Source organism: Nocardioides plantarum (genome assembly GCF_006346395.1).
Taxonomy (GTDB): domain Bacteria; phylum Actinomycetota; class Actinomycetes; order Propionibacteriales; family Nocardioidaceae; genus Nocardioides; species Nocardioides plantarum.
Genome location: NZ_VDMS01000004.1, coordinates 1 through 55,476, shown reverse-complemented (window position 1 = coordinate 55,476; position 55,476 = coordinate 1). Strand labels below are relative to the sequence as shown.

General features: G+C 72.3%; 56 protein-coding genes and 1 tRNA gene. 33 read left to right on the top strand and 24 right to left on the bottom strand.

All coding sequences use genetic code 11. The features are described from left to right. Positions 1–300 precede the first annotated feature (300 nt). Entirely contained in the window at positions 301–1,119 is an 819-nt protein-coding gene (locus FJQ56_RS16460) for an SURF1 family cytochrome oxidase biogenesis protein (protein ID WP_140010687.1), read from the bottom strand. Positions 1,120–1,212: 93 nt separating this feature from the next. Here FJQ56_RS16460 and moaA point away from each other — a divergent pair, with 93 nt between their 5' ends. Beyond that, positions 1,213–2,226 (top strand): GTP 3',8-cyclase MoaA, encoded by a 1,014-nt coding sequence (moaA, locus tag FJQ56_RS16455; RefSeq protein WP_246084213.1) that lies wholly within the window; start codon positions 1,213–1,215, stop codon positions 2,224–2,226. Here the strand turns inward: moaA and FJQ56_RS16450 are convergent. Together FJQ56_RS16450 and FJQ56_RS16445 are read right to left on the bottom strand one after the other, a co-directional pair. Next, entirely contained in the window at positions 2,209–2,418 is a 210-nt protein-coding gene (locus tag FJQ56_RS16450; protein ID WP_211351123.1) for an acetone carboxylase, read from the bottom strand. The genes moaA and FJQ56_RS16450 overlap by 18 nt on opposite strands. Before the next feature lie 5 nt (positions 2,419–2,423). Next, complete coding sequence (locus tag FJQ56_RS16445) at positions 2,424–2,741, bottom strand: DUF3099 domain-containing protein (RefSeq protein ID WP_140010686.1); 318 nt, start codon at positions 2,739–2,741, stop codon at positions 2,424–2,426. A gap of 56 nt (positions 2,742–2,797) precedes the next feature. Here FJQ56_RS16445 and FJQ56_RS16440 point away from each other — a divergent pair, with 56 nt between their 5' ends. The 4 genes from FJQ56_RS16440 (at position 2,798) to FJQ56_RS16425 (ending at position 5,572) form a co-directional block, all read left to right on the top strand. Beyond that, positions 2,798–3,013: a dodecin gene (locus FJQ56_RS16440; RefSeq protein ID WP_140010685.1), complete on the top strand. Its 216-nt coding sequence runs from the start codon at positions 2,798–2,800 to the stop codon at positions 3,011–3,013. 93 nt (positions 3,014–3,106) lie between these two features. Further along, the gene (locus FJQ56_RS16435) at positions 3,107–3,844 is read left to right on the top strand and encodes a beta-ketoacyl-ACP reductase (RefSeq protein ID WP_170215440.1); all 738 of its coding nucleotides are present in this window, start codon (positions 3,107–3,109) and stop codon (positions 3,842–3,844) included. Between the two features lies 1 nt (position 3,845). Next, positions 3,846–4,628 (top strand): enoyl-ACP reductase FabI, encoded by a 783-nt coding sequence (gene fabI / locus FJQ56_RS16430; protein ID WP_140010684.1) that lies wholly within the window; start codon positions 3,846–3,848, stop codon positions 4,626–4,628. Further along, positions 4,625–5,572: a phosphotransferase family protein gene (locus FJQ56_RS16425; protein ID WP_140010683.1), complete on the top strand. Its 948-nt coding sequence runs from the start codon at positions 4,625–4,627 to the stop codon at positions 5,570–5,572. The genes fabI and FJQ56_RS16425 overlap by 4 nt, the downstream gene beginning before the upstream one ends. Positions 5,573–5,606: 34 nt before the next feature. On the opposite strand, the gene FJQ56_RS16420 is transcribed toward FJQ56_RS16425, so the two are convergent. Further along, positions 5,607–6,107 carry a DinB family protein gene (locus tag FJQ56_RS16420; protein ID WP_140010682.1) on the bottom strand — a complete coding sequence of 167 codons (501 nt, stop codon included), beginning with the start codon at positions 6,105–6,107 and terminating at the stop codon, positions 5,607–5,609. Between the two features lie 69 nt (positions 6,108–6,176). Here FJQ56_RS16420 and FJQ56_RS16415 point away from each other — a divergent pair, with 69 nt between their 5' ends. Continuing rightward, positions 6,177–7,889, top strand: coding sequence for a Mur ligase family protein (locus FJQ56_RS16415; RefSeq protein WP_140010681.1), 1,713 nt, complete (start codon positions 6,177–6,179; stop codon positions 7,887–7,889). Between the two features lie 138 nt (positions 7,890–8,027). Here FJQ56_RS16415 and FJQ56_RS16410 read toward each other — a convergent pair whose 3' ends face one another. The 3 genes from FJQ56_RS16410 to FJQ56_RS16400 are packed head-to-tail and all read right to left on the bottom strand — an operon-like array spanning position 8,028 to position 12,150. Then, complete coding sequence (locus tag FJQ56_RS16410; protein WP_140010680.1) at positions 8,028–8,393, bottom strand: cupin domain-containing protein; 366 nt, start codon at positions 8,391–8,393, stop codon at positions 8,028–8,030. Positions 8,394–8,400: 7 nt separating this feature from the next. Beyond that, the gene (gene cphA, locus FJQ56_RS16405) at positions 8,401–11,172 is read right to left on the bottom strand and encodes a cyanophycin synthetase (protein WP_140010679.1); all 2,772 of its coding nucleotides are present in this window, start codon (positions 11,170–11,172) and stop codon (positions 8,401–8,403) included. 12 nt (positions 11,173–11,184) lie between these two features. Further along, positions 11,185–12,150: a cyanophycinase gene (locus FJQ56_RS16400; RefSeq protein WP_140010678.1), complete on the bottom strand. Its 966-nt coding sequence runs from the start codon at positions 12,148–12,150 to the stop codon at positions 11,185–11,187. Between the two features lie 62 nt (positions 12,151–12,212). Between FJQ56_RS16400 and FJQ56_RS16395 the strand changes: the two genes are divergently transcribed. Beyond that, entirely contained in the window at positions 12,213–12,752 is a 540-nt protein-coding gene (locus FJQ56_RS16395; RefSeq protein WP_140010677.1) for a SixA phosphatase family protein, read from the top strand. Positions 12,753–12,755: 3 nt separating this feature from the next. On the opposite strand, the gene FJQ56_RS16390 is transcribed toward FJQ56_RS16395, so the two are convergent. Beyond that, entirely contained in the window at positions 12,756–13,550 is a 795-nt protein-coding gene (locus FJQ56_RS16390) for an SDR family NAD(P)-dependent oxidoreductase (protein ID WP_140010676.1), read from the bottom strand. An 80-nt stretch (positions 13,551–13,630) separates the two neighbouring features. Here FJQ56_RS16390 and FJQ56_RS16385 point away from each other — a divergent pair, with 80 nt between their 5' ends. Continuing rightward, on the top strand, positions 13,631–14,398 hold the full coding sequence (locus tag FJQ56_RS16385) for an MBL fold metallo-hydrolase (protein WP_140010675.1): 768 nt from the start codon (positions 13,631–13,633) through the stop codon (positions 14,396–14,398). A gap of 3 nt (positions 14,399–14,401) precedes the next feature. On the opposite strand, the gene serB is transcribed toward FJQ56_RS16385, so the two are convergent. Next, entirely contained in the window at positions 14,402–15,634 is a 1,233-nt protein-coding gene (gene serB, locus FJQ56_RS16380; protein WP_211351121.1) for a phosphoserine phosphatase SerB, read from the bottom strand. Positions 15,635–15,692: 58 nt separating this feature from the next. Between serB and FJQ56_RS16375 the strand changes: the two genes are divergently transcribed. Beyond that, the gene (locus FJQ56_RS16375; protein WP_140010673.1) at positions 15,693–16,061 is read left to right on the top strand and encodes a VOC family protein; all 369 of its coding nucleotides are present in this window, start codon (positions 15,693–15,695) and stop codon (positions 16,059–16,061) included. A gap of 423 nt (positions 16,062–16,484) precedes the next feature. Here the strand turns inward: FJQ56_RS16375 and FJQ56_RS22235 are convergent, their stop codons facing one another. Further along, positions 16,485–17,306, bottom strand: a complete 822-nt coding sequence (locus FJQ56_RS22235; protein ID WP_170215436.1) for a hypothetical protein — start codon at positions 17,304–17,306, stop codon at positions 16,485–16,487. Between the two features lie 57 nt (positions 17,307–17,363). On the opposite strand from FJQ56_RS22235, the gene FJQ56_RS16360 reads away from it, so the two are divergent. From FJQ56_RS16360 to FJQ56_RS16345, 4 genes are read left to right on the top strand one after another with little or no spacing between them, the layout of a single operon-like run. Further along, on the top strand, positions 17,364–18,161 hold the full coding sequence (locus FJQ56_RS16360) for an ABC transporter ATP-binding protein (RefSeq protein WP_140010670.1): 798 nt from the start codon (positions 17,364–17,366) through the stop codon (positions 18,159–18,161). A 24-nt stretch (positions 18,162–18,185) separates the two neighbouring features. After that, complete coding sequence (locus tag FJQ56_RS16355) at positions 18,186–18,647, top strand: NfeD family protein (RefSeq protein WP_140010669.1); 462 nt, start codon at positions 18,186–18,188, stop codon at positions 18,645–18,647. Positions 18,648–18,650: 3 nt separating this feature from the next. Beyond that, a complete protein-coding gene (locus FJQ56_RS16350; protein ID WP_140010668.1) occupies positions 18,651–19,817 on the top strand; it encodes an SPFH domain-containing protein in 1,167 nt (388 codons plus the stop codon). Between the two features lie 20 nt (positions 19,818–19,837). Beyond that, a complete protein-coding gene (locus tag FJQ56_RS16345; RefSeq protein ID WP_425464899.1) occupies positions 19,838–20,578 on the top strand; it encodes a sulfite exporter TauE/SafE family protein in 741 nt (246 codons plus the stop codon). A 43-nt stretch (positions 20,579–20,621) separates the two neighbouring features. Here FJQ56_RS16345 and FJQ56_RS16340 read toward each other — a convergent pair whose 3' ends face one another. Continuing rightward, positions 20,622–20,990: a hypothetical protein gene (locus FJQ56_RS16340; protein ID WP_140010666.1), complete on the bottom strand. Its 369-nt coding sequence runs from the start codon at positions 20,988–20,990 to the stop codon at positions 20,622–20,624. Positions 20,991–21,103: 113 nt separating this feature from the next. Between FJQ56_RS16340 and FJQ56_RS16335 the strand changes: the two genes are divergently transcribed. Beyond that, positions 21,104–21,466 (top strand): DUF4190 domain-containing protein, encoded by a 363-nt coding sequence (locus FJQ56_RS16335; protein ID WP_170215439.1) that lies wholly within the window; start codon positions 21,104–21,106, stop codon positions 21,464–21,466. A 29-nt stretch (positions 21,467–21,495) separates the two neighbouring features. Next, positions 21,496–22,158 carry a nitroreductase family protein gene (locus tag FJQ56_RS16330; protein WP_140010664.1) on the top strand — a complete coding sequence of 221 codons (663 nt, stop codon included), beginning with the start codon at positions 21,496–21,498 and terminating at the stop codon, positions 22,156–22,158. A gap of 27 nt (positions 22,159–22,185) precedes the next feature. Here the strand turns inward: FJQ56_RS16330 and FJQ56_RS16325 are convergent, their stop codons facing one another. After that, a complete protein-coding gene (locus FJQ56_RS16325; protein ID WP_140010663.1) occupies positions 22,186–23,151 on the bottom strand; it encodes an alpha/beta hydrolase in 966 nt (321 codons plus the stop codon). Positions 23,152–23,207: 56 nt separating this feature from the next. Between FJQ56_RS16325 and FJQ56_RS16320 the strand changes: the two genes are divergently transcribed. Beyond that, on the top strand, positions 23,208–24,293 hold the full coding sequence (locus FJQ56_RS16320) for a PP2C family protein-serine/threonine phosphatase (RefSeq protein ID WP_140010662.1): 1,086 nt from the start codon (positions 23,208–23,210) through the stop codon (positions 24,291–24,293). A 6-nt stretch (positions 24,294–24,299) separates the two neighbouring features. Here FJQ56_RS16320 and FJQ56_RS16315 read toward each other — a convergent pair whose 3' ends face one another. Then, positions 24,300–24,824, bottom strand: a complete 525-nt coding sequence (locus FJQ56_RS16315; protein ID WP_140010661.1) for a YbhB/YbcL family Raf kinase inhibitor-like protein — start codon at positions 24,822–24,824, stop codon at positions 24,300–24,302. A gap of 64 nt (positions 24,825–24,888) precedes the next feature. Between FJQ56_RS16315 and cobA the strand changes: the two genes are divergently transcribed. Further along, positions 24,889–26,133 carry a uroporphyrinogen-III C-methyltransferase gene (gene cobA, locus FJQ56_RS16310; RefSeq protein ID WP_140010660.1) on the top strand — a complete coding sequence of 415 codons (1,245 nt, stop codon included), beginning with the start codon at positions 24,889–24,891 and terminating at the stop codon, positions 26,131–26,133. Next, positions 26,126–26,941 (top strand): TrmH family RNA methyltransferase, encoded by an 816-nt coding sequence (locus FJQ56_RS16305; RefSeq protein ID WP_140010659.1) that lies wholly within the window; start codon positions 26,126–26,128, stop codon positions 26,939–26,941. The genes cobA and FJQ56_RS16305 overlap by 8 nt, the downstream gene beginning before the upstream one ends. Positions 26,942–27,068: 127 nt before the next feature. Here FJQ56_RS16305 and def read toward each other — a convergent pair whose 3' ends face one another. After that, positions 27,069–27,674 carry a peptide deformylase gene (def, locus tag FJQ56_RS16300; RefSeq protein ID WP_140010658.1) on the bottom strand — a complete coding sequence of 202 codons (606 nt, stop codon included), beginning with the start codon at positions 27,672–27,674 and terminating at the stop codon, positions 27,069–27,071. Positions 27,675–27,759: 85 nt separating this feature from the next. Here def and FJQ56_RS16295 point away from each other — a divergent pair, with 85 nt between their 5' ends. Next, entirely contained in the window at positions 27,760–29,127 is a 1,368-nt protein-coding gene (locus FJQ56_RS16295) for an acyl-CoA dehydrogenase family protein (RefSeq protein WP_140010657.1), read from the top strand. Beyond that, positions 29,127–30,341 (top strand): acyl-CoA dehydrogenase family protein, encoded by a 1,215-nt coding sequence (locus FJQ56_RS16290; RefSeq protein ID WP_140010656.1) that lies wholly within the window; start codon positions 29,127–29,129, stop codon positions 30,339–30,341. Before FJQ56_RS16295 ends, FJQ56_RS16290 begins: the two co-directional genes overlap by 1 nt. 80 nt (positions 30,342–30,421) lie before the next feature. On the opposite strand, the gene FJQ56_RS22230 is transcribed toward FJQ56_RS16290, so the two are convergent. Continuing rightward, positions 30,422–30,982, bottom strand: coding sequence for a hypothetical protein (locus tag FJQ56_RS22230; protein ID WP_170215438.1), 561 nt, complete (start codon positions 30,980–30,982; stop codon positions 30,422–30,424). Between the two features lie 144 nt (positions 30,983–31,126). Beyond that, positions 31,127–31,420, bottom strand: a complete 294-nt coding sequence (locus FJQ56_RS16280; protein WP_140010655.1) for a YiaA/YiaB family inner membrane protein — start codon at positions 31,418–31,420, stop codon at positions 31,127–31,129. 101 nt (positions 31,421–31,521) lie between these two features. On the opposite strand from FJQ56_RS16280, the gene FJQ56_RS16275 reads away from it, so the two are divergent. Together FJQ56_RS16275 and FJQ56_RS16270 are read left to right on the top strand one after the other, a co-directional pair. Beyond that, on the top strand, positions 31,522–32,892 hold the full coding sequence (locus FJQ56_RS16275; protein WP_140010654.1) for a DUF2252 domain-containing protein: 1,371 nt from the start codon (positions 31,522–31,524) through the stop codon (positions 32,890–32,892). Positions 32,893–32,912: 20 nt separating this feature from the next. Next, positions 32,913–34,346, top strand: a complete 1,434-nt coding sequence (locus tag FJQ56_RS16270) for a GuaB1 family IMP dehydrogenase-related protein (protein WP_140010653.1) — start codon at positions 32,913–32,915, stop codon at positions 34,344–34,346. A 13-nt stretch (positions 34,347–34,359) separates the two neighbouring features. Here FJQ56_RS16270 and FJQ56_RS16265 read toward each other — a convergent pair whose 3' ends face one another. Further along, positions 34,360–34,941, bottom strand: coding sequence for a LysR substrate-binding domain-containing protein (locus FJQ56_RS16265; RefSeq protein ID WP_140010652.1), 582 nt, complete (start codon positions 34,939–34,941; stop codon positions 34,360–34,362). Between the two features lie 41 nt (positions 34,942–34,982). Here FJQ56_RS16265 and FJQ56_RS16260 point away from each other — a divergent pair, with 41 nt between their 5' ends. Further along, positions 34,983–35,960, top strand: a complete 978-nt coding sequence (locus FJQ56_RS16260; protein WP_140010651.1) for an NAD(P)H-binding protein — start codon at positions 34,983–34,985, stop codon at positions 35,958–35,960. Positions 35,961–36,011: 51 nt separating this feature from the next. On the opposite strand, the gene FJQ56_RS16255 is transcribed toward FJQ56_RS16260, so the two are convergent. Further along, positions 36,012–36,788, bottom strand: coding sequence for an isocitrate lyase/PEP mutase family protein (locus tag FJQ56_RS16255; RefSeq protein ID WP_140010650.1), 777 nt, complete (start codon positions 36,786–36,788; stop codon positions 36,012–36,014). A gap of 93 nt (positions 36,789–36,881) precedes the next feature. On the opposite strand from FJQ56_RS16255, the gene FJQ56_RS16250 reads away from it, so the two are divergent. Continuing rightward, on the top strand, positions 36,882–38,282 hold the full coding sequence (locus tag FJQ56_RS16250) for a helix-turn-helix domain-containing protein (RefSeq protein ID WP_170215437.1): 1,401 nt from the start codon (positions 36,882–36,884) through the stop codon (positions 38,280–38,282). A gap of 23 nt (positions 38,283–38,305) precedes the next feature. Here FJQ56_RS16250 and FJQ56_RS22960 read toward each other — a convergent pair whose 3' ends face one another. Together FJQ56_RS22960 and FJQ56_RS16245 are read right to left on the bottom strand one after the other, a co-directional pair. Then, on the bottom strand, positions 38,306–38,440 hold the full coding sequence (locus FJQ56_RS22960; RefSeq protein WP_281284691.1) for a hypothetical protein: 135 nt from the start codon (positions 38,438–38,440) through the stop codon (positions 38,306–38,308). A gap of 430 nt (positions 38,441–38,870) precedes the next feature. Next, a tRNA-Leu gene (locus FJQ56_RS16245) sits at positions 38,871–38,956 on the bottom strand. Positions 38,957–39,034: 78 nt separating this feature from the next. On the opposite strand from FJQ56_RS16245, the gene FJQ56_RS16240 reads away from it, so the two are divergent. Next, positions 39,035–40,378, top strand: coding sequence for a M20/M25/M40 family metallo-hydrolase (locus FJQ56_RS16240; protein WP_140010648.1), 1,344 nt, complete (start codon positions 39,035–39,037; stop codon positions 40,376–40,378). A gap of 15 nt (positions 40,379–40,393) precedes the next feature. Here FJQ56_RS16240 and FJQ56_RS16235 read toward each other — a convergent pair whose 3' ends face one another. Together FJQ56_RS16235 and FJQ56_RS16230 are read right to left on the bottom strand one after the other, a co-directional pair. Further along, the gene (locus FJQ56_RS16235) at positions 40,394–40,612 is read right to left on the bottom strand and encodes a DUF5703 family protein (RefSeq protein ID WP_246084212.1); all 219 of its coding nucleotides are present in this window, start codon (positions 40,610–40,612) and stop codon (positions 40,394–40,396) included. Next, positions 40,612–41,574: an aldo/keto reductase gene (locus FJQ56_RS16230; RefSeq protein WP_140010647.1), complete on the bottom strand. Its 963-nt coding sequence runs from the start codon at positions 41,572–41,574 to the stop codon at positions 40,612–40,614. The genes FJQ56_RS16235 and FJQ56_RS16230 overlap by 1 nt, the downstream gene beginning before the upstream one ends. Positions 41,575–41,667: 93 nt before the next feature. Between FJQ56_RS16230 and FJQ56_RS16225 the strand changes: the two genes are divergently transcribed. Beyond that, entirely contained in the window at positions 41,668–42,495 is an 828-nt protein-coding gene (locus tag FJQ56_RS16225) for an undecaprenyl-diphosphate phosphatase (protein ID WP_140011062.1), read from the top strand. A gap of 566 nt (positions 42,496–43,061) precedes the next feature. On the opposite strand, the gene corA is transcribed toward FJQ56_RS16225, so the two are convergent. Beyond that, positions 43,062–44,042 (bottom strand): magnesium/cobalt transporter CorA, encoded by a 981-nt coding sequence (corA, locus tag FJQ56_RS16220; protein WP_211351117.1) that lies wholly within the window; start codon positions 44,040–44,042, stop codon positions 43,062–43,064. Between the two features lie 33 nt (positions 44,043–44,075). On the opposite strand from corA, the gene FJQ56_RS16215 reads away from it, so the two are divergent. The 4 genes from FJQ56_RS16215 to mshC are packed head-to-tail and all read left to right on the top strand — an operon-like array spanning position 44,076 to position 47,446. Further along, the gene (locus FJQ56_RS16215; protein WP_140010645.1) at positions 44,076–44,804 is read left to right on the top strand and encodes a histidine phosphatase family protein; all 729 of its coding nucleotides are present in this window, start codon (positions 44,076–44,078) and stop codon (positions 44,802–44,804) included. 12 nt (positions 44,805–44,816) lie between these two features. Beyond that, entirely contained in the window at positions 44,817–45,416 is a 600-nt protein-coding gene (locus FJQ56_RS16210) for a DUF3090 domain-containing protein (protein ID WP_140010644.1), read from the top strand. Between the two features lie 16 nt (positions 45,417–45,432). Beyond that, complete coding sequence (locus FJQ56_RS16205) at positions 45,433–46,179, top strand: SCO1664 family protein (RefSeq protein ID WP_246084211.1); 747 nt, start codon at positions 45,433–45,435, stop codon at positions 46,177–46,179. Positions 46,180–46,201: 22 nt separating this feature from the next. Further along, on the top strand, positions 46,202–47,446 hold the full coding sequence (mshC, locus tag FJQ56_RS16200; RefSeq protein ID WP_140010643.1) for a cysteine--1-D-myo-inosityl 2-amino-2-deoxy-alpha-D-glucopyranoside ligase: 1,245 nt from the start codon (positions 46,202–46,204) through the stop codon (positions 47,444–47,446). A 710-nt stretch (positions 47,447–48,156) separates the two neighbouring features. On the opposite strand, the gene FJQ56_RS16195 is transcribed toward mshC, so the two are convergent. Next, a complete protein-coding gene (locus FJQ56_RS16195; protein WP_140010642.1) occupies positions 48,157–49,020 on the bottom strand; it encodes a PAC2 family protein in 864 nt (287 codons plus the stop codon). 181 nt (positions 49,021–49,201) lie between these two features. Here FJQ56_RS16195 and metH point away from each other — a divergent pair, with 181 nt between their 5' ends. The 3 genes from metH to FJQ56_RS16180 all read left to right on the top strand — a co-directional run bounded on the left by metH (position 49,202) and on the right by FJQ56_RS16180 (position 55,396). Beyond that, positions 49,202–52,948 carry a methionine synthase gene (gene metH, locus FJQ56_RS16190; RefSeq protein ID WP_140010641.1) on the top strand — a complete coding sequence of 1,249 codons (3,747 nt, stop codon included), beginning with the start codon at positions 49,202–49,204 and terminating at the stop codon, positions 52,946–52,948. Then, positions 52,948–53,607 (top strand): HAD family hydrolase, encoded by a 660-nt coding sequence (locus tag FJQ56_RS16185; RefSeq protein ID WP_281284690.1) that lies wholly within the window; start codon positions 52,948–52,950, stop codon positions 53,605–53,607. Before metH ends, FJQ56_RS16185 begins: the two co-directional genes overlap by 1 nt. A gap of 145 nt (positions 53,608–53,752) precedes the next feature. Then, entirely contained in the window at positions 53,753–55,396 is a 1,644-nt protein-coding gene (locus FJQ56_RS16180; protein ID WP_140010640.1) for an ABC transporter substrate-binding protein, read from the top strand. The last annotated feature ends 80 nt before the right edge of the window (positions 55,397–55,476 follow it).

The window sequence follows — 55,476 nt, the reverse complement described above, 5'->3', positions numbered from 1 at the left end:
GATCCGACGACCGGAGCGATTCTCGTGAACCTGGCCCACGCGAATCGCTCCGGTTGGCGCGCCCGGCCACCGGGCGGTGCGTCAGCCACCGAATCGGCCTGCCCGACGCGCCAGAACGGTGGCCCACTAACCGCCCACCTGGCCGGACAAACGGGAGACCTGCGACGAGACGACCTCGCCCGAGTCCGACGTACGCCTGCGGTGGACTCACAGTCTCTAGCTTCGGCGCTAGCGGGGCTCGCACCTCGACCGGCGTGAGGCGGGGCACCTCGCACATCGACGGGCGATCGGGCACCGACCTCAGCGGCGCTGGTACTCCCGCGGCACGTTGGTCTGGCGGACCTTGGCCGGCTTGTCGACCTTCTTGCGGTCGGCCTCGCGCTCGCCGCGCGGTCCGCCGCGGCGCTCGTCGTAGGCGAGGTAGCCGAAGCCGAAGACCGCCAGGACCCCGAAGAACCACCACTGCAGGCCGTAGAAGAAGTGCGGGCCGTTGTCGAGCTCGGGGAGGTCGCGGGCGGCCAGGTCGTCGATGGGCATGCCGTTCTCGGAGACGGCGTCGACGAAGCCGTCGTAGACGGGGCGGCCGATCGCCGTGCCGATCGTGTCGGAGGAGATGGCGCGGGTGGAGAGGTCGTCGACGGCGGTGCTGCTGCCGGTGCCGTTGATGCGGACCCAGCCGACGACCGTGACCTCGCCGGTGGGGGGCTGGGGGACGTCGCCGACGTCGGGGGAGCGGGCGTCGGTCTCGAGGAAGCCGCGGTCGACGACGACCGACGCGCCCGTGTCGGTCACCAGGGGTACGACGACGTCGATGCCGGGGGCGCCGTCGTCGTTGCTGCGGTAGCGCACGATGACCGTGTTGTCGGTGTCGTAGGTTCCGGTGGCCTCGACCCGGCGCCACTCGTCGGCCTCGCCGAGGTTGCGGTCGGGGGAGAGGACGTCGTCGACCGGGGCCGGTGGGCGGGCCTCGTTGGTGCGGATGACGTCGTTGCGGGCCTGACGGTCGTGCAGGCGACCGAACTGCCACTCGCCGAGCCACCAGGCGAGCCCGGCCAGGAGCACGACGATGACCGCGAACGAGACCCAGCGACGGCTGAGCAGGAAGCGGTAGGACCCCACGACACGAGGTTATCCGGCCACCCTCGCGCCAGCCGCGCCGCCGCCCCCCGGAGAATGAGCCGTCCACCACCTGCCGGTCCGTAGACTGAGGGCGTGATCACACCCGTGCAGCTCCTCGCCGACGGCTACGGCCGGGTCGCGACCGATCTGCGCGTGTCGCTGACCGACAAGTGCAACCTGCGCTGCACCTACTGCATGCCGGCCGAGGGTCTCGACTGGATGCCGACCAGCCAGCAGCTCACCGACGACGAGGTCGTCCGGCTGGTGCAGGTCGCGGTGCAGCGGCTGGGCGTGCGCGAGGTGCGGTTCACCGGCGGCGAGCCGCTCGTACGCCGGGGCCTGGTCGACATCGTCGCCCGCACCAAGGCCATCGAGACGCCCCACGGGCCCGTCGAGACCTCCCTGACGACCAACGGCCTCGGGCTGGCCCGTACGGCGGGCGCGCTCGCGCACGCCGGCCTCGACCGGGTCAACGTCAGCCTCGACACCGTGCGACCCGAGACGTTCCTCCAGCTGACCCGCCGTGACCGCTTCGCCGACGTGGTCGCCGGTCTCGCGGCGGCGTCCGATGCCGGTCTCGGTCCGGTGAAGGTCAACGCCGTGCTGATGCGCGGCGTCAACGACGACCAGGCGGTCGAGCTGCTCGGCTGGTGCCTCGAGCGCGGCTACGAGCTGCGGTTCATCGAGCAGATGCCGCTCGACGCGCAGCACGGCTGGTCGCGCGACGGCATGGTCACCGCCGACGAGATCCTGGCTGCCCTCGAGGCGGCCTACGTGCTCACCCCTGCGACCGCGCCTCGAGGCAGCGCGCCGGCCGAGAGCTTCCTGGTCGGCGGTGGCCCGGCCACCGTGGGCGTGATCGCCTCGGTCACCCGGCCGTTCTGCGGTGACTGCGACCGGGTCCGACTGACCGCCGACGGCCAGATCCTCACCTGCCTGTTCGCCCGCCACGAGTCCGACCTGCGCGGTGCCATGCGGGCCGGCGCGAGCGATGACGAGCTGGCCGAGCGCTGGCTCGTCGCGATGCGCGGGAAGCTCGCCGGCCACGGGATCGACGACCCGTCGTTCCTGCAGTCCGACCGACCGATGTCAGCTATCGGCGGCTGAGCCCGCGGCGTGCGGGACGACGTCCTTCAGGAACTGACGCGCCCCGAGGAACCCCGACAGCGACTCGCGGTGCTCGTCGCACGCCAGCCACACCTTGCGCCGGTCGGCCGTGTGCAGCTTGGGGTTGTTCCACAGCAGCTGCCAGGTCGCGGGCGCCCGGCACCCCTTGGACGAGCAGACGTCGGGTTCCACCCGGGTCAGAGCTCGCGACGCTCGCCGGGCCCGAGGGCACGGCGACCGAGGTCGGCCTCGCGCAGCTCGAACCCGTCGGACTGGGTGGCAGCGGCGTTGGCCATCACCACCGCGATGTAGGGCAGCACCAGCGCACCGGCGATGAGGATCGGCCAGAGCCACCCGACCCCGGCCAGCGAGGCGATGATCGCGCCCACGAAGCAGAGGGTGCGCAGGCTCATCGACAGCAGGTAGCGCTTCTGGCGGGCCCGGATGTCGTCCGCCCGGTTGCCGGCGGCCGTGGTGATGCGGACGACGTCGTCGACTGCTTCCTTGCGGGCCATGCCCGTCAGCGTACGCCGCACCGGCGGGCCGTCCGGACACCCCTAAGGTAGGCGTCATGACCAATCGCACCTACCGCCTGACCGAGATCGTCGGCACCTCGCCCGTCGGCATCGAGGAGGCGATCAGCAACGGCATCGAGCGCGCCAGCAAGACCCTGCGCCACCTCGACTGGTTCGAGGTGACCCAGGTCCGCGGCCAGATCAAGGACGGCCAGGTCGAGCACTACCAGGTCGGCATCAAGCTGGGCTTCCGGCTCGAGGACGACGAGTAGGGCCTTCGGCCCGTCGAGGGTTCGTGGTCACGTCGGTGCTCCTGACGCGTGGCACTTTTCGCCTACCTCGCAGTAAGCACTAGCGTCGCCCAGGTGAGTGAGACCCCCGAACCGCCAGCTGCACCCGCAGGCCGTGTCGTGCTCGTCACCGGCGGCAACCGCGGCATCGGTCGTGCCATCGCCGAGGCGTTCGTGGCCCAGGGCGACCGGGTCGCGGTCACCACGCGCAGCGGCGGCGCTCCCGAGGGCGCGCTCGACGTGACCTGCGACGTCACCGACCCAGGTGCGGTCGACGCCGCGTTCGCCACGATCGAGGCCGAGCTCGGCCCCGTGGAGGTGCTGGTCGCCAACGCCGGGATCACCGCCGACACGCTGCTGCTGCGGATGTCGGAGGACGACTGGTCCAGTGTCATCGACACCAACCTCACCGGTTCGTTCCGCCTGGCCAAGCGGGCCACCAAGGGCATGCTGCGCCTGCGGCGCGGCCGGATCATCTTCATCTCCTCGGTCGTCGGGCTGCTCGGCTCGCCCGGGCAGGCCAACTACGCCGCGTCCAAGGCCGGCCTGGTCGGCATGGCGCGGTCGCTGGCGCGAGAGCTCGGCTCGCGGTCGATCACCGCCAACGTGGTCGCGCCCGGGTTCGTGGCCACCGACATGACCGACGTGCTGAGCGACGACCAGAAGACCGCGATCCGCGCCCAGGTGCCGCTCGGGCGGTACGCCGACCCGGCCGAGGTGGCTGCAGCGGTCACCTGGCTGGCGGGCGACGGAGCGGCATACGTGACCGGGGCGGTCATCCCCGTCGACGGCGGACTAGGAATGGGGCACTGACATGGCAGGCATCCTCGACGGCAAGACCATCCTCGTGGCGGGAGTCACGATGGACTCCTCGATCGGGTTCGCGACCGCGAAGGTCGCCCAGGAGCAGGGCGCCACGGTGCTCATCTCCAACTTCGGCCGCGCGCTCGGCATCACCCGCCGCATCGCCAAGCGGCTCCCCTCGACCCCGCCGGTGCTCGAGCTCGACGTCACCGACGACGAGCACCTCGCCGGCCTGGCCGACCAGGTGCGCGAGCACCTGGGCGACGACGCGCACCTCGACGGCGTCGTGCACTCGATCGCCTACGGCAACCCCGAGACGCTCCTCGGCGGCAAGTTCCTCACCGGGCCCTGGCCCGACGTCGCCCAGGCCGTGCAGGTCTCGGCCTACTCCCTCAAGGCCCTGGCGATGGCCGCCCAGCCGCTGATGCGGCCCGGCGGGTCGATCGTCGGCCTCACCTTCGACGCCTCGGTCGCCTGGCCGGTCTACGACTGGATGGGCGTCGCCAAGGCCGCGCTCGAGTCGACCTCGCGCTACCTCGCCCGCGACCTGGGCCCCGACGGCATCCGGGTCAACCTCGTCGCCGCCGGGCCGCTGAAGACCCTGGCCGCCAAGGCGATCCCGGGCTTCGAGGAGCTCGACGCGATGTGGGCCACCAAGGCGCCGCTCGGCTGGGACAACGCCGACCACGAGCCGACGGCCAAGGCCGTCGTCGCGCTGCTGTCCGACTTCTTCCCCGCGACCAGTGGCGAGATCGTGCACGTCGACGGTGGCTTCCACGCGATGGGCGCGTGACGGCGTACGACGACGCCCGGTCGCTGCTGACCGGGCTCGGCCTCGCTCCCGGCGAGGTCCTCGGACACGGTGCCGAGGGCGTCGCGGTGGCGCTGCCCGGCGACCGGGTCGCGAAGGTGTGGCACCAACCGTCGCTGGCCCGTGCCAGGGCGGCGAAGGCGACCCTCGACGCGGTCGCCCGGTCCGGGCTGCCGTTCGCGACGCCGCAGGTGCTCGAGGTCCTCGACCCCTCCGACACGGGCGGGGTGACGGTGACGATCGAGGCGCACCTGCCGGGCGCCCAGCTCGGGCGCGCGTACGCCGACGGTGACGGTGACGGCGAGCCGCTCCCGGTCGACGCGGCGCGGGTCGACCACCTGGTCGCCGTCCTCGCCGCGCTGGCCTCGGTCGAGCCGACTGCGGCCATGAGCGGCCTGCCGGTGCTGCCGGACGAGCCGCCGTTCGCCGCCGGCGGCGACTTCGCCGAGCAGCTGGCCGCGCTGGTCGAGCGCCGTGTCGCACAGGCTCGGGGCCCGCTCATGGCGGCGGTGCCCGACCTCGGCCCGGTGACCCGGGCGACCGTGCGTGCCCTGGGCGGGCTCGCGCCGGCCCGGCCGGCGCTGGTGCACGGTGACCTGGTGCCGATGAACGTCCACGTCGAGGACGGCCGGGTGGTCGCCGTCCTGGATCTCGGGTTCCTCACGACCGCGGGCGATCCGGCCTTCGACGCTGCCGTCACGGCGAGCATCTTCGACATGTACGGCCCGCGGCACCGCGACAGCGAGGCGATCCTCGACGAGGCGTTCACGACCCGGCTCGGGCACGACCCGCACCGCTTCGCGGTCCACCGGGCGGCGTACGCGCTGGCGACCGCGACGGTCTTCAGCCCCGACGGCAGCGACGGCCACTTCGACTGGTGCGTGCAGATGCTGCGTCGCGACGACGTGCGTGCGGCGATCGCCTGAGGGTCGCCGCCGCCGGCGTCGCCCAAGGTGCTGCTCAGAGCACGATGTACTGACGGCCGTCGATGATCTCGCGGACGGCGTCGAGCTGGCCTGCGTGCACGGCGGTCTCGACGAGGACGTGGAGGACCACCGTGCGCAGGTCGGGGAAGGCCATGCCGACCTCGGCCCACCAGTCCTCGGGGGAGGCGGGCGGGTCGTCGAGCGAGCGCGCTGCCACGATCGCGTCGGAGGCGGCGATCGCGTCGCGGTAGTCCTGGAGCACACCGTCGGCCGACTCGTCAGCCCCGACCGACCAGTCGCCGTGATCGTCCTCGGGCCAGAAGTCGAGCGGGCCGCCGGCCACGACGACCTCGAACCAGTAGCGCTCGTCGGAGAGCGTCAGGTGGCGGACGAGCTCGAGGCACGACCACCCGGACGGCAGCACCGGTCGGCGCAGCTGCTCGTCGTCGAGCCCGTCGAGCTGGGCGAGGACGTGAAGACGCTGGGCGGACAGTCGTCCGAGGATCGGGTCGCGCTCGGCGGGACGATCGGTCACCCCTCCAGCCTCGCACGTGCGAGGCGACCGCGTCCGGGCGTCGTGCCGGGTGCTCGATACGGTGCTCCCGTGGTTTCCTCACTGATCGAGCTGCGGGTCCTCGAGGGACCCAACCTCTACTTCCCCCGCGCCGCGATCAAGCTCACCCTCGACATCGGTGGCCTGAGCGAGGCCTCGGAGGAGACCGCCCGCCGCTTCGCGACCCGGATCGGCCTCAAGAACGCCCGGCCCGGCGACCCGGGCTCGGGCTTCCGGCAGCGCTTCGCCCTGCGGGCGGTGGGCCGTCTCGTGCGTGCGGTCGCCCAGGAGTCCGGTACGTCGCGCCTTGGCGTGCGCGTGCGCTCGACCAGCGACGCCCACCAGGTCGTCGTGGCCTTCCCGTGGCGGCACCGCACCCGCGCCCAGGAGATGGGCCACGCGGTCGGCGAGGTGCTCGACGCCATGCCGGGGGGCGACATCGAGGCGGCCGTCAGCGCCGCCGCCGAGCGCGTCGCGGGCGCCGAAGCGGGCCCCGAGCCGACCACGATCCTCCCGCGCGTGCCGGTGGTCGCCGTGACCGGCACCAACGGCAAGACCACGACGTCGCGGATGATCGCCCACATCGGGCGCACCCACGGACTGCACGTGGGCTGGTCCAACACCGACGGCATCTACGTCGACGGCACGCTGGTCGAGGAGGGTGACTACTCCGGCCCGAGCGGCGCCGGGCGGGTCCTGGCCTTCCCCGAGGTCGAGCTCGCCGTCACCGAGACCGCTCGAGGCGGCATCCTGCTCAAGGGCATCGGGCTGGTCCGCAACGACGTCTCGGTCGTCACCAACGTGACCGCCGACCACCTGGGACAGCAGGGCATCGACACCGTCGACCAGCTCGCGGAGGTCAAGGCCGTCGTGCCCCGGATCACCCGCCGCTCCGGCTGGGCGGTGCTGAACGCCGACGACCCGCGCGTCTACGCGATGCGCTCGATGATCAAGGCGCGCCCCTGGGTGTTCTCGCGCGACGTCGACGCACCGGGGGTGCGCGACACGCTCAACGACGGCGGCCGGGCGACCGTGGTGATCGACGGGTGGGTGTCGGTGCTGCGGCCCAACGCCGATCCCGACCCGCTGATCGAGCTCCTCGACGTGCCGATGACCCTGGCCGGCCTGTCCCGCTTCAACGTCGAGAACACGCTGGCGGCCGCGTCGGCGGCTCTCGCGATCGGCATCCCGCGTGACGTCGTCGTCGAGGGCCTGCGCACCTTCCGGCCCGACGCCGAGCACAATCCGGGCCGGATGAACTTCTTCAGCCTGCCCGGGGACGTCTCGGTCGTGATGGACCTGGCCCACAACGAGGCCGGCCTCGAGGCGATGGTCGAGATCATGAACGGGGTCCGCGGGCCGGACCAGCGGATCCTCCTCGGCCTCGGCGTCGTCGGCGACCGCACCGACGACCTCATCGAGAAGCTGGGCGAGATCGCCGCCCGCGACAGCGACGTCGTCGCCATCGGGCACAAGGCGAAGTACCTGCGCGGCCGCACCACCGACGAGCTCGAGGTCCTCATGCGCGCCGGGGCCGAGCGGGTCGGGGTGACCGGGGTCCCGGCGTACCCCACCGAGGTCGCGGCGCTGTCGGCCCTGGTCGGCCAGGCGCTCCCGGGCGACGTGGTCGGGCTGATGTGCCACGCCGAGCGGCAGGAGTGCTACGACTGGATAGCCGAGCACGGCGGCACCCCCGACAGCAGCGAGACGCTGGCGATGAAGGTCCGACGCGCAGCCGGCGCCGAGGGACGAGGCGCGGGCTAGCGCGGAGGAGGTTGAGCAAGCGACACGACCGAGGAACGAGGTCGTACGAGCGCGTCGAAACCACCCCAGCCGGTCTCCGTGGCCGGGCGGACGTGTCCGGGCGGGCTTGTCCGGGCGGGCGATGGGCCGACCCTTGACTCAGACGTCGCCGGGGTCGACCACGTGCCCGGGCGTGCCCAGGTCGACGTCGCCCTCGATGACCAGTGCCACCAGACCGGACGTCGTGCGGGTCTCGTGCAGCTCGTTGGGTTCCCACACCGCGGCCCGACCCGGGCCGATGACCACGGGCTCGCCGTGGCTGCCCGAGACGAGCGCGTCGCCGGAGAGGACGACGAGCAGCTGACGGCCCGCGGCGGGGTGGCGGCCGACGACGCCGCCGGGGCGCAGGGTGACGGTCACCAGGTGGGCCTCGGCGGTCAGTCCGATCGCGCCGATGCTGAAGCCGACGCTGCCGTGGGCCTCGACCGGCCGGTGGGAGGCGGCGGCCAGGTCGAGGATCCGCACGACCCGATCACGACTCCGCGGGGGCCACGTAGTCGGGGTCGGCGGCCGGCGACTCGTCGCTCGCCCCGGACCCGGCCTGGGCGACCGAGGACCAGTTCTCGAGCTCGCTCATCACCGCGGCGTGCTTGTCGACGCACAGGACCAGGAGGTCGCCGCGGTTGGCGCGGGCCATCGCGTGGCGGACCGCGTCGATCTCGTCGTGGACCTCCTCGACCTGCTTGCAGCGCGAGCCGGCGGCCATCGCCGTACGGACGCCCTCGGTGACGAAGCCGGCCACCTCGCCGCGGCGGCGACCGCGCAGGCTCTCGTCCTCGCGGACGATGACGACGTCGAAGTGCTGCGCGGCGATCTCGCCGAGCTCGCGCATGTCCTGGTCGCGGCGGTCGCCGGCGGTGGCGATGACCCCGATGCGCGAGGGCCGGGCCAGCTCGTGGGAGGAGGCCAGGGAGTCACCGGTGCGGTCGACGAAGTCGCCGAGCATCTTCATGCCGGGGGCGTTGTGGCAGTAGTCGACGACCACGTTGACCCCGTTGACCTCGACCTCGTTGAGGCGTCCGGGGGAGAGGTAGTAGCTGGTGGTGAAGGTGCGCAGGCCCTGCCGGATGTCGTGCAGCGGCGCGCCGGCCGCGAAGGCGGCGGCCGCGGCGGCCATGGTGTTCTGCACGTTCATCCGGGCCCGGCCGTTGAACGTCGCGGGCAGCAGGTGGGTCCAGGCGAGCTGCATCTCGCGCGGGCCGTGCTTGACGACGATCATCTCGCCGCGATCGCTCGGGTTGAGCACGAGCGCCTTGCCGCCGCGGCGGCAGTGGGCGTCGATCATGTCGCGGACCTCGGTGCCGGGCTCCTCCATCGAGAACCACACGACCTGGCCCGAGCAGCGGCGCCGCATCTCGCGCACCAGGGGGTCGTCGGCGTTGAGGACGGCGTGGCCGTCGCGCGGGACCGCCTCGACCAGGACCGCCTTGACGTCGGCGAGCTGCTCGACGGTGTCGATGCCGCGCAGGCCGAGGTGGTCGGGCTGCACGTTGAGGACGACGGCGACGTCGTTGCGCTCGTAGCCGAGGCCCTCGCGCAGGATCCCGCCCCGGGCGACCTCGAAGACGGCGAAGTCGACGCGGGGGTTCTGCAGGACCATCCGCGCCGAGCGCGGGCCGGAGGCGTCGGAGCGGATGAGCAGGCGCTCGTCGATCACGACGCCGTCGGTCGAGGTCATCCCGACCTTGCGGCCCATGCCCTTGAAGACGTGGCTGATCATCCGCGACGTGGTCGTCTTGCCGTTGGTGCCGGTGACGGCCACGATCGGGATCCGGCTGGTGGCTCCCGGCGGGAAGAGCATGTCGACGACGGGCTTGGCGATGAACTGCGGCTCGCCGATCGTCGGGTGGGTGTGCATCCGGAACCCGGGCGCGGCGTTGACCTCGCAGATCGCACCGCCGGTCTCGCGCACCGGCTCGGTGATGTCGGGACAGATGAAGTCGATGCCCGCGATGTCGAGTCCGACCATCCGGGCCGCCTCCTCGGCGATCTCGACGTTCTCGGGGTGTGCCTCGAAGGTGCGGTCGATGGAGATGCCGCCGGTCGACATGTTGCCGGTGAGGGCGAGCTTGACCTGGACGCCGTCGGGCGGCACGTCGGTCATCTCGAAGCCCTGCTCGCGCACCAGCTGGACGGCCGCGTCGTCGACCTTGATCCGGGTCAGGACCTTCTCGTGGCCCACGCCGCGGCGCGGGTCGGCGTTGGCGGTGTCGACGAGCTGCTCGACGGTGGCGGTGCCGTCACCGGTGACCGAGGCGGGCACCCGCTCGGCGATGGCCGCGACCCTGCCGTCGATGATCAGGCAGCGGTAGTCCTTGCCGACGATCTGCGACTCCACCAGGATCACGCCGCGCCGCGACTCCTCCTTGGCGATCACGAAGGCGGCGCGCACGTCGTCCTCGTTCTCGTTGTCGAGGATCACCCCGCGGCCGTGGTTGCCGTCGAGGGGCTTGAGCACGACAGGGTAGCCGATCCGCTCGGCGGCGCGGATCGCCTGCTCGACGGTGCGCATCACCTCCTGCTTGGGCACCGGCAGGCCCGCCGCGCCGAGCAGCGAGGTCGTGAGGTCCTTGTCGGAGGCGATGTCGACGGCGATGGCGCTGGTGGCCGACGTCATCGTCGCCCGGATGCGCTTGGCGTGGACGCCCTGCCCGAGCTGGACCAGGGAGTGCTGGTTGAGGCGGATCCAGGGGATGTCGCGCGACACCGCCTCGTCGAGGATCGCCTGCGTCGAGGGGCCGAACGCGGTGCGCTGGGCCCGCTTGATGAACTCCTCGAGCGCGGCGTCCCAGTCGAACTCGGGGTCGGCCTCGACCAGGTGGTTGACCAGTCGCACCGCGAGCCGTGCGGCGGCGAGCCCGACCTGCTCGTCGGCGTACCCGAAGACGACGTTGTAGAGGCCCTTGTGGCCCTTGACCCCGCGGGTCTTGCCGCGGCGGATGTCGTGGCCGACGACCTGCTGGAGCGCGAGGGCTGCGTGCTCGGCCACGTGGCCCAGCCAGGTGCCCTCGTTGAGGCGCTCGACGAAGCCGCCGCGCTTGCCGCGGGAGCAGGAGTGCTCGCGCAGCCCCGGCAGCATCGTGAGGAGGTTGTCGGTGAAGCCGGGGATCGTGTTGGTCGGGAAGTCCTCGAGGGCGCCGAGGTCGACGACCAGGTGGATGGCCTTGTCGTAGGACCACACGTTGGCCCCGCGGTAGACGCGGGTCTCGACGATCGAGAGGTCGGGCGTGGGACGTTCGCTCACGGGGGTCCGTCCTTACTTCGTGGCGCGGCTGCGGGCCAGCCGCCGCTTGAGGGTGGTCGGGTCGGCGTCCGCGGCGGCGATGTCGCGGGCGAGCTGGCGCAGGTCCTGACCGGCCTCGGCCATCTCGGCCGCCTCGGTCGGGTCGACGGTCGCGGCGTGGGGCACCAGCGTGCGGGTGGTCAGGTCGAAGGACGAGCCCTCCGGCAGCACGTGCAGCACGACGCCGCTGGCGAGGATGGCGGTGGACCGCTTGGCCTCGAAGGCGTTGGTGGTGATGCGCGCGGGGTCCATGATCGTGACCGCGCCGCGGCCCAGCACCCGCAGCACCTCGTGGTCGTCGCCGCCGGGCAGGGCGGCAGGCACGGTCTCGACGATCGCCGCGGTGTCCTCGTCGACGCCGATCCCGAGCAGCTGCGGTGACTGGGACACGATCATCAGCAGCCGGCCGTAGCGGTTGCGCTGGTCGAAGTGCTGGTCGATCACCGAAGACTCGAGCAGCCCGAGCCCGGCCGCGACCTGGGTCATCCGCTGCTTGGGGGTCGACCCCGGTCCGCCGAAGGCCACCATGTGGCTCGACTGGATGCTCGCCCCGGCCGACGTGCCGGCGACGACGACGCCCCGCGTGTGCGCCGCCACGATCTCGTCGCCCAGCGGCGTGCCGCAGACGATCGCGGACAGCTTGAGCTGGTTGCCGCCGGTCATGAAGATGCCGGTCACGTCGCCCAGGCGCGTGACCAGGTCGGGGTCGTGGGCGTCGTCGCGCGACTGGGGACGGATGGCCACGACGTCGGCGGCGCCCTCGCGACGGAACAGGGCGTCGTAGACCTCGACGACCTCGGGACCGAGGGACGAGGCGGTCGGCACCACGGCGATCCGCGCCTCCGGTCCACCGGACCGGGCCACGAAGTCCTTGAGGATGGTGCGACGGCGCAGCTTGTCCTCGGCTCCGCCGATGATCATGAGGGGACCGGGAGGCATGGAGACCACCCTAGTGACGTCGTACGACGGACCCGCGGGTGCTCTCAACTACTGTGACCCACATGGTGGACCGGACTCGCACGCTCGTGGTGATGCGGCACGCGAAGGCCGAGCCGGCCGGCCCGAGCGACGCCGAGCGGGCGCTCGCCCCGCAGGGTCACGGCGACGCCGAGGCCGCCGGCCGGTGGCTGCGCGACCGGGGCCTCGGCCCCGACGCGGCCCTGGTCTCCGCAGCGCGGCGCACCCGGGAGACCTGGGAGCGCGTGGCCGGAGCCGCGGGCTGGGCGCTCGAGCCGACGCTCGACGAGGGGCTCTACGCCGCCGACGCCGAGACCGCGCTCGACCTGGTGCGCCTGCTCGACGACGAGGTCGGCACGGCCCTCGTGATCGGGCACAACCCCACCGTGCACTCCCTGGTCAGCTCCCTCGACGACGGTGAGGGCGACGCCGACGCCGGCCACGAGATGCTGCTCGGGTTGTTCCCGACGAGCGCGACCGCGGTGCTCACCTTCACCGGCTCGTGGGGCGACCTCGCGGTCGGCCGGGCCAGCCTCGTCGGCTACCACGTCGGGCGGCAGGACGGGCTCCCGGAGGGGCGATAGGGCTCAGGGCAGGATCGCGTCGACGTACCCGCCGTCGACCCGCAGGGCGCCACCCGTCGTCGCCGACGCGAGGTCGGAGGCGAGGTAGGTGCACAGGTGGGCGATCTCGTCGGGCTCGATCAGCCGCTGGATCAGCGACTGCGGCCGGTGCCGGCGCATGAACTCGCGCTGCGCCTCGTCCCACGGCAGCTCGTCGCCGACCAGCTCGGCCACGAAGTCCTCGACCCCGCCCGTGTGCGTCGGTCCGGCGATGACCGCGTTGACCGTGACGCCGGTGCCGGCGGCCGCCTTGGCGTAGCCGCGGGACACCGCGAGCAGGGCGGTCTTGGTCATGCCGTAGTGCACCATCTCCTCGGGGATGACGACCGCGGAGTCGCTGCAGATGAACTGCACCCGGCCCCAGCCCTGCTCGGTCATCCGCGGCAGGTAGGCCCGGGTCAGTCGCACCGCCGAGAGCACGTTGACCTCGAAGTAGCGGCGCCACTCGTCGTCGTCGACCTCGAGGACCGGCTTGGCCCCGAAGATGCCGAGGTTGTTGACGAGCACGTCGACGTCGGGGACCGCCGACACCAGGACGGCCGCGCCCTCGGCGGTCGCCACGTCGGCCGCCACCGGTACGACGTCGGCACCCGGAACGGCGCCGCGTACCGCCTCGGCTGCTCGGGCGCAGGTCTCCTCGCTGCGCCCGTTGACCACGACCCGGGCCCCGGCGCCGGCCAGCCCGGTGGCGATGGCCAGCCCGATGCCCTGGGTCGAACCGGTGACCGCGGCGGTCCTGCCCTGCAGTGAGATCTCCATGAGACCCAGCATGCCGGGCGGCGGACGGCGAGAACTACGCTCGCCCGCGTGGATGTGCCTGGATCTCGCGGCGGAGCGCGATGAGCGCGGTCACCTGGTGGGGCCACTCGTCGATGACCCTCGAGCTCGGCGGCGCCAAGGTCGCGACGGACCCGCTGATGACGGCTCGGCTCTACCACCTGCGGCGCTCGGTCCCCGAGCCCCCGGAGGCGGCGTCGCTGGCCGACCTCGTGCTGGTCTCGCACCTGCACCACGACCACCTGCACCTGCCCTCGTTGGCCCGGTTCGGCACCGACGTCCCGGTCGTCGTCCCGCGAGGTGCCGCCGGCGCGGTCAAGGGGCTGACCCGCCACGAGCTCGTGGAGGTCGCGCCCGGTGACTCGGTCCACGTGGCCGGCGTACGGGTCGACGTGCTGCCCGCGACCCACGACGGACGGCGCGACAAGCTCAGCCGCCGCCACCACGACGTCCCCGCCGTCGGGTTCCGCTTCACCGACGGCACGACCAGCGTCTGGTACCCCGGCGACACCGGCGTGCGCAGCGACTTCGCGTCCGTCGACCCGGTCGACCTCGCCGCTGTCCCGATCGGCGGGTGGGGGCCGAGCCTGGGCGACGAGCACCTCGACCCCGAGGAGGCGGTGGCCGCCGTGGCCGACGTCGGCGCCCGCTGGGCCCTGGCCGTCCACTACGGGACCTACTGGCCGCTCGCCCTGCGCCGGCTCCGGCCGGCCAACCACCGCCGGCTCTTCGTCAGCCCACCCCAGCGCTTCCACCGTGCCGCCCGGGAGTCGGGCCTCGACGCCGTCGCGCTCACCCCGGCGTTCGGCGAACGGGTCGTGCTCGAGTGAGTCTCAGACCGGAGGGGCAGGCGTGACGATGCCGGCCTCGGCGTCGGCGGCCTCGATCTCCTCGCGGGAGATGCCCAGCAGGTAGAGGATCGAGTCGAGGTAGGGGACGTTGACCGTGGTGTCGGCGGCCTCCTGCACGATCTTGCGGGCGTTGTAGGCGACGCCCAGACCGGCGGCGTTGAGCATGTCGAGGTCGTTGGCCCCGTCGCCGATGGCGATGGTCGCCGCGATCGGTACGCCGACCGCGTCGGCGAACTCGCGCAGTGCCCGGGCCTTGCCGGCCCGGTCGACGACCTCGCCGACGATCTCGCCGGTGAGGCGACCGTCGACGATCTCGAGCTCGTTGGCGCGCGCGAAGTGGATGCCGAGGTCGGCGGCGAGGCGGTCGGTGATCTGGCTGAACCCGCCGCTGACGATCGCGAACCGGTAGCCGAGCCGCCGCAGCGTGCGGACCATGGTGCGGGCGCCCGGGGTCACCACGATCGCGTCGTAGACGGTGTCGAGGGCCGAGGCGTCGAGCCCGGCGAGGAGCCGGACCCGCTCGCGCAGCGACGCCTCGAAGTCGAGCTCGCCGCGCATCGCCGCCTCGGTGACCCGCGCGACCTCGGCCTCGTGACCGGCGTGCGCCGCCAGCATCTCGATGACCTCGCCCTGGATGAGGGTGCTGTCGACGTCCATCACGATCAGCCGGACCCCGCGGCGCAGCAGTGTCGCCGGCTGCACCGCGATGTCGATGCCCTGGCTCGCGGCCTCGACGGCCAGCAGCGAGCGCAGGTGGTCGGGGTCGGCCCCCGACACGTGCAGGTCGATCGCGGTGACCGGGTAGCGCGCCATCCGCTCGATGCGGTCGATGTTGCCGCCGGTATCGGCGATGCGGCCGGCCACGGCGGCCATGTGCCCGGCCTTGAGGGGGCTGCCGATGACCGTCACGTGGGACCGGCCGGCCTGCCGCGAGCGGTTGTCCCCGGTGCCACGCTCGATCTCGACCTGCATGTCGAGCCCGGCCGCGGTCTGCTGCACCGCGTCGACCACCCGCCGCCAGTCGCGGGGGGCGGTGACCAGCACACCGAGGATCAGGCGGCGGCGCAGGATGATCTGCTCGATGTCGATGACCTCGACCCCGACGGCGGTGAGCGCGGCGAACACCGACGACGTCACGCCCGGACGGTCCCGGCCGGTCAGGGTGACCAGGAGCGTGTCGGGACGCTCGCTCGTCGCGCCGGGCCGGGTGCTCATCGAGCGAGAGATTAGCGGCTCGGCCCGCACTGTCGGGGGGAGCGTCCATGCTGGTCGCATGAGCGACGAGCAGACCCACGTCCACCACGCGATCGACTACGTCGAGATCGCCGTGACCGACCTCGAGCGGGCCAAGGCGTTCTACGCCGCAGCGTTCGGCTGGGCCTTCAACGACTACGGCCCCGCCTACGCCGGCATCCGGTGGTCGGACGGCGACGGGGAGGTCGGCGGCCTGGCCGTCGGCACCCCGTCCGGAGCCGGCGGCGTGCTGGTGCTGCTGTACTCCGACGACCTCGAGGCGACCGTCGCCGTCGTGGAGGCCGCCGGTGGCACGGTCGTCGAACCGCCCTACCCGTTCCCGGGCGGGCGGCGGTTCTACTTCCACGACCCCGACGGCAACCGGCTGGGGGTGTGGACCTCGGCGTGACCACCCGTTCCGCGGGACCCATCGAGTGCCTGGATCGTGAAGTGACCCGGGGTGCGTCGGCTTTGAAGGGTGCCTGGATCGTGAAGTGACCCGGGGTGCGTCGGCTTTGAAGGGTGCCTGGATCGTGAAGTGACCCGGGGTGCGTCGGCTTCGAGGGGTGCCTGGATCGTGAAGTGACCCGGGGTGCGTCGGCTTTGAGCGGTGCCTGGATCGTGAAGTGACGCAGGGTGGGTCACTTTGCGGTTCTGGGGGGGTCCGGAAGGTGACTTGGGGTGGGTCACTTTGCGGTTCCGGGGGGTCCGGAAGGTGACTTGGGGTGGGTCACTTTGCGGTTCCGGGGGGTCCGGAAAGTGATTCGGGGTGGGTCACTCCGCCGTCTAGGCCCGGCTCGGACTCAGCCACAGATGCGGGTGCCGCGATAGCTCAGACCGGCGGCCAGACCTCAGGCGAGCACGCCGCGACCAGCGCGTGCCGGCCAGCCCGGGCCAGGGGAGCCAGGGCGCTGCGACGCGCCTCGATCTCCGAGACGCTGAGCGCACCCCCGTCGTCCTCGAGCGCGAGCTCGGCGATGCTGAGCGCCTGCAGCCCGCGCGCGGCCAGGTCGACGCACCGGTCGGGGACCCCCGGTGGGGCGGTGACGGGGGGACGGTGCCGCAGGTTCATCATCTGGTCGGCCACCTCGGGGCGCCAGCGCGCCACCTCGAGCGCCGCGAGCCGGTCGGCCGCCTCCAGCAGCACCCGACGCAGGTCGCGATCGGCCTCTCCGACGTCGGGCAGCTGGCGGCGTCGGGCCGGGAGCAGTGTCCATTCGACGGTCGGGCCGACGCGGGACGGCACCAGCGCGGCCCCGGCGGCCCCGGCGGCCCCGGCGGCCCCGGCGGCCGCGGCGGCCTCGGCAGTCCCGGCCCCGGCGGTCCCGGCAACCCCGGCAACCCCGACCGCCCCGACCGCAATGACGGCCTCGCCGACCTCGAGCGCCGCGGCGTTGAGCTCGCGTGGGCCGCCCAGCCCGACCGGGTCGCCCTCCACCGGGAACGCCGCGCCGAACGCGGTCGCGCCGGCGTCGCGCAGTGACGCCAGGGTCGCGACCAGTCCGGGCTCCGGCCCGACGACCACGTGGGTGACGTCGCCGTCGAGGACGGCGTCGAGCAGGTCGTCCGGGCCGATGTGGCCACGCACCCAGGCGGTAGCCCACCAGGCCAGTCGGCCCGAGACCGGAAGCGGGCTGGTCGTGTCGGTCGGCACGGTCCCGACCGTAGCGCGGCTCCTCCCCGGGTCGGCCCACACCATAGGGTTGGGGGCATGCCCACTCCCGTCCTCGAGCTGGCCGACGTCACCGTGCGCCGAGGCGCCACCGTGCTGCTCGACCAGGTCACCTGGGTGGTCCGCGAGGGCGAGCGCTGGGTGGTGCTGGGGCCCAACGGCGCCGGCAAGACGACGCTGCTCCAGATCGCCTCGGCCCAGCTGTTCCCGTCCTCCGGCCTGGTGGGGGTGCTCGGTGAGCTCATGGGCACCGTCGACGTGTTCGAGCTGCGGCCCCGCATCGGGCTGACGAGCGCCGCGCTGGCCGACAAGATCCCGCGCCAGGAGCTGGTCCGCGACGTCGTCGTGTCGGCGGCGTACGGCGTGACCGGCCGCTGGCGCGAGCAGTACGACGACCTCGACCACGAGCGGGCCGACGACCTGCTGCGTGAGGTCGGGGTCGCCCACCTCGCCGCGCGCACCTTCGGCACCCTGAGCGAGGGCGAGCGCAAGCGGGTGCAGGTGGCCCGTGCGCTGATGACCGACCCGGAGCTGCTGCTGCTCGACGAGCCGGCCGCGGGTCTCGACCTCGGTGGTCGCGAGGACCTCGTCTCCACCCTCTCCACCCTGGCGCACGACCCCGACGCCCCGGCGACCGTGCTGGTCTCCCACCACGTCGAGGAGATCCCACCCGGTTTCACGCACGCGCTGCTGCTCAAGCAGGGGCGGGTCGTGGCCGAGGGCCCGGTCGACGAGGTGCTGACCGAGCAGCAGCTCTCCGCGACGTTCGGGATGCCGCTGACGCTGACCCACGCCGACGGCCGCTGGGCTGCGCGACGCGACGTGCGCCACCGCTGAGGGGTCCCGACTAGGGTTGGGCTCGTGGACTGGCTCAGCGACAACCTCTGGAGCGTGTGGCTGACCGCCGCCGCGATCCTCGGGGTCGCCGAGCTGATGAGCCTCGACCTGGTGCTCGTCATGCTGGCCGTGGGGGCGATCGCCGGTGCGGTCGTCGCCCTCGTCGGGGCTCCGCTGGTGCTCCAGCTCGTCGTGGCCGGCGGCGCGGCCGCTGCGATGCTGCTGCTCGTCCGACCGCCCGTCCTCAAGCGCCTGCACACTGGCCCCGAGCTACGGCTGGGGCACGGCAAGCTGGTGGGCCGCGAGGCCGTCGTGACCGAGCGGATCACCGCCCACGAGACGGGCCGCATCCGCGTCGGCGGCGAGATCTGGTCGGCGACGCCGTACGACGACCTCACGACCATCGAGGCGGGCGAGACCGTCGAGGTGCTGCAGATCCGCGGGGCGACCGCTCGGGTCCACCCCATCCCCAGCCTGGAGGGCTGAACCATGGCATTCCTGATAGTCGTCGGCGTCCTGCTGCTGTTCCTGGTGGTGCTGCTGGCCAAGACGATCCGGATCGTGCCGCAGGCGCGCGCCGGTGTCGTCGAGCGGTTCGGCAAGTACAAGGAGACCCTGCCCGCCGGGCTCAACACGGTGGTGCCGTTCGTCGACAAGGTGCGCTACCTCATCGACCTGCGCGAGCAGGTCGTCAGCTTCCCGCCGCAGCCGGTGATCACCGAGGACAACCTCGTGGTCGCCATCGACACCGTCATCTACTTCCAGGTCACCGACCCGGTGGCGGCGACCTACGAGATCGCCAACTACATCCAGGCCGTCGAGCAGCTGACGATGACCACGCTGCGCAACATCGTCGGCGGGATGACCCTCGAGGAGACGCTCACCAGCCGCGACTCGATCAACTCCGGCCTGCGCGGGGTGCTCGACGAGGCCACCGGCAAGTGGGGCATCCGGGTCAACCGCGTCGAGATCAAGGGCATCGACCCGCCGCCGTCGATCAAGGACTCGATGGAGAAGCAGATGCGCGCCGACCGCGACAAGCGCGCCCAGATCCTGACCGCCGAGGGTGGGCGCCAGTCCGCGATCCTGTCCGCCGAGGGCCAGAAGCAGTCGGCGATCCTCACCGCCCAGGGCGAGCGGGAGTCCCAGATCCTGCGTGCCCAGGCCGACCGGGAGGCGCAGATCCTGCGCGCCCAGGGTGAGGGCCAGGCGATCCAGACGGTGTTCCAGGCCATCCACGACGGTCGCCCCGACCAGTCGCTGCTGGCCTACCAGTACCTCCAGATGATGCCCAAGATCGCCGAGGGCACGGCCAACAAGATGTGGATCGTGCCCAGCGAGATCGGCAAGGCCCTCGAGGGCCTGGGCTCGACGATGACCCAGCTCCAGGGCATCCCGAAGGAGGTCGACGGGCCGGCGACCCGGGTCGACATGGGGCCCAAGGACCCCGTCGTGCCCACCGCCGACGCCGTCGATCCCGAGGTCAGCCAGGCCAACGACGCCGTCCAGCAGGCCATCGCCGCGGCCCAGAGCGCCGCCCACCCGGCGGTGTCCGACCCGTCCATCGACCCGAGCAACGTCCCGTCGATGCCCTCCGAGCCGCCCGTGCCGCCCGTGCCCCCTGTCGACCCCGCGGCAGGTCCTGCCCAGGAGTGAGTCCGCTCGAGTCCGTCCTGGTGGCCCTCGCCGGAGTGGCCGCCGGCACCATCAACACCGTCGTCGGGTCCGGCACCCTGATCACCTTCCCGACGCTGCTGGCGTTCGGGGTGCCCCCGGTGACCGCCAACGTGTCCAACAACATCGGCCTGGTGCCCGGGTCGGTCACCGGCGCCATCGGCTACCGCGACGAGCTGACCGGGCAGCGCAGCCGGGTCGTGCGTCTGCTCAGCGCCTCGGTGATCGGCGGTGCGATCGGGGCGGTCCTGCTGCTCGTGCTGCCCGACGGGGCCTTCGAGGCCGTCGTACCGGTCCTGATCATGCTCGGGGTGGTGCTGGTCATCGGCCAGCCGCGGCTGTCGGCGTGGGTACGCCGCCGCGCCGAGGCCCGGGGCGACGAGCCGAGCGACGGCGCGTGGTGGGTGTGGCCGGCCGTGCTGCTCACCGGCGTGTACGGCGGCTACTTCGGCGCCGCTCAGGGCGTGCTGCTGATGGGGGTCCTCGGCATCGGCATCGCCCAGTCGCTGCAGCGCAGCAACGCCGTCAAGAACATCCTCGCCGCCGCCGTCAACGGGGTCGCCGGGCTCATCTTCGTCTTCGTCGCCGACGTCGACTGGCGGGTGGTGGCCCTCATCGGGGCCGGCTCGGTCGTAGGAGGACTCCTCGGGGCCCGCATCGGCAAGCGGCTCCCGCCCCTGGCCCTGCGGGCGACGATCGTCGTGGTCGGCCTGACGGCGTTCGTGGCGATCCTGGCGGGCTAGGTCTACTGCCAGGTCTACTGCCAGGCCCGCCTCGACGCCGCGGTCAGACCGTCTCGACGACCCGCGTGGTCCTGACCCTCAGCCCGAGCAGGCCGGAGACCACGGCGCCCGCGGCGACCGCCGTCAGCGCGTAACCGACGGCCCGCGGCAGCCGCTCGGCCTCCACGGCGGCGTACGCCGTGGCCGCGTCGGCCCCGTCGACCGCCGCCCCGAGCAGCACCAGGGTGCGGCGGGCGGAGCCCGAGGTGAGCAGGGTGGCGGCGCCGAGGGCGATCTCGCGGGAGCCGAACCACTGCGTCAGGAGCGGGTGGCTCGTCGGCGCACCGAGGGTCGACCCGACGAGGTCCGGCTTGACGAGGGCGGCGACGCCGACGCCGATGCGGCCCAGGGAGAGGCTGGTCACAGAGTTCATGCCTCCGGACCCTAGTGGTGCCCGACCAGCCCGGGGGCTCGTGCCCACGGCCCGGCCGCGGACCGGACAATCGAGGCACGGGCGCGCGGCCCGTCGTACTCGAGAGGACCCCTGTGAGCGAGCCCGGCCCGAACCCGTACCACCAGTCGCACCAGCCCTACCAGCCGTCCCAGGCCCCCCAGCCGTCGCCGTACGGCGCGCCGCCGTCGCCCTACGGCTACGCCCCGCCGCGCGGCACCAACGGGCTTGCGATCGCCTCGCTGGTCTCCTCGCTGGTCTGGGTCTGCGGTGTCGGGAGCATCGCTGCGGTGATCTGCGGCCACGTCGCGCGCAGCCAGGTCAAGCGCACGGGGGAGCAGGGGGCCGGCCTGGCGCTCGCCGGCCTGATCATCGGCTACCTCGGCATCGCGGTCGTGGTCCTCTACGTCGTGGTGGTGCTCGTCACCGTGGCGACCGACCCCGACGCCTTCGAGTGAGTGACCGGCCACGTGAGAGCGTGGTCGCCATGGAGCTCTACGACGTCATGCGGACCACCCCGGCGGTCCGGGAATTCACCGACGACCCGCTGCCGGACGAGACCCTGACCCGGATCCTCGACAACGCGCGCTTCGCCCCCAGCGGGGGCAACCGGCAGGGGGCCCACATCGTCGTGGTGCGTGAGCAGGAGACCCGCGAGCGGCTGGTGGCGCTCTACCCCAGTGCCGTACGACGCTACGTGGCGCAGATCGGCGCGGGCGAGAGTCCCTGGAACAGTGTCCACCCCCCGGGACCGACGCCCGAGGAGATCGCGACGACCGAGGTGCCAGGTCGGTTCACCGACCCGGTGCTGCAGGCGCCCGTCGTCCTGGTCTTCTTCGTCGACCTCGCGGTCGTCGCCTCGATGGACCAGGACCTCGACCGGGTCGGCGTGATCAGCGGCGGGTCCGTCTACCCGCTGGTGTGGAACGTGCTGCTCGCCGCGCGCAACGAGGGCTTCGGCGGCACGATCACCACGATGGCCGTCGTCGAGGAGCCGGCCGTCAAGGAGCTCTTCGGCATGCCCGACACCTTCGCCCTGGCGGCGGTCGTGCCGCTCGGCCGCCCGGTCAAGGTGCTCACCAAGCTCAAGCGCCAGCCGATCGAGGAGTTCGTGACGCGCGAGCGCTACGACGGCCCGCCCTGGTCGTGAGCCGGTGCCGACGCCGGGCGCGGCCCTCTAGTCGACGTACGCCGTCACCCAGCGCCCGAGCTCGTCGTAGACGCGCTCGCGCACCTGTGGCAGCGACAGCACCACGTCGTGGCGTGCCCCGTCGATCGCGGCGTAGGTGACGTGCGGTCCGATCGAGGCCGCCCAGCGGCGGATCTGGGGCACGTCGAGCACGATGTCGTGGGAGTGCACGGCGTCGGCGTCCTGCGTGGTGAACACGGTCGCGGCGGACGACAGGACGAGGGCCGGGGCGAGCACCGAGAGACCGGCATGCACCTCCGCGTGCCCCTGGCGGATGGCGCGCAGCCACCCGAGCCGGACCGGGTAGGACTCGATGGGCTTCCAGGTCAGGTCGTAGTCCCACTCGCCGTCGTAGTCGCGGTGCAGGCTGCGCCCGTAGACGCCGGACACGTCGCGCACGAGCTCGCGACGCGGCTGCCGGCGGCCGACCCGGTCGAGCACCCGCCCGGCCGCTGCCGTGCGCAGCCACGGTGCTCCCTGGAGGTCGAGCCACGGGGAGTTGAGCACCAGCGCGCCCAGGCCGGGAGGCTGGCGGTGGTGGGCCCACAGCGAGGCGACCAGGCCGCCGGCCGAGTGCGCGGAGAGGACCACGGCTCCGGGCTCGTCGTGGCCGTCGCGCTCGGTGATCCGCCACCAGGCCAGGTCGATCTCGGCGAAGTAGTCGTGCAGGTCGGTGACGTAGGTCGGGGTCTGGTGCGGCCGGATCGAGCGGCCGTACTTGCGCAGGTCGAGGGCGTAGAAGTCGTAGCCACGGGCCAGCCACCACTCGGCGTACTCGGTGTGGAAGAAGTAGTCGGCGAAGCCGTGCACGTGCAGCACCGCCCGTCCGACCGGTCGCTCGGCGCGCCGGGACACCAGCGTCGCGACGACCGGACCCTCCTCGTCGGGCGCCAGCCCGATGGTCTCGGCCACCCAGGGCGCACCGAGGATGTCGACCCTCTGCTCGGCTCTCACACCACGGATCCTCCCAGGTGGCGGCGCAGCCCGCCGGTGGCGGCTACGGTCCGGGTGTGAACAGTCTGAACCGCGCCGTGGACGACGCGATCTCGGGCTGGCGGTCCGGCACCCGTCGGAGCCAGCAGCTGGTGCTGGCCGCGCTCTCGGCGGGCGTCGTCGTCTCGATGGTCGTCTCGCTCCACGACTACGACGTGTTCCCGCTCGCGGGGTTCTTCGTGTGGATGCTCCTGGGCCTGCTGCTGCTGCGGTTCCGCGAGCTGGTCGCCCTCTCCGTGGTGGTCGTGGCGGGCGGCACGATCAGCCGGCTCGCGCATGGCGCCGGCGCCGGCGGCCGCGTCGCCGGCGTCGTCCTGCTGCTGCTCGCCGCGGCGCTGGTCCTCTTCGCCTCCAGCCGCCAGCGCAGCGGCCTCCCCGGCCCGCTGAGCGCGGCGCTGCTCGCCGACCTGCGCGACCGTCTCAACGCCCAGGGCCGGGTGCCCGAGCTGCCCGGCTCCTGGGAGTGCGAGACCGCGATGGTCGGGGCGCACGGTGTCGGGTACGCCGGCGACTTCATGGTCGCCGACCTCGACGCGGGGACCGGCCGGCTCGACCTCGTCCTGGTCGACGTCGTCGGCAAGGGCGTCAAGGCGGCTCCCTCGGCCCTGCTGCTGGCCGGGGCCCTGGGCGGGATGGTCGGGGCGCTGCGCGGTCCTGCCCTGTTCGAGGCCGCCAACACGTTCCTGCTGCGCCAGGACGAGCGCTACACCGAGGAGACGTTCGCGACCGCGGTCCACCTCAGCGTCGACCTGACCGACGGTCGCTACACCATCCTGAGCGCCGGTCATCCGCCGGCTCTCACGTGGGAGCCGGACCGCGGGGAGTGGGTCGCCGACGGCGCCCGGGGCCTGGCGCTGGGGGTGCTGCCCTACCTCGAGCTCGAGGCCAGCACCGGGGTGCTGGCGCCCGGTCAGGCGCTGCTCTTCTACACCGACGGGGTCGTGGAGTCGCGCAGCAACGACATCGAGGACGGCATCCGCTGGCTCCAGGACACCGCCGCGACGGCCTTCGCCAAGGGGCGCTACGGCGCGGCACGACGGATCATCCGTCAGGTGCCCCGCGGCGACGACGACCGAGCGGTGCTGGTTCTCAGCCGGGGCTGAGCCCGATCAGTGCCGGTAGGTGCCGTGCACGATGGCCCGACCGGCGGTCTTGAAGGCCAGGTTGAACGACACGACGGCGGGGGTCACGTCGGCGTCGACGCCGAGGGTCGGCTCGGTGACGGCGTGCACCACGAAGAAGTAGCGGTGCACCTGGTCGCCCTGGGGCGGCGCGGCGCCGGTGAAGCCGGGTGTGCCGGTGTCGTTGCGGACGTGGAACGCCGAGCCCGGCAGGCTCGCGTCCGCGGACCCCGCGCCGGTCTCGAGCGAGGTGACGTCGGCGGGCAGGTCGACCAGGACCCAGTGCCAGAAGCCACTGGGCGTGGGGGCGTCGGGGTCGAAGCAGGTGACGGTGTAGCTCTGGGCGCCGTCGACGGGCTCCCACGACAGCTGGGGCGAGGTGTTGCCGGCGTCGGCGACCTGGTCGTCCTTGAGGGGCTGACCGTCGGTGACGTCGGCACTGGTCACGCCGAAGGCCGGCGCGGCGGGCAGCAGCGGGTAGGGGTCGGGGGACACGGGGCGATCGAGGGCCATCTGCCCAACGTAGCGGGGGACCCCCACCCGGGGACCCACCCTCGCGGGCCGGGATGATGACGCCATGGACGACCCGGTGCTCTATCCCGTCGGCTTGCGGCTCGAGGGGCGCAGGGTCGTCGTCGTGGGCGGCGGTCAGGTCGCCCAGCGCCGGGTGCCGCAGCTGATCGCCGCCGGTGCCCTGGTCACCGTCGTCTCGCCCGAGGTGCGACCCGCCCTCGAGGGTCTCGTGGCCGGCGGCGAGGTCACCTGGGAGCCCCGGGGCTTCGTCCCGGCCGACCTCGACGGCTCCTGGTACGCCGTCGCCGCGACCAGCGACATCGCCGTCAACGAGCAGGTCTCCGCGGCCGCCGAGGAGCGGCGCATCTTCTGCGTGCGCTCCGACGACGCCTCGGTGGCGACCGCCTGGACCCCGGCCGCGGGCCGGGCGGCCGGGGTCACCGTCGCCGTCCTCGGACGACGCGAGCCGCGTCGGTCGGCCGCCATCCGCGACGAGGTGCTCGAGGCGCTCCGCGAGGGCCGGCTGGGCAGCCACGAGGTCCGTGAGCACACCCCCGGTGTCACCCTGGTCGGTGGCGGGCCGGGCGACCCCGAGCTCCTCACCCTCGCCGGACGCCGGGCGCTGATGGAGGCCGACGTCGTGGTGGCCGACCGGCTGGCCCCGCGCGAGGCTCTCGGCGACCTGCCGACCGACGTCGAGCTCTACGACGTCGCCAAGCTGCCGCGCGGGCGGTCGGCGCAGCAGGAGGAGATCAACCGGATCATCGTCGAGCAGGCGCTGGCCGGGCGACGCGTCGTCCGGTTCAAGGGCGGCGACAGCTTCGTCTTCGGCCGGGGCTACGAGGAGGTCATCGCGTGCCGTGAGGCCGGGGTCCCGGTCACCGTCATCCCCGGGGTGTCCAGCCCCGTCGCCGTCCCCGCCACCGCCGGCATCCCCGTCACCCACCGCGGGGTCGCGCATGAGTTCACCGTCGTCTCGGGCCACGTCCCGCCGGGCCACCCGACGTCGCTGACCGACTGGGACGCCGTCGCCCGGCTGCGCGGCACCCTGCTGCTGATGATGGCCGTCGAGCACGGGCCGCAGATCGCCGACGCGCTGCTCGCGGGCGGTCGCCCGGCCGACACCCCCGTCGCGTTCGTCTGCGACGGCTCGATGCCCACCGAGCGGACCGTGCTGTGCACCCTCGGCGACCTCGCCGCCACCATCGAGCGCGAGCGCGTCCGCCCGCCGGCCATCATCGTCGTGGGCCACGTCGTCGCCGTGGCGCACCCGGAGCACTACCCGGCCCCCGTGGCGTCTCGTGGCTGAGGTCGTCGAGATCACCGATCCCGGTGACCTGCGGCTCGCCGACTACCGCGACCTGCGCGACGTCCAGCTGCGTCAGCACCTCGAGGCCGAGCACGGCCTGTTCCTCGCCGAGGGCGAGAAGGTCGTACGCCGTGCCGTCGAGTCGGGCCACGACGCGCGGTCCTTCCTGATGGCCCCGCGCTGGCTCGACGGCCTCGCCGACGTGCTGGCGCGCACCGACGCGCCCTGCTTCGTGCTGCCCGAGGCGCTCGTCGAGCAGGTGACCGGCTTCCACGTCCACCGGGGTGCGCTCGCGTCGCTACGGCGTCGTGCCCTGCCCCCGGTCGCCGAGGTGCTCGACGGGGCTCGGTCGGTCCTGGTGCTCGAGGACGTCGTCGACCACACCAACGTCGGCGCGATCTTCCGCTCCGGCGCCGCGATGGGCTTCGACGCCGTGCTGCTGTCGCCCCGCTGCGCCGACCCGCTCTACCGGCGCTCGATCAAGGTCGCCATGGGCGCGGTGTTCTCGGTGCCGTGGACCCGGCTGCCCGACTGGCGCACCGCGCTCCCCGACCTGTCGGCAGCCGGCTTCACGACCGTCGCCCTGACGCTCGCCGACGACGCGGTCGACGTCGAGGACGCCGTCCGCGGTCTCGACCGGGTGGCCCTGGTGCTCGGGTCGGAGGGTCACGGGCTGTCGCCCGCCTGGCAGCGCGCCGCGGACCGGCGCGCGACCATCCCGATGGCCCGCGGGGCCGAGCACGGCGTCGACTCGCTCAACGTCGCCGCGGCCAGCGCGGTCGCCTGCTACGTCACCGCCCGCCGCTGAACCCGGTCGCGGTCAGGGAATGCCTGTGAGCCGGGGACATCTGAAGTTCCCAGGCAATATCTCGCCTGCGAACTTCAGGGATCCCCGGTGGGCAGGCAACCTCTGAACCAGCCGCCGACCCCCAGCCTCAGTCGGTCGCGGGGCTCTCGCCCACGGGCCAGTCGGCCGGGAAGTCGTCGGCGACCTCGTCGTGCCTCTTCTGCAGCTTCTTGCGCGCCTTGGTCGGCACGCGGTCGCCGAAGACGGTGCCCACCGTGTGGTCGGTCTCGTGCTGCAGGCAGCGGGCCAGCAGCCCGGTGCCCTCGAAGCTGACCGGCTCGCCGTCGAGCCCGAACCCGCTGACCGAGGCCCAGTCGGGACGCGCGCAGTCGACGAACGCCCCAGGGAAGGACAGGCACCCCTCCTCGTCCTCCTCGAGGCGGCGGTCCTTGCCCTCGGGCAGCGTCAGCACGGGGTTGCACACCACGCCGACCGTGCGCACCCGGTCCTCGTCGGGGCAGTCGAAGACGAAGATCGCCACGTCCTCGCCGATCTGGCAGCCGGCGAGACCGACCCCGTCGGCGGCGTACATCGTGGCGACCATGTCGGCGGCCAGGGCCCGCAGCGCGTCGTCGTACGACGTCACCTTCGCCTGCGGGCGGTGCATCACCGGGGTGCCCCAGCGGGTGATCGGGCGGACCGTGCCGCCCGTGGGCAGGGGGCCGTGGGGCGCGAGGGGGGCGTCGTCGGACATGGCGACGATCCTAGGGAAGGACGTGTGACAGCCCGCACCCGAGGTTGGTGTAGCGCTCTGTGTAACTCACAGTTACATTCGACCCATGTCCCTCATCTCCAGCCTCAGGCCGGGCGGCCGGCACGGCGTCCCGAGCTCGGAGTCCCGTGACCCGATCGGGTTCCTCGTGGCCGGCCTCAACCGCCTGGCCCAGAGCGACCTCATCGACAAGGTCAAGCTCCGCAAGCCGGCCGAGCAGGCCGTCTTCTCCGTCACCCGCGACGGCTTCAAGGTGCTCACCACCGCGAGCCGCACCTTCGCCAAGGCGGGCAGGTCCGGCACGCCGGGCTCGCGGCCCGCCCCGGCGTCGACGCCCCGCGGCGTCTTCGACCTGACCCCGACCGAGGACGAGCAGATGCTCGTCGACGTCGTCACCCAGTACGCCGACGAGGTCGTCCGCCCGGCGGCGGCCGGGGCCGACGAGACCTGCGAGGCGCCCCAGGCGGTCCTCGAGGCCGGTCTCGGGATCGGCCTGCCGATCCTCGGCATCCCCGAGGACCTCGGCGGCATCTCCGAGGAGCGCTCGGCCATGGCCGGCACCCTCGTGGCCGAGGCGCTGGCGAAGGGCGACATGGGGCTGGCCGTCGCCAGCCTCGCGCCCGGCTCGGTCGCCACGGCGCTGGGACTCTGGGGCACCGATGCCCAGCAGCAGACCTACCTGCCCGCGTTCACCGGGGACGACGTGCCCGCAGCGGCCCTGGCGCTCACCGAGCCGACCGTTCTCTTCGACGTGCTGTCGCCGTCGACCACGGCCCGCAGGACGGCCGACGGCTACGTGCTCGACGGCGTCAAGACCCTGGTGCCCCGCGGCGCCCGGGCCGAGCTCTTCGTCCTCGGCGCCTCGCTCGACGGCAAGCCCGTCCTGTTCCTCGTCGAGTCCGGCGCCGCCGGTCTCGAGGTCGAGGGCGACCCGGCGATGGGCGTGCGCGCCGCGTCGCTGACCAAGCTGACCCTGACTGGTGTCACGGTCCCGGCCGACGCCGTCCTCGGCGAGACCGACGGCTCCACCTACACCGAGTGCGTGCGGTTGTCCCGCCTGGCGTGGTGTGCCCTGTCGATCGGCACGGCCCAGGCCGTCCTCGACTACGTGACCCCCTACGTCAAGGAGCGCCAGGCGTTCGGCGAGCCGATCGCCCACCGCCAGTCGGTGGCGTTCATGGTCGCCGACATCGCGATCGAGCTGCAGGCCATGCGCCTGCTGACCTACAAGGCCGCGGCCCGGGCGGCCGCCGGCAAGGACTTCACCCGCGAGGTCGCCCTGGCCCGCAAGGCGTGCGCCGACAAGGGCATGCGGATCGGCCTCGACGGCGTCCAGCTGCTCGGTGGTCACGGGTTCGTCAAGGAGCACCCGGTCGAGCGGTGGTACCGCGACCTGCGTGCCGTCGGAATCATGGAAGGTGCGGTGCTGGTCTGATGGCCATCAATCTCGACGACCCGAAGAAGTTCAAGCCGCTGGTGGGCCAGGCCCACCAGGTCGCGATGAACATGCTCCGCCCGATCTCCCGCAAGTACGACCGTGCCGAGCACGAGTACCCCAAGGAGCTCGACATGCTGGCCGCGATGATCGACGGCCTCTCCGAGTCCGGCGCGTCCGAGGGCGCCGGTGCGGCCGGCGTACGACGCGACGAGAAGGACGCAGACAGGACCGTCAAGAACGGTGCCAACCTCGCCTCGGTCATGTCGATCGCCGAGATGTGCTGGGGCGACGTGGGGCTGCTGCTGTCGATGCCGCGCCAGGGCCTCGGCAACTCCGCCATCGCCTCGGTCGCCAACGACGAGCAGCTCGCGCGCCTCGAGGGCGTGTGGGCCGGGATGGCGATCACCGAGCCCGGCGTGGGCTCCGACTCCGCCAACATCAGGACGACCGCGGTCCTCGACGGCGATGAGTACGTCATCAACGGCGAGAAGATCTACGTCACCTCCGGTGACCGCGCCGACCACATCGTCGTCTGGGCGACCCTCGACCGCGACCTGGGTCGTGCGGCGATCAAGTCGTTCGTCGTCGCCAAGGGCACGCCCGGCATGCGGGTCGACCGGCTCGAGCACAAGCTCGGCATCCGTGCCTCCGACACCGCGACGATCATCTTCGAGAACTGTCGCGTCCCGAAGGACAACCTCCTCGGGTCTCCCGAGGTCGACGTCAAGCAGGGCTTCGCCGGTGCGATGGCGACGTTCGACAACACGCGTCCGCTGGTCGCCGCCATGGCCGTCGGCTGCGCCCGGGCCTCGCTCGACCTGACCCGCGACCTGCTCCAGGACGCCGGCATCGAGGTCGACTACGACCGCCCGGCCGTCCTGCAGAGCGCCGCGGCGGCGAAGCTCCTGCAGATGGAGTCCGACTGGGAGGGCGCCTACCTGCTCACGCTGCAGGCGGCGTGGATGGCCGACAACCGCGAGCCCAACTCGCTCGAGGCGTCGATGGCCAAGGCCAAGGCCGGCCGCGTCGGGTCCGACATCACGCTCTCGTGCGTCGAGCTCGCCGGCTCCATCGGCTACAGCGAGACCGAGCTGCTCGAGAAGTGGGCGCGCGACTCCAAGATCCTCGACATCTTCGAGGGGACCCAGCAGATCCAGCAGCTGATCGTGGCTCGTCGGGTGCTGGGGCTGTCCAGCTCGGAGCTGCGCTGACCCCACCGCCACGACGCCGTACGACGACGGCCCCGCGCTTCTCGCGCGGGGCCGTCGGTCGTGCGGGTGGTGCCGAGGGGTCAGGACGGGCTGGGCGGCCGGTCGTCGAGCTGGCTGCCCATCGACCGGGCGATGTCGGCCGGGGTGACGTCGACCTCGTCGTCGAGCGCCTCGGCGTCGATGGCGGTCACGGGGGTCGGCTCGGGCTCGGGGGCCGGCGCAGCCGCCTTCGTGGCCGGCACAGCCTTCTTCGCCGCTCCCGCCGCCGACTTCTTGGCCGGGGCCGGGGCCACGGGGTCGGCCGCGGGCGCCTTGGTCGCCGGCTCGGCCACCGTCGCGGCGGGGGCCTTCTTCGCCGGGGCCTTCTTGGCCGGGGGCTTCCTTGCGGGGGCCCTGGGTGCGGGGGCAGCCGGGTCCGGGGTCGGACCGGCCGACGCCGGCGTGACCGGTCCCTTCGCGGCGGGCTTGGCCACCGGCTCGGCGACCGGGGTGGCCGGCGCCGCGGGCGACTTCACGTCGGTCGGCGCGGGTGCCGCCTTGGCGCCGTGCCCGGGCACCAGGCCGGCGACGGTGCCGACGGTCTTGACCGCCAGGTGCAGCGGGAGGCGGACGACGGAGCTGATCGTGTGGAGGAGAGCCATGGCCCCATCCTCCCAGCCGGGGCGCCGTCGTACGCCGCCCCGCGGGGTGGCCGGACCCCGACCGTGAGCGTGGGCACACCGACGACGACGGGCCCGCACTCGGGGCGAGTGCGGGCCCGACGGGGGAGCGGGGCGAGCGGTGGGTCAGGAGACGGCGCGGAAGGGGTCGTGCTCGGCGAGCAGGCGGTCGACCCGTGCCTGGTCGAGACGGTGGACCACCGACTGGCTCTCCTGGTTGTCGCGCACGCACTTGGCGAGCGTGAACGCCGAGGTCGTGAGGAACAGGGTGCCGAGCGCGAGGAAGGCCTTGGCCCACGGCTCGGCGTCGAGGTAGAGCACGGCCATCAGGAGCGACAGCAGGGCGACGGCGAACGAGATGCCGGCCATGGCGAAGAAAGCGGCGGTGTTCTTGGCGGGGGCGCTGGTGTTGTTCGTCATGCCGAGAACCCTCGCGTCCCCGGCGGCCGGGCCGGTCGGCCGACGTACTCGACCTCGGGTGAGTACCAGGGCCCGGTCCGGGCGTCTGACACCGTGGCGGCATGACTGCTCCAGACGACAGCCACGACGACAGCCACGACGACAGGGTCACCCCCGACCGCGCCGAGGTCATCGTGTCCGTCCTCGCCGACGCCTTCGCGCCGCTGATGGAGGCCGATCCGACCGCCTTCCGGGCCAAGTTCCGCACGATGGCCCGTGACCCGCACGCGTTCTACCGGGGGACGGCCTGCCTGTTCTTCCACGACCTGGTCGGGGAGCGCGAGGGCCGCGAGGCCGACCCGTTCGCGACCGGGGCCGCCGGCCGGATCTGGGTGCACGGCGACCTGCACGTGGAGAACTTCGGCACCTACCTCGACGCCGACGGGCGGTTGGTGTTCGACGTCAACGACTTCGACGAGGCCTACCTGGGGCGCTTCACGTGGGACCTCCAGCGGTTCGCGGCCTCGTTGGCCCTGATGGGCTGGCAGAAGGCGTTGCCCGTGGACGACGTGGCCCGGCTGACCGAGACCTACGTGCGCGCCTACCTCGACCAGGTCCGCGCCTACGTCGAGAGCCAGGACGACGACGACTTCTCGCTCGACCTCACCACCACCTCGGGCCCGATCCACGGCGCCCTGGTGACGGCCCGCCGCCGGCGTCGTGCCGACCTTCTCGACGCCAACACCGTGGAGGTCGACGGGGTGCGCCGGTTCGCCGACCACCCGTCCGTACGTCGCCTCGAGGACGACGAGCACGCCCGGGTGGTCGCGGCGTTCGAGACCTACCTCGCCACCATCCCGCCGCGCCGGCGCAGCGACCGCGACCTGTTCTACGAGGTGCGTGACGTCGTCGGGAAGTCCGGCTTCGGCATCGGCAGCGCCGGGCTCCCGGCCTACAACGTGCTGGTCGAGGGCTACAGCCAGGCCCTCGACAACGACGTGCTCCTCTCGATGAAGCAGGCCAACGTCCCGGCGGTCAGCCGGTTCGTCGACACCGGCGACGTCGAGCGCTACTTCGAGCACGAGGGGCACCGCACCGTGGTCAGCCAACGCGCGCTGCAGGTGCACACCGACCCGCTGCTCGGCTACACCGAGATCGACGGCGTGGGCTACGTGGTGGCCGAGGTCTCTCCCTACGAGGTTGACCTGGACTGGTCGGGGCTGACCGAGCCCGCCGACATCGAGGACGTCGTCGGGCTGCTGGGGCGGGCCACCGCCAAGATCCACTGCGCCTCCGACGAGGACAGCGACGAGGACCTCGTCGAGATCCAGGTGGAGGACGCGATCACCGAGGCGGTCGCCGGCCGCGAGGACGACCTCGTCGCCTGGATCACCCGGTTCGGGGCGTCGTACGCCGAGCGCGTGCGGGAGGACCACGCCTGCTTCGTGCAGGCGTTCCGGGACGGCCGGATCGGGGTCACCGCCACGGCGTAGGCCGCCGTAGACTCCGGCCAGTGGAGTTCCTCGGCGCAGCGCCCTCGCACGACCTCACCTACGACGACGTCTTCATGGTGCCGCGCAGCAGCGCGGTCGCCAGTCGCTACGACGTCGACCTCGCCACGACCGACGGCACGGGTGCCACCCTGCCCCTGGTCGTGGCCAACATGACCGCCGTCGCCGGCAAGCGGATGGCCGAGACCGTCGCCCGTCGCGGCGCGATCACGGTCATCCCGCAGGACATCCCGGCCGCGGTCGTCGCCGACGTGGTCGCGTCGGTGAAGTCGCGCCACCTCGTCTTCGACACCCCCATCACCCTGGACCCGCACCAGACCGTCGCCGAGGCCCTCTCGCTCATCCCGAAGCGCTCGCACGGGGCCGCGGTCGTGGTGGTCGACGGCCGGCCGGTCGGCATCGTGGCCGAGTCCGACTGCCGCGACGTCGACCGGTTCGCCCAGGTGTCCCACGTGATGCGCCCGCCGGCGGTCGTGGTCGCCGAGACGGCGCAGCCGCGAACCGTGTTCGAGCAGCTCGACGAGGCCCGCGTCGCCCTCGCCGTCGCGACGCACCCCGACGGGTCCCTCGCGGGGGTGCTGACCCGGACCGGAGCGCTGCGCGCCACCCTCTACACCCCAGCCACCGACGACCGCGGCGGTCTGCGGATCGCGGCGGCGGTCGGGGTCAACGGCCAGGTCGCGAGCGCCGCCGCGGCGCTCCTCGACGCCGGGGTCGACTGCCTCGTCGTCGACACCGCCCACGGCCACCAGGACCGGATGATCGAGGCGCTGCGCGCGGTGCGTGCCCTCGACCCGCAGGTGCCGGTCGTCGCCGGCAACGTCGTGTCGGCCGACGGCACCCGCGACCTCGTCGCGGCGGGCGCCGACATCGTCAAGGTCGGCGTCGGTCCCGGCGCCATGTGCACCACCCGCATGATGACCGGCGTGGGCCGCCCGCAGTTCTCCGCGGTGCTCGAGTGCGCGGCCGCCGCCCGCGAGCTGGGCGCTCACGTGTGGGCCGACGGCGGCGTGCGCCACCCCCGCGACGTCGCGCTCGCCCTGGCCGCCGGCGCGTCGTCGGTCATGGTCGGGTCCTGGTTCGCCGGCACCCACGAGTCGCCGGGCGACCTCGTGCACGACGCCGACGGCCGCGCGTTCAAGGTGTCCTTCGGCATGGCCTCGGCGCGGGCCGTCGCCTCTCGCACCGCCGGTGAGTCGGCGTACGACCGGGCTCGCAAGGGCCTCTACGAGGAGGGCATCTCCTCCTCGCGCCTCTACCTCGATCCCGCCCGGCCGGGGGTCGAGGACCTGCTCGACCAGATCTGCTCGGGTGTGCGCTCCGCGTGCACGTACGCCGGGGCCACGACCCTCGCCGAGCTGCACGAGCGCGCCGTGGTCGGCGTGCAGTCGGCGGCCGGGTTCCACGAGGGCCGTCCGCTCGCCACCAGCTGGTAGCCGGGGGTCGGCGTCAGCCGCGGGTCGAGTTGGCGCCGCGGCCCTTGACGATGCCGACGAAGTCCTGGGTGCGCTCGTCGTCGGCGTCGATGCGCCAGACCAGGCCGATGGTCGTGGGGTCCAGGTCGGTCACCGGGCGGGTCACGACGTCCTTGCGGCCGTGCAGCCGCGCGACCGACATCGGGAGGATCACGATGCCGGTGCCGGCGGCGACCGTCTCGACCGCGTCGGCGGCCGACATCGGGGGCCAGGCCAGCTGGTCGGCCTGCGGCGTCCACCCGGACACGTGGGGGAGCACCAGCTGCTCGTCGACCAGGTCGGCGAGCATCACGCCCTCGGCGTCGGCCGCGGCCACGAGGTGGTCGCGCCCGGCCACGACCACCTGCAGCTCGTCGTAGAGGCGCACGCAGTGCAGGGCATCGCGGTCGACCGGCAGCCGGACCAGCGCCATGTCGAGCTCGCCGGACCGGACGCCGTCGAGCTGCTCGTCCTCGGTCACCGGTGTCAGCGCCAGTGGCTCCCTGCGGCGCTCACGCCAGGCGCGGGCCCACTTGTCGGGGGTGGCGCCAGTCACGAACCCCACGCGCAGCGTCATGGGTGAAGTATCGCGCGACAGGTGTCACGTAGGTTCGCGGCATGCGAGTCCTGGTCACCGGAGCCTCCGGCTACGTCGGGTCGCGGCTGGTGCCGGCCCTGCTCGCGGCCGGTCACGAGGTCGCCGTGGGCGCCCGCGACGTCGAGGGGATCGACCGGTTCGCCTGGGCCGACCGGGTCGAGCGGCGCTACCTCGACGTCGAGGACACCGTGTCGGTCCACCTCGCCGTGCGCGACACCGATGCCGTCTTCTACCTCGTGCACTCGATGGGGGCGGGGGAGTTCCTCCACCGCGACCGCGACGCCGCCGAGAGCGTCGTGGCCGCCTGCGCCTACGCCGGGACCGGCCGCCTCGTCTACCTCTCCGGCCTGGTGCCCGACGTGGCGCCGGGCGACCTGTCCGACCACCTGCGCTCGCGTCTCGAGGTCGAGGAGATCCTGCGCGCCGGTCCGACGCCCGCCACCGTGCTGCGGGCCTCGATGGTGATCGGCGGCGGCTCGATGTCGTTCGAGGTGATGCGCCGGATGACCGAGCGGCTGCCGGTCCTGACGCTGCCGATCTGGATGCGTAGCCGGATCCAGCCGATCGCGGTCGAGGACGTCGTGCGTCTCCTGCTCGCCGCGCTCGACGGCGAGCCGCGCGACCGCACCTACGACGTCGGCGGCGACGAGGTGCTGACCTACTCCGAGCTGCTGGCGCGCTTCGCCGCGGTGGCGGGGCTGGAGCGCCCGCAGGTGCCGCTGCTCTTCGCACCGGTCCGGCTCGTCGGTGAGGGCGTCGCGGTGCTCACCGGCATCCCCCGCTCCACCATCGGCGCGCTGGTGCGCAGCCTCACGCACGACATGGTCTGCCGCGACGACGTCGTACGCCGCGAGCTCGCGCCCGGCACGGCCTACCTGTCGCTGGACGAGGCGCTGGCGCGATCGTTGGCGGGCGACACCGCCGCCACCAGTCCCGAGGGCGACGTGCAGGGCGAGGCCGACAGCGACCCGTCCTGGGTCGGCTCGACCCGGGCCTGACCCACTGGCCCGACTCGCAGGCCGACTCTCAGCCCGACTCGCCGGGCCGACTCAGTTGAGGGGACGCATCGAGTCGGGTACGCCGCCGCCCGCCTGCACCGCCTCGACCAGCTCGGCCAGGGCGGTGAGCGCGACCCGCTGCGACATCGGGCCGTAGGACACACGGGCGACACCGAGCTGCTCGAGCCGGGCCAGCGACGGCGTGCCGGGAACCCCGATCGTGGTGAGTCGCTGCGGTCCGAAGGCCTCGACCAGGGTCTCGACCTGCTGCTCGTCGAGCCTGCCGGGCACGAAGACGACGGGGGCGCCGGCGTCGAGGTAGGCCCGACCGCGGGTGACCGCCTCGGCCAGTGGGTCGGCGGCTCCCTTGACGAACGCGTCGGTGCGAGCGTTGAGCACGAAGTCGGGCACGCCCTCGGCGGCCGCAGCGGCCAGGACCGCCTCGACCTGCGCGGTGGCCTCGGCGAGCGGCTTGAGCTGGTCCTCGATGTTGGCGCCGACGACGCCGACGCCGATGGCCTTGCGCACCGTCTCGGCAGCATCGCCGTAGCCGCCCTCGAGGTCGGCCGACACCGGCAGGCGGGTGGCGACGACGATCCGACGCACCTCCTCGATCATCTCGTCGACGGGGATCTTCTCGCCGTCCTCGTAGCCGCGGGAGGCGGCGATCGAGTGGCTGGCCGTGGCCAGGGCCCGGGTGCCGGGCAGGTCGCTCACGACGGTCGCGCTGATCGCGTCCCAGACGTTGACGACGGCGAGCAGGGACGGGTCGCGGTGCAGGTCGAGCAGGGTGGTGGCGCGCGTGGCCGCCTCGAGGGGAGTACTCATGGACCGAGCATGGCAGGGCCCGCCAGCAGGACAGGTATGACCGATCTCAACAGAAAACTCAACATTCATGTCATATTCGGGCATAGTGTCCGGGTGGAGACAACGCGAGAGCCTGCGCAGGTCACACCCGACCTTCGCGTCCGGGCCAAGAACATCGATGCCGCCCTGGTGGGCGGCCGCATCAAGCTGGCTCGACAACGAGCCGGGCTGACCCAGGGTGAGGCGGCCGGCGACCAGATGTCGACCGCCTACATCTCCCGTATCGAGGCCGGCCAACGCCGAGCCAGTGCCGAGCTCCTGGTCGCGCTGGCCAACCGCCTGGGATGCGACCCCGAGGAGCTGCTGGCCCCCGACGAGGACGTCGCGGCCCGCGAGCACGCCGCTCGGTTGACCCTCGAGCTCGACTACGCCGAGCTCGACCTGCGCACCGGCCAGGCCGCGTCCGCCCTTGCGCGCCTCGACGCGCTCCTCGACGAGGGCGACGTCCCGGCCGAGCTGGCCGCCAAGGCCCGCTTCCTGCGCGGCCAGGCGCTGGAGTCGAACGGACAGCTGGCCGCGGCGATCAAGGTCTTCGAGGACCTGCTGATCGCCAGCACCGACGGACTGTTCCTGATCCGCACCCTGCTGGCGCTGAGCCGCTGCTACCGCGAGGAGGGAGACCTGGCCCGGGCGTGTGAGATCGGCGACCGGGCCGCCGGCCTGGTCAGCGCCTCCGACCTCGAGGGCACCGCCGAGGGCATCCAGCTCGCGGTCACGGTCGCCGCCGCCCACTTCGAGCGCGGCGACGTCAACTTCGCGCTGCGGATGTGCGAGCGGGCCGTCGCGAGCGCCGAGCTCCTGGAGTCGCCGATCGCGCGGGCGTCGGCGTACTGGAACAGCAGCATCGTGCACCAGCGTCAGGGCAACGTCGCCGACGCGCTGCCGTTGGCCCAGCGCGCCGTCGCGCTGCTCGAGCAGACCCACGACGCGCGCAGCATGGCGCGACTGCGCAGCCAGCTGGGTCTTCTCCAGCTCGCGCTGGACCCGCCCGAGGTCGAGGGTGCCTCGCTCAACTTCGACCGGGCCCGCGAGGAGATGAAGTTCAACGACGCGAGCCCCTACGACACCGGTCGCAACGAGCTCGGACGGGCGCGGTGCCGCCTGCTCGTCGGCGACGTCGAGGAGGCCGAGCGGCTGGCCGAGGACTGCTTCGAGAGCATGCGCGAGAACAACCTCATGCTCAGTGCGCAGGCCCTGACCGTGCTGGGACAGATCGCCATCGCTCGTGACGACACCGAGCGCGCGGTCGGCCACTTCCGTCGGGCCCTGGTGGTGCTCGACGGGGTCGGAGCCGACCGGGAGGCAGCGCAGCTGTGGTTCGAGCTGGCCAACCTGCTGCGCGAGCGTGGCGCGATCGAGGAGGCCATGGAGGCTTTTCGGCGCGCTGGAGCGTCCACGGGGCTCATGCCGTCGAGCATTCCGCTGACGGTACGTGCCACCCCGCGGTCAGGCTGAGGGAGAAGGGCTGCTGCTGAAGGTCAGCAGCACCACTGCGAGTTGTCGCGCGCCGCGACGGGGGCCTTGGCCTCCGAGGCGCCGGTGGTCGAGATCGCTCCGCCGACCAGCGCGGTGGCGAGGAGGGACGAGACGAGAAGGGCGCGGAACTTCGACATTGGAGATCTCCTAGGTGTGACTGACCCGTACGGCCAGACGTTTGGGTATATTCTGTCAAAGAAAATGGCAAACGTCCCGTCTACGGGCGTTTTTGAAAGCAAATTCGCGAAGTTCTTCTCCCGCCGCGCCTGAGCCGCGGCCCCACGCGCCCCTGCCGCCACACCTGCCCCGTACGCCACACCCGTCGGCCCGGCTCCCTCCTGGAGTCAGGGCGTCGCTGCGTCGTACGACGCCGCGGGAGCGCCCAGGTCGGCGCGGGAGGCGTCCTGTCCGAGGTCGCGCCCGGCCGATGCTCCGGTGCTCGTGTCGGCACTGCATCGCGCGCGTCCGGCGAGCGAGGTGGGCCGGCCATGACGGGCCCGCCCGCGGAGAGCCGCGCGGAGGCGTCGCAAATGAACAAAAGGCCCCGTGGAGCCGGGGCCTTCTGAGTGTCCGAGGGGGGACTTGAACCCCCACGCCCTAATACGGGCACTAGCACCTCAAGCTAGCGCGTCTGCCAATTCCGCCACCCGGACGAGTGCGGTCGAACGTTAGCAAAGCCCAGTCCGACCAACCGCATCGGGGGTCACCAACGCGGGTGTCAGGATGGGGACATGGAACCCGATGCCGGAGCCCCGACGCCGCCCGCCTACGACCCGGCCGCCGAGGTCGTCGAGCTGTGCCGCGACCTGATCCGGATCGACACGAGCAACTACGGCGAGCCCGACGGCCAGGGTGGGCCGGGGGAGCGCAAGGCGGCCGAGCACGTCGCTGCGCTGCTCGACGAGGTCGGCATCGCCTCGCGCCTCTACGAGACCACGCCGGGTCGCACGTCCGTGGTGGCCCAGTGGGGCGGTGAGGGCGGGCACCGCACCGACAAGCTGCTGCTGCACGGCCACCTCGACGTCGTACCCGCGGCGGCCGCCGACTGGCAGGTCGACCCGTTCAGCGGCGAGGTGCAGGACGGCTACGTGTGGGGCCGCGGCGCGGTCGACATGAAGGACTTCGACGCCATGCTGCTCTCGGTCGTGCGGGCCCGGCAGCGCGCCGGAGCGGCGCCCGAGCGGCCCGTCGTGCTGTGCTTCACCGCCGACGAGGAGGCCGGGGGCCACCACGGCGCCGAGCAGCTCGTCGAGCACCACCGCGACGAGCTGGAGGGATGCACCGAGGCCGTCGGCGAGGTCGGGGGGTTCTCGACGACCGTGCGCGGCCGCCGGGTCTACCTGATCGAGGCGGCCGAGAAGGGCATGGCCTGGATGCGGCTGACCGCGAAGGGGCGCGCCGGGCACGGCTCGATGATCAACCCCGACAACGCCGTCACCCGCCTGTCCGCCGCGGTGGCGCGGATCGGCACCCACCAGTGGCCGGTGCGCCTCACGCCGACGATGGAGGTGCTGCTGGCCGCCGTGGCCGACCTCGCCGGCACCGAGGCGACCCCGGACAACGCGCCGGCGCTGATCGAGGAGTTCGGGGGTGCCGCCCGGATGCTCGGTGCCGTCATCCGCAACACCGCCAACCCGACCCAGCTGGGGGCGGGCTACAAGGTCAACGTGGTCCCGACCGAGGCGACCGCCCACCTCGACGGGCGCTTCCTGCCCGGCTACGAGGACGAGTTCTTCGCGACGCTGCGCGAGCTGTGCGGCGAGGGGATCGAGTGGGACATGCTGTCCCACCAGCAGCCGTGGGAGACGCCGTACGACGGCGACCTCGTGGCCTCGATGACCCGCTCGATCCTGGCCGAGGACCCCGAGGGGATCGTCGCGCCCTACACGATGAGCGGCGGCACCGACGCCAAGCACTTCCGCCGGCTCGGGCTGCGGTCCTACGGCTTCGCGCCGCTGCGGCTGCCGGCCGACCTCGACTTCACCGCCCTGTTCCACGGGGTCGACGAGCGGGTACCGGTCGACGCCCTGGAGTTCGGTGCGCGGGTGTTCGACCGGTTCCTCTCCGACGTGTGAGCCGGGTGGGGGCCGTCAGGCGGTGCGGACGGCGCGGATGATCTTGCGGCGCAGGATCACCCGGCGTACGCCGTCGTTGCCGATGCGCACCCGGTCGAGCTCCCAGCCGCCCTGCTCGGCCCGCTCGACGAGCAGCTTGGTGACCACGCCGCGGGGGTACTCCGGCGAGAAGGTCACCCGGTCGAACTCCCACTCCACCCCGGCACGAGGTGCGCGGCGCTCGTGACGGGGCATCAGGCGCCGCCGCGGGCCGTCGCGGACACGTCGTCGAGCGCGGCGACCAGCTCGGCGGGCAGGACCTTGTCGTCGAGGTCGAGCGAGCCGCGCAGCTGCTGGGTGGTGCGGGCGCCCACGATGGGAGCCGTGACGCCCGGCCGGTCGCGGACCCACACCAGCGCGACCTCGAGGGGTGTCCAGCCCAGGCCGTCGGCGGCGCGGACCACCGCCTCGACCACGCGGGCGCTCGCGTCGTCGAGGTAGGCGCCGACGAAGCCGGCGAAGACCTGCGAGGCCCCGCGGGAGTCCGAGGGGGTGCCGCTGCGGTACTTGCCGGTGAGCACCCCACGGCCCAGGGGCGACCACGGCAGGACGCCGAGGCCGAGGGCGGCGCTGGCCGGCAGCACCTCGCGCTCGACGGCGCGGTTGAGCAGGGAGTACTCGACCTGCGTCGAGGCCAGGGTCGCCCGCCCCGGGACCGCGCGCTGCCAGGTGGCGGCCTGGGCGGTCTGCCAGCCGTTGTAGTTGGAGATGCCGACGTAGGACGCACGTCCTGAGGAGACGGCGATGTCGAGGGCGGTCAGCGTCTCCTCGAGGGGCGTCCGGTCGGACCAGACGTGCACCTGCCAGAGGTCGACGTGGTCGACGCCCAGGCGGCGCAGCGACGCGTCGAGGGTGGGCAGCAACGAGCCGCGCGAGGTGTCGGCGACGCGCTCGCCACTGCGCCGGGACACCCCGGCCTTGGTGGCCAGGACGATCTCGTCGCGCGACACGACGTCGCCGATCAGCGTGCCGATCAGACGCTCGGAGTCGCCGTCGGTGTAGCCGGCCGCGGTGTCGACCAACGTGCCGCCGGCCTCGGCGAACGCGATCAGCTGGTCGCGCGCCTCGTGCTCGTCGGTGTCGCGGCCCCAGGTCATCGTGCCGAGCCCCACGCGGGACACCTGGAGGCCGGTGCTGCCCAGGGAGCGCTGCTGCATGTCGAAAACCTAGACGACCGTCGGCGGTGTCGCGGTAGGGGCGCGCTGACGTGGGCACCCGGGCATGTCCTAGCGTGGCCCCTCGTGTGGGACATGCTGCAGGCGGTCGTGCTCGGAGTGATCCAGGGACTCACGGAGTTCCTGCCGATCTCGAGCAGTGCGCACCTGCGCATCTTTCCCGAGCTCTTCGGCTGGGGGGACCCCGGCGCGGCCTTCACCGCGGTGATCCAGATCGGCACGGAGCTGGCCGTGCTCATCTACTTCCGCAAGGACATTCTCCGGATCGCGTCGATGTGGCTGCGCTCGCTGGTCAAGCCCGAGCTGCGCGGCCACCTCGATGCCCGGATGGGCTGGTTCATCATCATCGGCTCGCTGCCGATCGTGGTCCTCGGCGTGCTGCTCAAGGACGTCATCGAGAAGGACTTCCGCAACCTCTGGGTGATCGCGATCCTGCTGATCGTGATGGGCCTCGTGCTCGGTGCCGCCGACAGGTTCGGGCGCTCCGACAAGGAGATCAAGCAGATGACCCTGCGCGACGCCGTCCTGATGGGCGGGGCCCAGGCCCTCGCGCTCGTGCCCGGCGTCTCCCGCTCGGGGGCCACGCTCTCCATGGGCCGCGCGCTCGGCTACGACCGCGAGGCCGCCACCCGCTACGCGTTCCTCCTCGCCATCCCGGCCGTCGTCGGAGCCGGGGCCTTCGAGCTGCGCAAGATCGGCGAGCCCGTCGCCGCGGGCGAGACCGACTACGGCTGGGGACCGACCGTCGTCGCCACCGTCGTCTCCTTCGTCGTCGGGTACGCCGCCATCGCGTGGCTCCTGCGCTACGTCTCCACCCGCTCCTACACGCCGTTCGTCCTCTACCGCGTCGTGCTCGGCACCGCCACGCTGGTGCTGCTGGGCGTGGGCGTGCTGCACGCCTGACGCGACCTCGCCCCACGGCGGTCGAGGAAGTCGCGCTAGCGACTGTCTCGAGACCACCGCAGCGTCCTGCGGTGTGCAGCCACGTCTTCTCGTCGTAGGTCTCGTGGCGTTCCGGTCGGGCGGCGGCGCGCGTAGGCCGACCGTCACGAGTGGTCTGCGGTCGCAGAACCTCCTGGTTCTACGACGAAGCTTTGTCGTAGGAGCACCAGGTTCGGCGGCCGAGGGGTGTCCGCGCTGGACGAGGGCGCGGCGGAGCCCGCCCTTGTCTGCGCCCTCAAGCATTCCGGGAGAGGCTCGCGGTCAAGGATCGCGTAGCGACCGCGCAGCGGCGGAGCGAAGCGACGTCCTTGACGGCGAGACCCGGAATGCTAGGCGCGCGGACGGCCCGACCCTGAGAGTGCCGCGCCGGGAGAGCCCCGATCCCGCGAGAGCTCGATCGGGTCGGGTGCATCGGCTGCGGGGGTCTCGAGGCTCAGGCCTGGCGGCCTTCGCACCTCGACCGACGTGCGGCCTTCGCACCTCGACCGACGTGGGGTTTCGCACCTCGACCGACGTGGTGGGTCGACCTACAGCCAGCCAGACCGCTTGAAGAACCAGAACAGCACCGCCGACGACCCGAGCATCAGCAGCAGTGCGAAGGCGTAGCCGTACTGCCAGGACAGCTCTGGCATGTGGTCGAAGTTCATGCCGTAGACGCCGGCGATCAGCGTCGGGGTCACGACGAGCGCGGCGCCGGCGGAGATCTTGCGCATGTCGTCGTTCTGCTGCACCGAGATCGAGGCCAGGTGGGCGTCGAAGGCGCCGGACAGCAGGGTGTCGAGGGTGTCGACGACCTCGGCGGCCTGGGTGAGGTGGTCGACGACGTCGCGGAAGAACGGGGCCGCCTCGGCGTCGACGCCGGGCACCAGGCCGGAGGCGAAGCGGCGCATCGGCTCGCGCAGGGGCAGGACGGCGCGGCGTACCTCGGCGATCTCGCGCTTGAGCGTGTAGATGCGGGCCGAGTCGCGGGTGCGGTCGTTGGAGAAGACCGACTCCTCGACCTCGTCGACGTCCTCCTGCAGGTCGGCGACGACCTCGAGGTAGGCGTCGACGACGGTGTCGCACACGGCGTAGACGACCGAGGACGGACCGTGGGTGAGGACGTGCTCGGCGTGCTCGAGGTACTCGCGGGCCGCGCGCAGCCGCGAGCCGCGGCCGTGGCGCACGCTGACGACGAAGTCGTCGCCGACGAACAGGTTGATCTCGCCGGTCTCGACGGCGTCGTCCTCATCGACGTACCAGAGCGTCTTGAGCACCAGGAAGATGCTGTCGTCGTACTGCTCGAGCTTGGGGCGCTGATGGGCGGTGAAGGCGTCCTCGACGGCCAGCTTGTGCAGCCCGAAGGCGTCGGCGACCTCGCCGAGCTCGATCTCGCTGGGCTGGTAGAGCCCGACCCACACGAAGCCGCCCTCGTCGGCCGCCGAGGACCGGAGGGCGGCGTAGTCGTGGTCGTGGCAGTCGACCAGCACGCGCTGTCCGCCGCGGTAGACGGCACTGTCGACGATCACGGGCGTCACGCTAGTACGCATAGGGTCGGATCCATGGCAACGGTGATCTTCGTCCGACACGGCCGGACCACGGCCAACGCGTCGGGCACCCTGGCCGGGCGACTGCCCGGCGTCCGCCTCGACGACGTCGGGGTCGAGCAGGCCCAGCGCACGGGGGAGCGGCTCGCGGTGGTGCCGCTGGCCGCGATCGTCACCAGCCCGCTCGAGCGGTGCCGTCAGACCGCCAAGCTCGTCGTCGCGGCCCGTGAGAGTGCGCCCAAGGTGACCAGCGAGAAGGGCATCAGCGAGTGCGACTACGGCGAGTGGCAGGGGCGGCCGCTGCGCGAGCTGGCCAAGGAGCCGCTCTGGAAGGTCGTCCAGGGCCAGCCGTCGGCCGCGGCGTTCCCCGGCGGTGAGTCCCTGGCGACGATGCAGGCCCGCTCGGTGGCCGCCGTACGACGTCACGACGCGGCGATCGAGGCCGAGCACGGCCCCGGCGCCGTCTGGGTGGCCGTGAGCCACGGCGACATCATCAAGTCGCTGCTGGCTGACGCGCTCGGCATGCACCTCGACCTGTTCCAGCGCATCAACGTCGACCCGGCCTCGGTGTCGATCGTGCGCTACACCGGCACCCGCCCCTACGTGCTCGCGACCAACACCCACGCAGGCGACCTCTCGTGGCTGGTGCCGCCGCCCGCCAAGAAGACCCGGGGACGCCGTACGACGACCGCCGCGCAGGACGCCCCCGTCGGGGGTGGCGCGGGCCCATCGACCGGCCCCTAGGCTAGGAACGACATGCCGATCATCCACGCCTTCGACCCGCCCGAACGCTTCGTCGCCGGAACCGTCGGCGAGCCCGGCGCCCGGACCTTCTTCCTCCAGGCCCGCACTGGCCTGCGGGTGACCTCCGTCGCGCTCGAGAAGCAGCAGGTCGCCGCCCTCGCCGAGCGCATCGACGAGCTGCTCGACGAGGTGATGGCCACCGACACCTCCACCGTGGTCCCCGCCGTGGCGCCCCTGGGGCTCGAGGACTCCGCGCCGCTCGAGCAGCCGATCGAGGAGGAGTTCCGCGCCGGCACCATGACGCTGTCCTGGGACCCCGCCGACGAGCGCGTGGTGATCGAGGTCTTCCCGATCACCGACGTCGCGATCGTCTCCGCTGACGAGATCGAGGACGGCGACGAGCTCGACGACGACATCGTGGAGCCCGAGGCCGACGAGCTCCTGCTCGTCCGGATCACCGCCTCCGCCGCGCGGTCGTTCGTCCAGCGCACCGAGCAGGTGCTCGACGCCGGGCGTCCCGGCTGCCCCTTCTGCGGCAACCCGATCGACCCCGACGGCCACCTCTGCGTGCGCGCCAACGGCTTCCGCCGCCGCGACCCGCAGACCCCCTGAGGCGGTCGACCACCACGTGGGCGAGCTGGAGCTGCGCGGGCGGATCATGCCCGCCTCCAACGCGACGTTCCTCGGCGAGCTCGACGGCGTCAAGGTCGTCTACAAGCCGGTGCGCGGCGAGAAGCCGCTCTGGGACTTCCCCGACGGCACCCTCGCCGACCGCGAGGTCGCGGCGTACGCCGTCTCGCAGGCGATCGGGTGGGACGTCGTGCCACGCACCTGGCTGGGTGACGGGCCCCACGGGCTCGGGATGCTCCAGGAGTGGCAGGAGCCCGATCCCGACCAGGAGGCGGTGACGATCGTGCGGAGCGGTCGCGTGCCCGAGGGGGCCCTGGCGGTCTTCGACGGTCTCGACGACCAGGACCGCGACGTCACCCTGGTGCACGAGGACTCCGCCCCGCTGCGCCGGATGGCCGTCTTCGACGTCGTCACCAACAACGCCGACCGCAAGGGCGGCCACGTGCTGGAGATGACCTCGGGCCACCGCTACGGCGTCGACCACGGGCTGACCTTCCACCACGAGCCCAAGCTGCGCACGGTGCTGTGGGGCTGGCACGGCTACGCCCTGGACGACGAGCACGTCGCCGGTCTCGAGCGGGTGCTGGCCGCGCTCGCAGGCGAGCTGGGCGAGACGCTGGCCGACCACCTCACCGACCTCGAGATCGACACGTTCTCGCGGCGGTGCCGCAGGCTGCTCGACCGCGGCGTGATGCCCGCACCGCGGCGCGGCGAGTACCCCGCCATCCCGTGGCCGCCCTTCTGAGACGGGTCACTAGAGTCGGGCCATGCGTTCCTGGTCCGCTCCGGAGGTCCCCACCCTGCCCGTGACGGGCCCACCGGTGGTCCTCCACGACACCGCGAGCGGGCAGCGGGTGGCCATCGGCCCCGAGCCGGGTCGACCCGCGCGGCTCTACGTCTGCGGCATCACGCCGTACGACGCCACCCACCTGGGTCACGCGTCGACCTACGTCGCCTTCGACCTCCTCCAACGGGCCTGGCGCAACGCCGGCCACGACGTGGTCTACGTGCAGAACGTCACCGACGTCGACGACCCGCTGCTCGAGCGGGCGACCAAGGTCAACGTCGACTGGGTCGAGCTGGCCGAGCGCGAGACCGAGCTGTTCCGCCAGGACATGACCGCGCTGCGGGTGCTGCCGCCCGACCACTACGTCGGGGCGGTCGAGTCGATCCCGCTGGCCGTCGAGATGATCGAGCGGCTCGACGCGGCCGGTGCGATCTATCGCGTCGAGACCGACCTCTACTACTCCGTCACCGCCGACCCGGCGTTCGGCGGCGAGTCCGGCTACGACCGCGACACCATGGTCCGCCTGTTCGGCGAGCGCGGGGGAGACCCCGACCGCCCCGGCAAGCGGGACCCGCTCGACTGCGTCGTCTGGCGCGGCGAGCGCGAGGGCGAGCCGTCGTGGCCCAGCGTCTTCGGTCGCGGGCGCCCCGGCTGGCACATCGAGTGCGCCGCGATCGCCCGCCACCACCTCGGCGGGGCGTTCGAGGTCCAGGGCGGCGGCAGCGACCTGGTCTTCCCCCACCACGAGATGTGCGCCGGTCACGCCCAGGTCGTGGCGCCCGGCACCCCGTTCGCGCAGGTCTACAGCCACGCCGGCATGGTCGGCTACGACGGCGAGAAGATGTCGAAGTCCCGGGGCAACCTGGTCTTCGTCTCCGCGCTGCGCAACAGCGACATCGACCCGATGGGCATCCGGCTCGCCCTGCTGCGCCACCACTTCCGCAGCGACTGGGAGTGGGTCGACGGCGAGCTCTTCGAGGCCGTCGACCTCGTCGCCCGCTGGCGCAAGGCCGTCGCCCTCGGTGCCGGAGCGCCGGCCGGTCCGGTCGTCGAGGAGGTCCTGGCCGCGCTGGCCGACGACCTCGACGCTCCGCGTGCCGTCGCCGCCGTCGACGCCTGGGCGTCGGCCACCCTCGGCACCGACGGCCTCGCCGACACCTCCGACCCCGACGCCGCGGCCGGCATCGCGGCCCTCGTCGACGCGGCGCTCGGCATCAGGCTCTGAGCGACGAGTCCCGAGGCCGCCGCAGGTGTACGCCGGTCTGTGGCGACTCCGCCTTGTCGCCGGTCCTTCGGCGTACGGGTCGGGCGTCCTGAGCGGTGGGTGAGCCACCGTTCTGGTGCGTTGGGCGGGTCGGTTTGAGGGCTGACGCACCGCTGCGCTGGACGGTCAGTTCGGGCGGTGGGTGAGCCACCGTTCTGGTGCGGTGGGCGGGTCCGTTTGGTGGCTGACGCACCGCTGACCTGGCCGGTGGCCCGACCGGAGAGATTCTCCTGAACCAGGTTCACGGGATTCTCTCCAGTCGCCGAGGACCCGGGTCTCGGGGTGTCCGCGCTGGACGAGGGCGCGGCGCAGCCCGCCCTTGTCTGCGCCATGAAGCATTCCGGGAGAGGCTCGCGGTCAAGGATCGCGAAGCGACCGCGTAGCGGCGGAGCGAAGCGACGTCCTTGACGGCGAGACCCGGAATGCTAGGCGCGCGGACACCCCGACCCTGCGAGACCCGCGCCGGGAGAGCCCCGATCCCGCGAGAGCTCGATCGGGTCGGGTGCGTCGGTTGTGGGGGTCTCGAGGCTCAGGCCTGGCGGCCTTCGCACCTCGACCGACGTGGGGTGAAGTGGGTCGGGTGCGTCGGTTGTGGGGGGTCTCGAGGCTCAGGCCTGGCGGCCTTCGCACCTCGGCCGACGTGGGGTCGGGTCGAGTCGGCGGCGTACGCGTCAGGCGGGGCCGGCTCCCGGCTCGTCGCCGCGGCGCTTGAGGTAGCGCTCGAACTCGCGGGCGATCGCCTCGCCGGAGGCCTCGGGGAGGTCGGCGGTGTCGCGGGTCTCCTCGAGGGAGCGCACGTAGTCGGCGACGTCCTCGTCCTCCTCGGCGAGCTCGTCGACGCCGCGCTCCCACGCGCGAGCGTCCTCGGGCAGGTCGCCGAGCGGGATCGACACCTCGAGCAGGTTCTCCAGCTGTCCGAGCAGCGCGAGCGTCGCCTTGGGGCACGGCGGCTGTGCGACGTAGTGGGGGACCGCGGCCCAGTAGGACACCGCGGGGATGTCGAGGCGGACGCAGGCGTCCTGGAACACGCCGACGATGCCGGTCGGTCCCTCGTACGTCGACTGCTCCAGCTTGAGCCGGTCGACCAGCTCGAGCTCGGTGGCGGTGCCGGTGACCGGGATCGGCCGGGTGTGCGGCGTGTCGGCCAGCAGGGCGCCGAGGGTGACGACGAGCTCGCCGCCCAGGTCGTCGCAGGCGGCGAGCAGCTCGGCGCAGAACTGGCGCCAGCGCATGTTGGGCTCGATGCCGCGGATCAGGATGACGTCGCGGTCGAGGTCGGGCGGCGAGGCCACCGCGATCTGCGTGGTGGGCCAGGTGAGCTGGCGGTGGCCGAGCTCGTCGGTCGAGACCAGCGGCCGGTTGACCTGGAAGTCGTAGAACTCCTCGGGGTCGATCGCACCGACGACCCGCGCGTTCCACACCAGCATCAGGTGGTCGACGACCGACGAGGCCGCGTCGGCCGCGTCGTTCCAGCCCTCGAAAGCGGCGATGACCAGGGGGTCCACCAGGTCGGGCATCTCGTCGATCTCGATCATCGCTGAAGCCTAGCCATCCCCGGCTCGGGTCCCAGGAACAGCGGCACCCCGCGCGGCGTTCCACCCCCGAGCACACCGCCGCGATTTCGCCGCCCCGTGACGCGGTGTCACGATTTGAGATCCCTGTCCGCGTCCTGGACGCGCGTTCCTAGGCTGGGACGTCGACCCTGAAGGAGTCACTGTGCCGGACCTGCGCCCCGACGTCACCGAGGAGCTCACCGCCCTGCTGCGGGAGCGGATCGTGGTGCTCGACGGAGCCATGGGTACGGCGATCCAGCGCGACCGGCCCTCCGAGGCCGGCTACCGCGGCGAGCGATTCGCCGGCTGGCCCAGCGACCTGCAGGGCAACAACGACCTGCTCACGCTGACCCAGCCCGAGATCATCGCCGGCATCCACCGCGAGTACCTCGAGGCCGGCGCTGACATCATCGAGACCAACACCTTCAACGCCAACCGCGTCTCCCTCGCCGACTACGGCATGGAGGAGCTCGGCTATGAGCTCAACTACGAGGCCGCTCGCCTGGCCCGCCGCATCGCCGACGAGGTCGCGGCCGACACCGGCGTGCCGCGCTACGTCGGCGGGGCCCTCGGCCCGACGACGCGTACGGCGAGCATCAGCCCCGACGTCAACGACCCCGGTGCCCGCAACGTCGGCTGGGACCAGCTGGTGGCGGCGTACCTCGAGTCCGCCAACGGCCTGGTCGACGGCGGCTCCGACCTGATCTTCATCGAGACGATCTTCGACACCCTCAACGCCAAGGCGGCCATCTACGCCGTCGAGACGCTGTTCGAGGAGCGCGAGCGCCGGTGGCCGGTGATCATCTCCGGCACCATCACCGACGCCTCCGGCCGCACCCTGAGCGGCCAGGTGACCGAGGCCTTCTGGGACTCCGTGCGCCACGCGCGCCCGCTCGCGGTCGGGCTCAACTGCGCGCTGGGGGCCAAGGACATGCGCCCCTACATCGCCGAGATGAGCCGCCTGGCCGACACCTTCGTGTCGTGCTATCCCAACGCCGGGCTGCCCAACGCCTTCGGCGAGTACGACGAGGCGCCCGACGAGACCGCCGCGATGCTGTCCGAGTTCGCCGAGGCGGGGTTCGTCAACCTCGCCGGCGGGTGCTGCGGCACCACCCCCGACCACATCAAGGCCATCGCCGGCGCGGTGGCCGGCAAGACCCGTCGCGAGCCGGCGGTCCTCGCCCCGGCCATGCGGCTCTCCGGTCTCGAGCCGTTCACGATCGACGACGACAGCCTCTTCGTCAACGTCGGCGAGCGCACCAACATCACCGGCTCGGCCAGGTTCCGCAACCTGATCAAGGACGGCGACTACGACACCGCGCTCGCGGTCGCCCTCCAGCAGGTCGAGAACGGCGCGCAGGTCATCGACATCAACATGGACGAGGGCATGATCGACGGTGTCGCGGCCATGGACCGCTTCACCAAGCTCATCGCCAGCGAGCCCGACATCAGCCGGGTGCCCCTCATGGTCGACTCCTCGAAGTGGGAGGTGATCGAGGCCGGCCTCAAGAACGTCCAGGGCAAGGCCATCGTCAACTCCATCTCCATGAAGGAGGGCGAGGACAAGTTCCGCGAGCAGGCGACCCTGGTCAAGAAGTACGGTGCCGCCGCGGTCGTGATGGCCTTCGACGAGGACGGCCAGGCCGACAACCTCGAGCGCCGCAAGGCGATCTGCGAGCGCGCCTACCGGATCCTGGTCGACGAGGTCGGGTTCCCGGCCGAGGACATCATCTTCGACCCCAACGTCTTCGCCGTCGCCACGGGCATCGAGGAGCACGCGTCCTACGGCCTCGACTTCATCGAGGCCACCCGCTGGATCAAGGACAACCTGCCGGGCGCCAAGGTCTCCGGCGGCATCTCCAACGTGAGCTTCTCGTTCCGCGGCAACAACCCGGTGCGCGAGGCCATCCACGCGGTGTTCCTCTTCCACGCCATCGAGGCCGGCCTCGACATGGGCATCGTCAACGCCGGCGCCCTCGTGGTCTACGACCAGGTCGAGCCCGAGCTGCGCGAGCGCATCGAGGACGTCGTGCTCAACCGGCGCCCCGACGCCGCCGAGCGGCTGCTGGAGGTCGCCGAGGCGCACAACAGGGCGGGCGAGAAGGCCGAGGCCGCCACCGAGGAGTGGCGCGAGCTGCCGGTCGGCGAGCGGATCACCCACGCCCTGGTCAAGGGCATCGACGCCCACGTCGAGTCCGACACCGAGGAGCTGCGCCAGCTGATCTCCGACCGCGGTGGCCGTCCGATCGAGGTCATCGAGGGCCCCCTCATGGACGGCATGAACGTCGTGGGCGACCTGTTCGGCGCCGGCAAGATGTTCCTCCCGCAGGTGGTCAAGTCGGCCCGCGTGATGAAGCGCGCCGTGGCCTACCTGATCCCGTTCATCGAGCAGGAGAAGGCCGACCTCGTCGCCGCCGGGGGAGTCGCCTCGAGCGACAAGGAGACCAACGGCACGATCGTGATGGCCACCGTCAAGGGCGACGTCCACGACATCGGCAAGAACATCGTCGGCGTGGTCCTGCAGTGCAACAACTACGAGGTCATCGACCTCGGCGTCATGGTGCCTGCGCAGAAGATCCTCGACACGGCCGCCGAGGTCGGCGCCGACATCATCGGGCTCTCCGGACTCATCACCCCCAGCCTCGACGAGATGGTCACCCTGGCCACCGAGATGCAGCGCCAGGGCCTCACCATCCCGCTCCTCATCGGCGGTGCGACCACCTCGCGCGCCCACACCGCGGTCAAGGTCGACCCCAAGTACGACGGCCCCGTGGTCTGGGTGAAGGACGCGTCGCGATCGGTGCCCACCGCGGCCGCGCTGCTCCACGAGACCAAGCGCGAGGCGCTCATGGCCGACGTCAAGGTCGACTACGACGCCCTGCGCGCCCGGCACGCCAACAAGGGCGACCGCAAGCTGGTCTCCTACGACGCGGCCCTGGCCGACGCCACCCCGGTCGACTGGTCGGCGTACTCGCCCCCGGCGCCGAGGCAGCCCGGCATCCACGTGCTCGACGACTACGACATCGGCGAGCTGCGCGACTACATCGACTGGCAGCCGTTCTTCAACGCGTGGGAGATGAAGGGCAGGTTCCCCGACATCCTCAACAGCCCGACGTCGGGCGAGACCGCCCGCAAGCTCTACGACGACGCGCAGGCGATGCTCGACCGCATCGTCGAGGAGAAGTGGCTGACCGCCAAGGGCGTCTACGGGTTCCTGCCCGCCGCCGGCGACCCGGCCCACCCCGACGACACCTTCGTCTACACCGACGAGTCCCGCAGCGAGGTCCGCGCCACGCTGCACCACCTGCGCCAGCAGGGCGAGCACCGCGAGGGCATCCCGCACAAGTCGCTCGCCGACTTCGTCGCGCCGGCCGACAGCGGCCTCGCCGACCACGTCGGTGGCTTCGCGGTGACGGCCGGCATCGGCCTGCCCGACCGGGTCCAGGCGTTCAAGGACGACCTCGACGACTACAACGCGATCCTCATCGAGTCCCTGGCCGACCGCCTGGCCGAGGCCTTCGCCGAGCGGCTCCACCAGCGCGTGCGCACCGAGCTCTGGGGCCACGTCTCCGACGAGGACCTCTCCCAGGAGGACCTGATCGCCGAGAAGTACGAAGGCATCCGTCCGGCGCCCGGCTACCCGGCCTGTCCCGACCACACCGAGAAGCTCACCCTGTGGGAGCTGCTCGACGTCGAGGCCGCGACCGGCATCACCCTCACCGAGTCGATGGCCATGTGGCCGGGCGCCTCGGTGTCGGGCTGGTACTTCTCCCACCCGCAGTCGCAGTACTTCGTGGTCGGCCGTCTCGGACGCGACCAGGTGGCGTCGTACGCCGAGCGCAAGGGCTGGAGCCTCGCCGAGACCGAGCGCTGGCTCTCGCCCAACCTCGGCTACGAGCCCGAGGACTGATGGCCGACGCACGCCGACCGGCGGCCGTGCTGTGGGACATGGACGGCACCTTGGTCGACACCGAGCCCTACTGGATCGCCACCGAGTTCGCCCTGGCCGACGAGTACGGCGGCACCTGGAGCCACGAGCACGCCCTGCACCTGGTCGGCAACGACCTGCTCGAGTCGGGCCGCTACATCCAGCAGCACATGCCACTGCCCCTGGGGCCCGAGGAGATCGTCGAGCGGCTGCTCGACGGGGTCGTCGCCAAGGTCGAGCAGGCCGTCCCATGGCGTCCGGGGGCCCGTGAGCTCCTCGCTGCGCTGATCGACGACGGCATGCCGTGCGCGCTGGTGACCATGTCCTACGAGCGGTTCGTCGCGCCGATCCTGGCCCAGCTGCCACCCGGGTCGTTCCAGGTCGTGGTGACCGGTGACCGGGTGACCCGGGGCAAGCCCCACCCCGAGCCCTACCTGAGCGCCGCCCGGCTCCTCGGGGTCGCGCCCGGCGACTGCGTGGCCATCGAGGACTCCGAGACCGGCTGTCGCTCCGCGGAGTCGGCCGGCTGCACGGTCCTGGCGGTCCCGCACCACGTGCCGGTCGACCCGGGGGAGCGGCGGGTGCGCCGCGAGACCCTGGTGGGCGTGACGCCCGCCGACCTGGCCGCCGTCCTCGTCTGAGGCGAGGATCTGCGGCCCAGCGGGTCAGGTCTCGTCAGATCGTTGCCAATTCGGGACCTCGGCCGCACGTCTCGAGGGTGGCGTGGGCCACTGACCTGCGAGTAGGTTCACGGCGTTCTTCTCACATCCTCGGAGGTACACGCTCGTGACCCCAGTTCGTAAGGCCCTGTCCCTGACCGGCGCCGGCATCCTGATCTGCACCCTCGCCGCCTGCGGTGGCGACGACGGCGGCAAGTCGGGCAACGCCAACCCCGACAACTCCAACGCGCCGTCCGACGCAGGCACGAGCGCGTCGTGGATCCTCGGCACGACCGACCCGGTCGTCTCGATCGACCCCGCGGGGGCCTACGACATCGGGTCGTGGAACCTGCAGTACTCCATCTTCGAGCAGCTGCTCGTGATCCCGGCCGGTGGCGACCAGCCCGAGGCCGACGCGGCCGAGTCGTGCGACTACGACGACCCGCAGACGGTGACCTGCAAGCTGCGTGCCGACAACAAGTTCTCCAACGGCAACGCCCTCACGTCGTCCGACGTGAAGTTCTCGTTCGAGCGCAACATCAAGATCGCCGACCCCAACGGCGCCTCGTCGCTGCTCGGCTCGCTCACCGAGTCCAAGGGCGACGCCGCTCCGACCCTCGTCGACGGAGCCATCGAGACCCCCGACGACACCACGGTGGTCTTCCACCTGACCAAGCCCGACCAGACCTTCGTCAAGGTCCTCACCACGGCGGCGGCCTCGATCGTCGACGAGGAGACCTTCCCGGCCGACAAGCTGATGGACAGCGCGAAGGTCATCGGCTCCGGCCCCTACACGCTGTCCGACTACAAGGTCGAGCAGCAGGCCGCCCTGACCGCCAACACCGAGTACACCGGCACCCGCTCCGGCAAGGCCAACCAGGTCATCGTCAAGCTCTACAAGGAGCCCAGCGCCCTGCGCTCCGACATCGGCACCTCCAAGGTCGACGTCGCCTGGCGCACCCTGAGCGCCGTCGACCTGGCCGACCTCGGCAAGACCGACGGGCTGAGCGTGCTGAACGGCGACGGCTCCGAGTTCCGCTACTGGGTCTTCAACACGGCCACCGCCACGGGCAAGCAGCTGCCGGTGCGTCAGGCCATCGCGAGCATCATCGACCGCGCCGAGATCACCCAGGACGTCTACGACGGCACCACCACGCCGGCGTACTCCCTGGTGCCGCCGGGCTTCGCGGGTCAGAAGGAGTCGTTCAAGGAGGTCTACGGCGACGCCCCGGACCTCGACGCCGCCAAGAAGTTCCTCTCCGACGCGGGCGTCAAGACGCCGGTCAAGCTCAACCTCGGCGTCCCGCCGGACAAGTACGGCGACGCCGCGGTCCAGGAGACCAACACGTTCGCCGACCAGCTCAAGGCCAGTGGGCTCTTCGACGTGACGGTCGTCAGCGACCCCTACGAGGAGTACAAGGAGAACTACCGCGAGGGGGCCTACGACCTCTACATGCTCGGCTGGTACCCCGACTTCCTCGACGCCGACAACTACCTGTCGCCGTTCCTGCGTGACGGTGGCTTCTTCGCCAACGGCTACAGCAACGACGAGGTCAACAGCCTGCTCGACGACGAGCTCGGCGCGACCGACGAGGCCGCCCGTGCCGACGCCTTCGGCAAGATCCAGGACATCACGGCCAAGGACGTGCCGGTCCTCCCGTCGTGGAACGGCAAGAACTCCGCCGTCGCCACCTCGCAGATGGACGGCGTCGAGGAGACCCTCGACCCGACGTACATCTTCCGGATCTGGGACGTGACCAAGAAGCAGTGAGCTCCAGGCGGCGGAGCGGGCACCGACGGGTGGCCCCTGCGCCGGAAGGCAGTACCGCCCAACCCCACCAACCCCCCCCC

Bases quoted from the DNA above. Each gene is read 5' to 3' on its own strand.
- FJQ56_RS16360 (WP_140010670.1), top strand. From the start codon at position 17,364: ATGCCCACTCCCGTCCTCGAGCTGGCCGACGTCACCGTGCGCCGAGGC.
- FJQ56_RS16330 (WP_140010664.1), top strand. From the start codon at position 21,496: ATGGAGCTCTACGACGTCATGCGGACCACCCCGGCGGTCCGGGAATTC.
- FJQ56_RS16235 (WP_246084212.1), bottom strand. From the start codon at position 40,612: ATGCCCCGTCACGAGCGCCGCGCACCTCGTGCCGGGGTGGAGTGGGAG.
- FJQ56_RS22230 (WP_170215438.1), bottom strand. From the start codon at position 30,982: ATGGCTCTCCTCCACACGATCAGCTCCGTCGTCCGCCTCCCGCTGCAC.
- FJQ56_RS16275 (WP_140010654.1), top strand. From the start codon at position 31,522: ATGACTGCTCCAGACGACAGCCACGACGACAGCCACGACGACAGGGTC.
- FJQ56_RS16395 (WP_140010677.1), top strand. From the start codon at position 12,213: ATGGTGGACCGGACTCGCACGCTCGTGGTGATGCGGCACGCGAAGGCC.
- FJQ56_RS16295 (WP_140010657.1), top strand. From the start codon at position 27,760: ATGTCCCTCATCTCCAGCCTCAGGCCGGGCGGCCGGCACGGCGTCCCG.
- FJQ56_RS16340 (WP_140010666.1), bottom strand. From the start codon at position 20,990: ATGAACTCTGTGACCAGCCTCTCCCTGGGCCGCATCGGCGTCGGCGTC.
- FJQ56_RS16210 (WP_140010644.1), top strand. From the start codon at position 44,817: ATGCCGATCATCCACGCCTTCGACCCGCCCGAACGCTTCGTCGCCGGA.
- cobA (WP_140010660.1), top strand. From the start codon at position 24,889: ATGGACGACCCGGTGCTCTATCCCGTCGGCTTGCGGCTCGAGGGGCGC.
- FJQ56_RS16390 (WP_140010676.1), bottom strand. From the start codon at position 13,550: ATGGAGATCTCACTGCAGGGCAGGACCGCCGCGGTCACCGGTTCGACC.
- FJQ56_RS16375 (WP_140010673.1), top strand. From the start codon at position 15,693: ATGAGCGACGAGCAGACCCACGTCCACCACGCGATCGACTACGTCGAG.
- FJQ56_RS16280 (WP_140010655.1), bottom strand. From the start codon at position 31,420: ATGACGAACAACACCAGCGCCCCCGCCAAGAACACCGCCGCTTTCTTC.
- FJQ56_RS16350 (WP_140010668.1), top strand. From the start codon at position 18,651: ATGGCATTCCTGATAGTCGTCGGCGTCCTGCTGCTGTTCCTGGTGGTG.
- FJQ56_RS16240 (WP_140010648.1), top strand. From the start codon at position 39,035: ATGGAACCCGATGCCGGAGCCCCGACGCCGCCCGCCTACGACCCGGCC.
- FJQ56_RS22960 (WP_281284691.1), bottom strand. From the start codon at position 38,440: ATGTCGAAGTTCCGCGCCCTTCTCGTCTCGTCCCTCCTCGCCACCGCG.
- mshC (WP_140010643.1), top strand. From the start codon at position 46,202: ATGCGTTCCTGGTCCGCTCCGGAGGTCCCCACCCTGCCCGTGACGGGC.
- fabI (WP_140010684.1), top strand. From the start codon at position 3,846: ATGGCAGGCATCCTCGACGGCAAGACCATCCTCGTGGCGGGAGTCACG.
- FJQ56_RS16195 (WP_140010642.1), bottom strand. From the start codon at position 49,020: ATGATCGAGATCGACGAGATGCCCGACCTGGTGGACCCCCTGGTCATC.
- FJQ56_RS16255 (WP_140010650.1), bottom strand. From the start codon at position 36,788: ATGAGTACTCCCCTCGAGGCGGCCACGCGCGCCACCACCCTGCTCGAC.
- FJQ56_RS16440 (WP_140010685.1), top strand. From the start codon at position 2,798: ATGACCAATCGCACCTACCGCCTGACCGAGATCGTCGGCACCTCGCCC.
- FJQ56_RS16230 (WP_140010647.1), bottom strand. From the start codon at position 41,574: ATGCAGCAGCGCTCCCTGGGCAGCACCGGCCTCCAGGTGTCCCGCGTG.
- FJQ56_RS16315 (WP_140010661.1), bottom strand. From the start codon at position 24,824: ATGGCCCTCGATCGCCCCGTGTCCCCCGACCCCTACCCGCTGCTGCCC.
- FJQ56_RS16400 (WP_140010678.1), bottom strand. From the start codon at position 12,150: ATGCCTCCCGGTCCCCTCATGATCATCGGCGGAGCCGAGGACAAGCTG.
- FJQ56_RS16215 (WP_140010645.1), top strand. From the start codon at position 44,076: ATGGCAACGGTGATCTTCGTCCGACACGGCCGGACCACGGCCAACGCG.
- FJQ56_RS16385 (WP_140010675.1), top strand. From the start codon at position 13,631: ATGAGCGCGGTCACCTGGTGGGGCCACTCGTCGATGACCCTCGAGCTC.
- FJQ56_RS16290 (WP_140010656.1), top strand. From the start codon at position 29,127: ATGGCCATCAATCTCGACGACCCGAAGAAGTTCAAGCCGCTGGTGGGC.
- FJQ56_RS16225 (WP_140011062.1), top strand. From the start codon at position 41,668: ATGCTGCAGGCGGTCGTGCTCGGAGTGATCCAGGGACTCACGGAGTTC.
- FJQ56_RS16185 (WP_281284690.1), top strand. From the start codon at position 52,948: ATGGCCGACGCACGCCGACCGGCGGCCGTGCTGTGGGACATGGACGGC.
- FJQ56_RS16265 (WP_140010652.1), bottom strand. From the start codon at position 34,941: ATGACGCTGCGCGTGGGGTTCGTGACTGGCGCCACCCCCGACAAGTGG.
- FJQ56_RS16260 (WP_140010651.1), top strand. From the start codon at position 34,983: ATGCGAGTCCTGGTCACCGGAGCCTCCGGCTACGTCGGGTCGCGGCTG.
- serB (WP_211351121.1), bottom strand. From the start codon at position 15,634: ATGAGCACCCGGCCCGGCGCGACGAGCGAGCGTCCCGACACGCTCCTG.
- def (WP_140010658.1), bottom strand. From the start codon at position 27,674: ATGTCCGACGACGCCCCCCTCGCGCCCCACGGCCCCCTGCCCACGGGC.
- FJQ56_RS16445 (WP_140010686.1), bottom strand. From the start codon at position 2,741: ATGGCCCGCAAGGAAGCAGTCGACGACGTCGTCCGCATCACCACGGCC.